Annotated in this window: 39 protein-coding genes and 1 pseudogene (1 of these 40 only partly in view); 13 read left to right on the top strand and 27 right to left on the bottom strand. The window is 68.7% G+C overall.

The window, feature by feature from the left end; all coding sequences use genetic code 11:
* Positions 1–277: 277 nt before the first annotated feature.
* Positions 278–1,552, top strand: coding sequence for an amidohydrolase family protein (locus tag J3U95_RS08795; protein ID WP_229519714.1), 1,275 nt, complete (start codon positions 278–280; stop codon positions 1,550–1,552).
* On the opposite strand, the gene J3U95_RS08790 is transcribed toward J3U95_RS08795, so the two are convergent.
* The 11 genes from J3U95_RS08790 to J3U95_RS08740 all read right to left on the bottom strand — a co-directional run bounded on the left by J3U95_RS08790 (position 1,549) and on the right by J3U95_RS08740 (position 17,809).
* Positions 1,549–2,931, bottom strand: a complete 1,383-nt coding sequence (locus tag J3U95_RS08790; protein WP_208278231.1) for a sensor histidine kinase — start codon at positions 2,929–2,931, stop codon at positions 1,549–1,551. The two genes, J3U95_RS08795 and J3U95_RS08790, sit on opposite strands and share 4 nt — an antisense overlap.
* Positions 2,932–2,941: 10 nt before the next feature.
* Positions 2,942–3,622, bottom strand: coding sequence for a winged helix-turn-helix domain-containing protein (locus J3U95_RS08785; protein WP_208278230.1), 681 nt, complete (start codon positions 3,620–3,622; stop codon positions 2,942–2,944).
* 7 nt (positions 3,623–3,629) lie between these two features.
* Complete coding sequence (locus tag J3U95_RS08780) at positions 3,630–6,809, bottom strand: efflux RND transporter permease subunit (RefSeq protein WP_208278229.1); 3,180 nt, start codon at positions 6,807–6,809, stop codon at positions 3,630–3,632.
* A 6-nt stretch (positions 6,810–6,815) separates the two neighbouring features.
* On the bottom strand, positions 6,816–8,024 hold the full coding sequence (locus J3U95_RS08775) for an efflux RND transporter periplasmic adaptor subunit (protein ID WP_208278228.1): 1,209 nt from the start codon (positions 8,022–8,024) through the stop codon (positions 6,816–6,818).
* Between the two features lie 279 nt (positions 8,025–8,303).
* A complete protein-coding gene (locus J3U95_RS08770) occupies positions 8,304–9,143 on the bottom strand; it encodes an alpha/beta fold hydrolase (RefSeq protein WP_208278227.1) in 840 nt (279 codons plus the stop codon).
* Positions 9,144–9,247: 104 nt separating this feature from the next.
* Entirely contained in the window at positions 9,248–11,497 is a 2,250-nt protein-coding gene (locus J3U95_RS08765; RefSeq protein WP_208278226.1) for a TonB-dependent receptor domain-containing protein, read from the bottom strand.
* A gap of 21 nt (positions 11,498–11,518) precedes the next feature.
* Positions 11,519–12,247 carry an ABC transporter ATP-binding protein gene (locus J3U95_RS08760; RefSeq protein WP_208278225.1) on the bottom strand — a complete coding sequence of 243 codons (729 nt, stop codon included), beginning with the start codon at positions 12,245–12,247 and terminating at the stop codon, positions 11,519–11,521.
* An 8-nt stretch (positions 12,248–12,255) separates the two neighbouring features.
* Positions 12,256–13,656: an ABC transporter permease subunit gene (locus J3U95_RS08755; protein ID WP_208278224.1), complete on the bottom strand. Its 1,401-nt coding sequence runs from the start codon at positions 13,654–13,656 to the stop codon at positions 12,256–12,258.
* The gene (locus J3U95_RS08750) at positions 13,653–15,083 is read right to left on the bottom strand and encodes a DUF3526 domain-containing protein (RefSeq protein WP_208278223.1); all 1,431 of its coding nucleotides are present in this window, start codon (positions 15,081–15,083) and stop codon (positions 13,653–13,655) included. Before J3U95_RS08750 ends, J3U95_RS08755 begins: the two co-directional genes overlap by 4 nt.
* On the bottom strand, positions 15,083–17,188 hold the full coding sequence (locus J3U95_RS08745) for a TonB-dependent siderophore receptor (RefSeq protein ID WP_208278222.1): 2,106 nt from the start codon (positions 17,186–17,188) through the stop codon (positions 15,083–15,085). Before J3U95_RS08745 ends, J3U95_RS08750 begins: the two co-directional genes overlap by 1 nt.
* Before the next feature lie 288 nt (positions 17,189–17,476).
* Positions 17,477–17,809, bottom strand: a complete 333-nt coding sequence (locus J3U95_RS08740) for a hypothetical protein (protein ID WP_208278221.1) — start codon at positions 17,807–17,809, stop codon at positions 17,477–17,479.
* 252 nt (positions 17,810–18,061) lie between these two features.
* Between J3U95_RS08740 and J3U95_RS08735 the strand changes: the two genes are divergently transcribed.
* Positions 18,062–20,374: a sensor histidine kinase gene (locus J3U95_RS08735; protein ID WP_229519712.1), complete on the top strand. Its 2,313-nt coding sequence runs from the start codon at positions 18,062–18,064 to the stop codon at positions 20,372–20,374.
* 29 nt (positions 20,375–20,403) lie between these two features.
* Here the strand turns inward: J3U95_RS08735 and J3U95_RS08730 are convergent, their stop codons facing one another.
* From J3U95_RS08730 to J3U95_RS08685, 10 genes are all read right to left on the bottom strand, one after another.
* Positions 20,404–20,769 carry a VOC family protein gene (locus J3U95_RS08730; protein WP_208278219.1) on the bottom strand — a complete coding sequence of 122 codons (366 nt, stop codon included), beginning with the start codon at positions 20,767–20,769 and terminating at the stop codon, positions 20,404–20,406.
* 50 nt (positions 20,770–20,819) lie between these two features.
* The gene (locus J3U95_RS08725) at positions 20,820–21,191 is read right to left on the bottom strand and encodes a response regulator transcription factor (protein ID WP_208278218.1); all 372 of its coding nucleotides are present in this window, start codon (positions 21,189–21,191) and stop codon (positions 20,820–20,822) included.
* Entirely contained in the window at positions 21,188–22,762 is a 1,575-nt protein-coding gene (locus tag J3U95_RS08720; protein WP_208278217.1) for a sensor histidine kinase, read from the bottom strand. Before J3U95_RS08720 ends, J3U95_RS08725 begins: the two co-directional genes overlap by 4 nt.
* 44 nt (positions 22,763–22,806) lie before the next feature.
* Positions 22,807–23,454 (bottom strand): response regulator, encoded by a 648-nt coding sequence (locus tag J3U95_RS08715; protein WP_208278216.1) that lies wholly within the window; start codon positions 23,452–23,454, stop codon positions 22,807–22,809.
* Positions 23,455–23,582: 128 nt separating this feature from the next.
* The gene (locus J3U95_RS08710; protein WP_229519711.1) at positions 23,583–25,139 is read right to left on the bottom strand and encodes a sensor histidine kinase; all 1,557 of its coding nucleotides are present in this window, start codon (positions 25,137–25,139) and stop codon (positions 23,583–23,585) included.
* Between the two features lie 51 nt (positions 25,140–25,190).
* The gene (locus J3U95_RS08705; RefSeq protein WP_208278214.1) at positions 25,191–25,850 is read right to left on the bottom strand and encodes a response regulator; all 660 of its coding nucleotides are present in this window, start codon (positions 25,848–25,850) and stop codon (positions 25,191–25,193) included.
* A 237-nt stretch (positions 25,851–26,087) separates the two neighbouring features.
* Positions 26,088–27,776: a CLIPPER-2 domain-containing protein gene (locus J3U95_RS08700; RefSeq protein ID WP_208278213.1), complete on the bottom strand. Its 1,689-nt coding sequence runs from the start codon at positions 27,774–27,776 to the stop codon at positions 26,088–26,090.
* Between the two features lie 14 nt (positions 27,777–27,790).
* Entirely contained in the window at positions 27,791–32,635 is a 4,845-nt protein-coding gene (locus J3U95_RS08695; protein ID WP_208278212.1) for an SdrD B-like domain-containing protein, read from the bottom strand.
* Between the two features lie 70 nt (positions 32,636–32,705).
* The gene (locus J3U95_RS08690; protein ID WP_208278211.1) at positions 32,706–34,019 is read right to left on the bottom strand and encodes a DUF11 domain-containing protein; all 1,314 of its coding nucleotides are present in this window, start codon (positions 34,017–34,019) and stop codon (positions 32,706–32,708) included.
* A gap of 127 nt (positions 34,020–34,146) precedes the next feature.
* Complete coding sequence (locus tag J3U95_RS08685) at positions 34,147–34,659, bottom strand: DUF11 domain-containing protein (RefSeq protein WP_208278209.1); 513 nt, start codon at positions 34,657–34,659, stop codon at positions 34,147–34,149.
* Between the two features lie 363 nt (positions 34,660–35,022).
* On the opposite strand from J3U95_RS08685, the gene J3U95_RS08680 reads away from it, so the two are divergent.
* Genes J3U95_RS08680 through J3U95_RS08665 form a run of 4 tightly spaced genes read left to right on the top strand, consistent with a single transcriptional unit; the run spans position 35,023 to position 39,630 of the window.
* On the top strand, positions 35,023–36,720 hold the full coding sequence (locus J3U95_RS08680; protein WP_208278208.1) for a methyl-accepting chemotaxis protein: 1,698 nt from the start codon (positions 35,023–35,025) through the stop codon (positions 36,718–36,720).
* Between the two features lie 9 nt (positions 36,721–36,729).
* Positions 36,730–37,554 (top strand): CheR family methyltransferase, encoded by an 825-nt coding sequence (locus tag J3U95_RS08675; protein WP_229519710.1) that lies wholly within the window; start codon positions 36,730–36,732, stop codon positions 37,552–37,554.
* Between the two features lie 7 nt (positions 37,555–37,561).
* Positions 37,562–38,059 carry a chemotaxis protein CheD gene (locus J3U95_RS08670; RefSeq protein ID WP_208278206.1) on the top strand — a complete coding sequence of 166 codons (498 nt, stop codon included), beginning with the start codon at positions 37,562–37,564 and terminating at the stop codon, positions 38,057–38,059.
* Positions 38,056–39,630, top strand: coding sequence for a chemotaxis protein CheW (locus tag J3U95_RS08665; protein ID WP_208278205.1), 1,575 nt, complete (start codon positions 38,056–38,058; stop codon positions 39,628–39,630). Before J3U95_RS08670 ends, J3U95_RS08665 begins: the two co-directional genes overlap by 4 nt.
* A 1-nt stretch (position 39,631) precedes the next feature.
* Here J3U95_RS08665 and J3U95_RS08660 read toward each other — a convergent pair whose 3' ends face one another.
* Positions 39,632–42,829 carry a hybrid sensor histidine kinase/response regulator gene (locus J3U95_RS08660; protein WP_208278203.1) on the bottom strand — a complete coding sequence of 1,066 codons (3,198 nt, stop codon included), beginning with the start codon at positions 42,827–42,829 and terminating at the stop codon, positions 39,632–39,634.
* Between the two features lie 108 nt (positions 42,830–42,937).
* Between J3U95_RS08660 and J3U95_RS08655 the strand changes: the two genes are divergently transcribed.
* Complete coding sequence (locus tag J3U95_RS08655) at positions 42,938–43,627, top strand: SOS response-associated peptidase family protein (protein WP_208278202.1); 690 nt, start codon at positions 42,938–42,940, stop codon at positions 43,625–43,627.
* On the opposite strand, the gene alr is transcribed toward J3U95_RS08655, so the two are convergent.
* Positions 43,624–44,748: an alanine racemase gene (gene alr / locus J3U95_RS08650; RefSeq protein ID WP_208278200.1), complete on the bottom strand. Its 1,125-nt coding sequence runs from the start codon at positions 44,746–44,748 to the stop codon at positions 43,624–43,626. The genes J3U95_RS08655 and alr overlap by 4 nt on opposite strands.
* Positions 44,749–44,752: 4 nt before the next feature.
* The gene (locus J3U95_RS08645) at positions 44,753–46,045 is read right to left on the bottom strand and encodes a D-amino acid dehydrogenase (protein ID WP_208278199.1); all 1,293 of its coding nucleotides are present in this window, start codon (positions 46,043–46,045) and stop codon (positions 44,753–44,755) included.
* 108 nt (positions 46,046–46,153) lie between these two features.
* Here J3U95_RS08645 and J3U95_RS08640 point away from each other — a divergent pair, with 108 nt between their 5' ends.
* Together J3U95_RS08640 and J3U95_RS08635 are read left to right on the top strand one after the other, a co-directional pair.
* Positions 46,154–46,639 carry an Lrp/AsnC ligand binding domain-containing protein gene (locus tag J3U95_RS08640; protein WP_005667188.1) on the top strand — a complete coding sequence of 162 codons (486 nt, stop codon included), beginning with the start codon at positions 46,154–46,156 and terminating at the stop codon, positions 46,637–46,639.
* Between the two features lie 79 nt (positions 46,640–46,718).
* Entirely contained in the window at positions 46,719–48,950 is a 2,232-nt protein-coding gene (locus J3U95_RS08635) for a hybrid sensor histidine kinase/response regulator (protein WP_208278198.1), read from the top strand.
* Between the two features lie 47 nt (positions 48,951–48,997).
* On the opposite strand, the pseudogene J3U95_RS28295 reads toward J3U95_RS08635, so the two are convergent.
* Positions 48,998–49,288 (bottom strand): annotated as a pseudogene (locus tag J3U95_RS28295) (winged helix-turn-helix domain-containing protein); the annotation flags it as partial.
* Between the two features lie 171 nt (positions 49,289–49,459).
* On the opposite strand from J3U95_RS28295, the gene J3U95_RS08630 reads away from it, so the two are divergent.
* The gene (locus J3U95_RS08630) at positions 49,460–50,002 is read left to right on the top strand and encodes a flavin reductase family protein (RefSeq protein ID WP_208278196.1); all 543 of its coding nucleotides are present in this window, start codon (positions 49,460–49,462) and stop codon (positions 50,000–50,002) included.
* A 3-nt stretch (positions 50,003–50,005) separates the two neighbouring features.
* Here J3U95_RS08630 and J3U95_RS08625 read toward each other — a convergent pair whose 3' ends face one another.
* Together J3U95_RS08625 and J3U95_RS08620 are read right to left on the bottom strand one after the other, a co-directional pair.
* Complete coding sequence (locus J3U95_RS08625; RefSeq protein ID WP_208278195.1) at positions 50,006–50,479, bottom strand: hemerythrin domain-containing protein; 474 nt, start codon at positions 50,477–50,479, stop codon at positions 50,006–50,008.
* A gap of 30 nt (positions 50,480–50,509) precedes the next feature.
* Positions 50,510–51,349 carry a universal stress protein gene (locus J3U95_RS08620; protein WP_208278194.1) on the bottom strand — a complete coding sequence of 280 codons (840 nt, stop codon included), beginning with the start codon at positions 51,347–51,349 and terminating at the stop codon, positions 50,510–50,512.
* A 361-nt stretch (positions 51,350–51,710) separates the two neighbouring features.
* Between J3U95_RS08620 and J3U95_RS08615 the strand changes: the two genes are divergently transcribed.
* From J3U95_RS08615 to J3U95_RS08605, 3 genes are all read left to right on the top strand, one after another.
* The gene (locus tag J3U95_RS08615; protein WP_208278193.1) at positions 51,711–52,010 is read left to right on the top strand and encodes a hypothetical protein; all 300 of its coding nucleotides are present in this window, start codon (positions 51,711–51,713) and stop codon (positions 52,008–52,010) included.
* Between the two features lie 35 nt (positions 52,011–52,045).
* Positions 52,046–52,291, top strand: a complete 246-nt coding sequence (locus J3U95_RS08610; protein ID WP_208278191.1) for a ThuA domain-containing protein — start codon at positions 52,046–52,048, stop codon at positions 52,289–52,291.
* 128 nt (positions 52,292–52,419) lie between these two features.
* A protein-coding gene (locus J3U95_RS08605; protein ID WP_208278190.1) for a hypothetical protein crosses the window boundary here: on the top strand, positions 52,420–52,996 show its start. It continues 641 nt past the right edge of the window; 577 of the gene's 1,218 nt are visible here — the first part of the coding sequence; its start codon is at positions 52,420–52,422; its stop codon lies beyond the right edge, outside the window.

Here is a 52,996-nt window from a genome sequence, read left to right as displayed (position 1 = left end):
CCGTGCCGCCATCCTCAATCGCTTCACGCGCTTGGGCACGCCCACGACCGTAGCGGTGACCATGCCGTAAATCCGTCTGGGGTTTGGGGTACTACGCGCTCAATTGATTTATGCAACAAAGCCGGTTGCGGGCGTAAGCGCGCGCGGCTCGGCGGTATTGGATTGTAGAATTGGCGGCATTCTATTGCTTGGAGCTGCCATGCCGCGTCTATTGCATTGTGTATTTTTTGTCCTCGTGTTTGCGTCGTGCCAGGCGGCTTTTGGCCAGCCGCGCGCCTTGCTGATCAAGAATGCTCATGTCGTCAGCCTCGATCCGCAGCAGGGTGAGCGGCGCGATGCGGATGTGCTGGTGCGCGATGGGCGGATCGTTGCCGTTGGGCGCGAGCTCGAGGCGGTGGGGGCGGAGCGGATCGATGCGCGCGGGATGATTTTGCTGCCGGGGCTGGTCGATACGCATAACCATCTGTGGCTCAGCGCGGCGCGTGGGCAGTTCCGCAATACGCCTGACACCGATTATTTCGCGCTCAAGAAGCGGCTGGGGCGGCACTATACGCCGGACGACGTTCGTATCGGGACGTATTTCGGCGCTGTCGAGACCCTGGCGTCGGGCGTCACGACCACCGTCGATTTCTTTCATAACCTGCGCAGTCCGGCGCACCTGGAGGCGGCTGAACGGGCGCTGCTGCAGAGCGGCATTCGCGCGCGGCTGCTGGCCGGCGCGCATGACGATCTTGGGCCGGCCGACAGCGTCGACCTCGACCTGCTCGCCGCGGCGGCGGCGCGGGAGAGGCCAGGGCGGATCACGTTGGGATTGGGCTGGCGCGGCGTGGGGGAGGGCAAGGCCGACGTGGCCGCGACCGGCCGTCGCGAGATCGCGGCCGCGCGCAAGCTCGGCCTGCCGGTCTCTGTGCATTCGGGCGGCAAGCGCAATGGCGCCCTTGCCGCCAGCGGCCTGCTGGGCGAGGACGTGCAGATCGTGCATGCCACCGGCGCCACGCCCGCCGAGCTGGCGGCGTTTCGACAGGCCGGCAGCGCGCTGTCGCTGACGCCGGTCACCGAGCAGCGGGTCGGCTATGGCCTGACCGTCCTGAGCGACTACGCGGCCGTGGGGCGCATCGGCCTGGGCATCGACGGCACGGCGCTGGCCGGCAGCGCCGACCTGTTCGCCAATATGCGCCTGCTCGCGCTCACCGCGTCCGGCGCCGGCAAGAAGGAAACGGCGGTCGCGCCGCGCCGCATCCTCGAACTGGCGACGATCGAGGCCGCGCGCTCGATCGGCATGGACGACCAGATCGGTTCGATCACCCCCGGCAAGCGCGCCGACCTGATCCTGCTCGATCCCGGCGCCCTGAACATGGCGCTGGCTGGCGATGCCGATCCCTATGCCCTGATCGTGTATTCGGCCACGCCGGCCAACGTCGACACGGTGATCGTCGACGGCGTCGTGCTCAAGCGAGGCGGGCGCCTGCTCGGCGTCGATGTTCCGCGTGTGATGAAAGAAGCGCGCGCCTCGATCGACGCCATCCTCGAACGCGCCGGCGCTCCCCGCTAGAAGGCCTGCGCCACCGGATTGGCATGCAGCAGCAGCGTGGCGCGCAGGCCCGGATGGTTGTCTTCCAGCGTCAGGCTGCCGCCATGCAGGCGCGCCACCGCCGAGACCACGCTCAGGCCCAGGCCCACGCCCGGCGTGCCGCGGCTGGCGTCGACCCGGTAGAAGCGCTCGATCACGCGCGTGCGCTCGTGTTCCGGAATGCCCGGGCCGTTGTCGGCCACCACGACCGCCACCCGGTCGGCGTCGAGGCGGCGTGCGGTGATCGCGATCGCGCCGCGCACCGGCGCGTATTTCAGGGCGTTGTCGGCCATATTGCCCAGGGCCTGGGCCAGCAGCACCGGGTCGCCCACCACCCGCAAATCCTCGGGCGCGTCGAAGCCGAGGTCGATGTCCTTCAGCTCGGCCACCGGGCCGTAGAATTCGGTGACCTCGGCGCCCAGCGCGGCCAGGTCGACCTCGACGAAGCCGCCGCGCCGGCTGCCGCTGTCGATCTCGCTGAGCCTCAGCAGCGCATTGAAAATGCCCATCACGCGGTCGACGTCGTCGATCGCGGCGTCGATCTCGGCAAAGGTCTCCTCGCTCGGCGGACGCGCCACCGACAGTTCCTCGAGCCGCGCGCGCAGCTCCGACAGCGGCGTGCGCAAGTCGTGCGCGATCGCGTTCGACACGTCCTGCACCCCCGTCACCAGGTGCTCGATCTGGTCCAGCATGCGGTTCACGGTGCGGGTCAGCTGCTGCAGCTCGTCGCCGTCGCGCGGTTCCACCAGCCGGTGCGACAGCTTGCCCTCGATGATCGAGGCGGTGGTCTGGCTGATGCGCTGCACCCGTCCCAGCAGCGCGCGCCGGATCAACACGCCGCCCAGCGCGGCGCCCACCAGCACCGCGAGCGCGCAGCCCAGCAGGCCATAGGCGAACAGGCGCTCGAGCTGCTGGAAGCGATCGAGGTTGCTGGCCACCAGCAGCATATAGCCGTCTTCCAGCGTCACCCGCACCAGCTCCACGTTGCGCGGCTTGTCGTCGACCCGGATCGTCACCTGGCACAGGCCGTCGCGCTCCGGCACGCCCTCGGGCCATTCCGGCAGGTTGCCGGCCAGCTTGGCGCCGTCGGGCGCCGCGAACAGCATGATCTTGCGCACGCCGTCGTTGACGCCGTGGACCTGGCTGTCGATCGCCGCCGCCAGCGCCGGCGGACCCTGGCGCTCGAACAGGTTGCGCAGGTGCTGGGCGTCCGACTTGAGCAGCTGGGTGCGCACCTCGCCGATGTTCTTGTGCCAGGCGAACCACAGCGGCGCGGCGAACATCGCCAGCACCAGCAGGGTGACGACGGCATAGCCGATCGCGATGGTGCGGGCGGAAAAACTGGGCAGGCGCAGGTTCAAGACAGATGGCTCACGGCTGGTCGGTCAGCATGTAGCCGGCATTGCGCACGGTGCGCAGCAGCGGCGTCGCAAAACCCGCGTCGATCTTCTGGCGCAGCTTGCTGATGTGGACGTCGATGACGTTGGTCTGCGGGTCGAAGTGATAATCCCACACGTTCTCGAGCAGCATGGTGCGCGTCACCACCTGGTTCGCATGGCGCAGCAGGTAAGTGAGCAGCTTGAATTCGCGGGGTTGCAGCGCGACCGCCCGGCCGGCGCGCGTGACGCGGTGCGCCAGCATGTCGACCGACAGGTCGCCCAGGCTCATCACGGTTTCCACCGCCTGGCTCTGCGAGCGGCGCAGCAGGGCGTCGAGCCGCGCCAGCAGCTCGCCGAATGCGAACGGTTTCGTCAGGTAGTCGTCGCCACCGGCGCGCAGGCCGCGGATGCGGTCGTCCACGCCGTCCAGTGCGGACAGGATCAGGATCGGCACCCGGTTGCCCTGCTGGCGCAGGGCCTCGATGATGCCGAGACCGTCGATTCCGCCCGGCAGCATGCGGTCCATGACGATCGCGTCGTAGGGCTCGCTGACGGCATGGTACATGCCGTCGCGGCCATTGTCGGCGTGGTCGACCGTATGGCCGGCCTCGGTCAGCCCCTTCTTGACGAAGCGGGCCACGCGTTCATTGTCTTCGACGAGTAACAGTTTCACGGCAGTCTCATTGGGAAGCCGGCATTGTATCCGGTGTCTCGGCCTCGGCCTTCGGCGCATGCGCCACCGGCGCCGGCGCGTGGACCGCCGGCGGCTTCGAGCGGCCAGCCACCAGCACGTAGAACAGCGGGATCAGGAAGGTCGCCAGGAAGGTCGCCGTCAGCATCCCGCCGATCACGCCGATGCCCAGCGCGTTCTGGCTGCCCGAACCGGCGCCGCTCGAGATCGCCAGCGGCGTCACACCCAGGATGAAGGCCATCGAAGTCATGATGATCGGACGCAGACGCACCTTGGCGGCTTCGAGCGCCGCTTCCACCAGGTCCATGCCCTGCATCTGCAGCTCGCGCGCGAATTCGACGATCAGGATCGCGTTCTTGGCCGACAGGCCGATGGTGGTCAACAGGCCCACCTGGAAGAACACGTCGTTCTCCATGCCGAAGGCGGTGGCCGCGCCCAGCGCGCCGAGCACGCCGATCGGCACCACCATGATCACCGAGATCGGGATGGCCCAGCTCTCGTACAGCGCCGCCAGGCACAGGAACACGACCAGGATCGACAGCGCGTACAGCAGGGGCGCCTGGGCGCCGGCCTGCGATTCCTGCAGCGAGATGCCGCTCCACTCGTAGCCGATGCCCTGCGGGAGCTGGCCCACCAGTTCGGTCATGATGGCCATCGCTTCGCCGGTGCTGTAGCCCGGCGCCGGCTGGCCCTGGATCTCGGCCGACTCGATGCCGTTGTAGCGCGCCATCGCCGGCGAGCCCCAGGTCCAGCGCGCGGTGGCGAAGGACGAGAAGGGCACCATCGTGCCGTCGCCATTCCTTGCATACAGGTGGCGCAGGTCGTCCGGGTTCATGCGGAACTGGGCGTCGGCCTGGATGTAGACGCGCTTGATGCGGTTGTCGGTATCGAGGAAGTTGTTGATGTAGCGCGAGCCCCAGGCGGTCGAGAAGGTCTGGTCGACCTGGGTCAGGTCGACGCCCAGCGCCGCCGCCTTCTCGCGGTCGATGTCGATCTTGTAGGTGGCGTTGTCGGCCTGGCCCGAGAAGCGTACCCGCTGCAGCCGCTGGTCCTTGGCGGCCAGCTCGAGCAGCCGGTCGCGCGCCTGACCCAGCGCCTCGTGGCCCAGGCCGCCGCGGTCCTGCAGCTGCAGGTTGAAGCCGGTGGCCGAGCCCAGGCCGCGGATCGACGGCGGTTCGACGGTATTGATCACCGCGCCCTGGTAGTTGGCGTAGCGCGCGGTGATGCGGCTGGCCAGTGCCGACACACCCAGCTCGTCGCCCTTGCGTTCGTCCCATGGCCGCAGGCGCACGAACAGGCGGCCCTGGTTCTGGCCGCGCTGCGGCTGCGACGCGCCGTTGGTCATGAAGGTGGCTTCGACCACCGCTTTTTCCTCGTTCAGCAGGTACTTGCTGATCTCTTCCAGCACGTGGCCGGTGATTTCCTGGCTGCTGCCGGCCGGGGTTTGCACCTGGACGAACATGAAGCCCTGGTCTTCCTTGGGCAGGAAGCCGCCCGGCAGGCGCAGGAACAGGGCGATCACGATGCCGACCATGACCAGGTACACCACCATCCACAGGGCGCGCCGTTTCAGGATGCGCGACACGCCGCCCAGGTAGCGATCGCGCGTATTGTCGAACGAACGGTTGAACCAGCCGAAGAAGCCCTTCTTTTCATGGTGCTTGGGGTCGACCGGCTTGAGCATGGTCGCGCACAGGGCCGGCGTGAGCGTCAGCGCGATGAAGGCCGACAGCAGCATCGAGGCCACCACCGTGAGCGAGAACTCGCGGTAGATGGCGCCCACCGTGCCGCTCGAGAAGGCGACCGGCACGAACACCGCCGACAGCACCAGGGCCACGCCGATCAGCGCGCTGGTGATCTGGCCCATGGCCTTGACGGTCGCCTCCTTCGGCGGCAGGCCATCTTCGTGCATCACCCGTTCGACGTTCTCGACCACCACGATGGCGTCGTCGACCAGGAGGCCGATCGACAGCACCAGGCCGAACATCGACAGCGTATTCACGGTGAAGCCCAGCGCCGCCATGATGCCGAAGGTTCCGAGCAGGACCACCGGCACCGTGATCGACGGGATCAGGGTGGCGCGGAAGTTTTGCAGGAACAGGTACATGACCAGGAACACCAGCACGATGCCCTCGATCAGGGTGTGCACCACGCCGCTGATCGACTCTTCGATGAAGGGCGTGACGTCGTTCGGGTAGACGGTGCGCAGGCCCGGCGGGAAGAACTCGCCCAGCTCTTCCAGGCGCGCGCGCACCCGTTCCGCGGTCTCGAGGGCATTGGCGTTCGGCGCCAGCTGGATGCCGAGGCCCGACGCCGACTTGCCGTTCAGGCGCACGTCGACGTTGTAGTTCTCGGGGCCGAGCGCGACCCGCGCCACGTCGCCGATGCGCACCGACGAGCCGTCCCGCTGCACCTTCAGCAGGATGCGCTTGAATTCGTCGGGCGTGCGCAGCATGGTGGCCTGGTTGATGGTGGCGCTCAGCGTCTGGCCGGGGACGGCCGGCAGGCCGCCCAGCGCGCCGCCGGCGATCTGCACGTTCTGGGCGCGGATGGCGTCGGCCACGTCGAGCGGGGTCAGTTGGTAGCTGGTCAGCTTGACCGGGTCGAGCCAGACGCGCATCGCGTACTGGGTGCCGAACAGGTTCATGCTGCCCACGCCCGGGATGCGGCTGAGCGGATCCTGGATGTTCGAGGCCACGTAGTTGGCGATGTCGAACTTGGTCATGCTGTCGTCGTCCGACACGAAGGCCGCGACCATCAGGAAGTCCGAGGTCGACTTGGTCACCTGCAGGCCGGATTGCTGCACCTCGCTCGGCAGGCGCGGCACCGCGGTCTGCAGCTTGTTCTGCACCTGCACCTGGGCGATGTCGGGATCGGTGCCGGCGGCGAAGGTCAGGGTGGTGGTCGAGCGGCCGGTGTCGTCGCTGGTCGACTGCATGTAGAGCAGGTTGTCGATGGCCGTCATCTGCTGCTCGATCACCTGCACCACGGTGTTCTGCATGGTGTCGGCCGAGGCGCCGGGGAACGTGGCCTGGATCTGCACCGACGGCGGCGACACCGGCGGATACTGCTCGACCGGCATCTTGAACAGGGCGATCCCGCCGACCAGCATGATCAAGAGGGAAATCACGATCGCGAAGATAGGACGCTGGATGAAGAACTTTGGCATCGTCGCTTATCCCCGCTGCGCCTGCGCCTGGACCGGAGCCGGCGGCGCTGCGGGCGCCTGGCTGGCCGGCGCCGACGGCGCGCCGATCCGCACCACGGTCCCGGGACGCAGCTTCTGGGTGCCGCTGACCACCACGCGTTCGCCTTCCTTCAGGCCTTCGTCGATCAGCCAGTAGCCATCGACCAGGGCGCCGGTGCGCACGGTGCGCAGCTGGGCCTTGTTCTCGCGGTCCACGACCATGACGGTCGCCGTACCCTGCGGGGTGCGCGAGACGGCCGGCGCCGGCACCCGCATCACCGCCTGGCGCACGCCCTGGCTGACGCTGGCGCGCACGAACATCCCGGGCAGCAGCAGCTTGTCGGGATTCGGGAAGCGCGCGCGCAGGGTGACCGCGCCGGTGGCCTGGTCGACCGTCACGCCGGAAAACTCGAGCGTGCCGTGGCGTGCATAGGTGCTGCCGTCTTCCAGCGTCAGGCTGACCCTGGCGGCATTCGCGCCGTCCATGCGCACCCGGCCGGCGGCGATCTCGCGGCGCAGGGCCAGGCCGTCGACGCTCGACTGCTGCAGGTCGACGTACATCGGATCGATCTGCTGGACGGTGGTCATCAGGGTCGCGGCGCTGCCCTGGACATAGGCGCCTTGCGTCACCGCCGACACGCTGCTGCGGCCGGTGATCGGCGCGCTGACGCTGGTGTAACCCAGGTTGATTCGGGCGGTCTCGACGGCCGCTTTAGCGGCGGCAACGTCGGCCGCGGCTTCCAGCTGGGCCGCCTCGGCATTTTCGAATTCCTGCTTGCTGACCGCGTTTTCCTTCACCAGCACCTGGCTGCGCTTGAGCAGGGAGGTGTTGCTCGCCAAGGTGGCCTGGGCCCGCTGCAGCTCGGCCTCGGCGCTGGCCAGCGCCGCGCGGTAGGGCGCCGGGTCGATCAGGTACAGCGGATCGCCCGCCTTCACGTCCGCCCCTTCCTTGAACCGGCGCTCCTGCACGATGCCGTCGACCCGGGCCCGCACCTCGGCCAGCAGGAAGGGGGCGGTGCGCCCCGGCAGGGCGATGTTGAGCGCCACGTTGGACGTATTCATCGTCAACACGGCCACCTCCGGAACGGTGGGCGCGACGGGTTTCGGGTCTTTGGCGCAGGCGGACAGCAGCAGCGCCGCCAGTACGGCGGCGCCAAGGGCCGGCTGGCGCCAGCGCAAGAAAGTGGTCGAGGGCATGTGGTTGGATCCGGATTGCAAGGTTGAGAGCGATATTTTCCCAACCTTCGATCATGCCCGGCGCCGGCTTAAGAGGGGGTGTGCGAATTATTAATTTTCGTTAATGTGCCCTCGCGTATGCCAGAATGGCCATGGATGAGCGATAGATTTTCTTGTCGCGCCGCTAACGGATGAGCGATAGCCATCGACTGCATGACCTGCAACGCGCCCTGCACAGCCGCCGCAGGAAGGAGGGGGAGTATCCCGCCTCCATGGCCTGGCATGGGGGAGTATGCGCGCCTAGTGTCCGACGCTTTCGCCGCGCGCGAAGGCCAGCAGGTCGGCGTTGACCCGGTCCTTGTGCGTGTCCGTCAAGCCATGCGGCGCCCCGGCATAGGCGATGAAGGTCGCGTGCGGCACCAGCCGCGCCGAGGCCCGGCCGCCGACGTCGATCGGCACCACCTGGTCGTCGTCGCCGTGGATGATCAGCGTCGGCTTGTCGAACTTCCTGAGGTCATCGCGGAAGTCGGTCTCGGAAAACGCCGCGATCGAGTCGTAGGTGTTCTTGTGTCCACCTAACATTCCCTGCAGGAACCACGACTGGATCAGCCCCGGCGACGGCGTCGCCCCCGGCCGGTTGAAGCCATAGAAGGGGCCCGAGGGAATGTCCAGGTAAAGCTGGGCCCGGTTCTCGAGCTGCCCTGCGCGGATGCCGTCGAACACTTCGCGCGGCACGCCGTCGGGGTTGTCGGGCCGCTGCACCATCAGCGGCGGCACGGCGCCGATCAGGGCCAGCCGGGCGATGCGGCCGGTGCCGTGGCGGCCGACGTAGCGCGCGACTTCGCCACCGCCGGTCGAGAATCCGACCAGGCACACCTCGTTCAGGTCGAGCAGTTCGAGCAGCTGGGCCAGGTCGTCGGCGTAATGGTCCATATCGTTGCCGTCCCAGGGCTGGCTCGAGCGCATGTGCCCGCGCCGGTCGTGCGCGACCGTGCGGAAACCGTTGTGCGACAGGTGCAGCATCTGCGACTCCCAGCTGTCTGCGCCCAGCGGCCAGCCGTGGCAGAACACGACCGGCCGGCCGCGGCCCCAGTCCTTGTAATAGATGTCGACGCCATCGCGGGTGGTGAAATAGGCCATCGTATTTCCTTTCGACGTGGTGGAAGTGGCCCGGCAACGATGAGATGCCGGGCCTCGTCGATTGTTCCGGATCGGCGGCACTGCGTTGCCGACCGGATCAAGGATCAGAACTGATTGCGCAGTCCAAACACGATATTGCGTCCGCGCAGTGGCGACTGGGCCTTGACGAAGGAGGCGTGGCTATACGCCAGCTCGTCCGTCAGGTTGGTGCCGCTGAGGTAGAGCTCGGTCCAGCGCCCGGAGCCGTGGGGGAAGCGGTAAGCCAGGGTCGCGTTGAGCATATTGTAGCCATCGGTGCGCGTCTCCAGCGGCGCCAACCGTTCCTGGGTGAACTGGCGGTAGACTTCGAGCCCCGCGGTCAGTGGTCCCCAGTCGCCCTGGTAGCGGGCGCCCAGCCTGGCCGGCGGGATGCGCGGCAGATAGCCTTTCTCGTCGCCGAGCTCGGCATGCACGTAGTCGCCGAAGACGGTGACACGGGAGGCGGGCGTCAGACGGTAGCTCGCCTGGCCGTCGATGCCGGAAAAACGCGCCTTGCCCGCCGTATAGACCAGGAAGTGGTGGGCGACGCCGTTGCGGGTTTCGGTTTCCAGCGCGTGGGCGTACACATAGTCGTCGACATCCTGGTGGAACAGGCCGACTTCGAACTCGAGCGGTCCTCCGGCTTTACGGAAGGTCAGGTTCAGCGCATTCGATTTTTCCAGGACGTCGCCACGGAAAATGCCTGCCTCCCCGAGGATCGGATCGATGAATTCCCAATCGGCCAGCAGACCCAGTTCGTAGCTATTGGTGGCGAGATTGTTGCCGAAGGCGAACAGCTCGCGCACGCTCGGCGCCCGCTCGGTGCGCGCCAGCGACAGGGCGGCCGAATAGCCGCCGCCGAGATCCCAGGTCGCGCCGACCGAAGCGGAGAGCGGACGATGCTTGCGGTCGGGGTTCCTGCTGATGTGGCCCTCGCGCATGTCCGCTTCGAGCTCCTGGCGCCAGTTCGGACCGTACATCTGTTCGTAGGAAGGGATATATTCGTCCGGCACCCTGATGAAGAACTGCCCCGGAATCGGCACGCCGACCGACCGCCAATCCTTGCGCACGGCGACCTCGACGTCGACGGCGCCGAACGCACGCCGTTCGCTGAGGAACAGGCCGATGTTCTCGGTCACGTAGCGCGTATGCCCGTCGAACCCGTAGAAATTGGTCGATGGAACGTGCAGGTCGATGAGGTTCAGGCCGCCAAACGTGCCGTCCGTGTATTGCAGGCCCGCCGTGCCGGACCATCCGGACAGGGGCTCGTGGCTGAGCTCGAGGCGGCCATCCTTGACTTTGTTGGTATAGCGGCTATACAGGATGGGGCCATCGATCTCGTCGTGCTGGTAGTCGGTATGGGAGGCGCGGAACCTGAGGCTGGAAAAGCCGGGCAGGGGATCGGCGTAGTCCGCCCGGACGTCCACGCGGTCGCTGCGCAGGTCGATCCAGGCCGTGTCCGAGTCGGGATTGTCCAGCGGATTCTGGTAACTGCCATGCCCCACGCAATGCAGGTCGACCCGCTGCGGATCGAAATAGCCGTGCAGGTGGCACACGCCATTCGCATGGCTGTGTCCGGGCAGGCCATATTCGTTGCGCACGCGCGTATAGGCCGCGCCGATATAGCCCTTCTTCGTGATCCACGAACCGCCCACGCTGTAGCTTTCGCTGTCGGCGAAGGAGTCATGCAGCTTGTCCGCACCGAAAGCGGAGGGCACTTCATACTCTCCGGCCTTGCGCTTGGCGCCCTCGGCATGCACGGCGAAGTTGCCGCTGCCGGCGGTGACGCGGCCGACCACGGCTTTTTCGTTGTCGCCCGTACCGTAGCGCACTTCGGTGGCGCCGGTGATGCCGCCCTCGGGGACCAGCTTGGGCACCTTGCTGTCGATCAGGTTGATGGCGCCGCCGGTCGCGTTGCCGCCATAGCGCACGGCCGCCGGCCCGCGCTGGACCTCGATGGCGTCGAGCAGCAGCGGATCGGTGGCGATGCCGTGGTCGGGGGAGATCGACGACACGTCGAACAGGTTGGCGCCGTCGCTCAGCACCTCGATGCGCGGCAGGGTCTGGCCGCGAATCACGGGTCTCGCGGCGCCGGCGCCGAAATTGTCGAGGTGCACGCCAGGCAGGCCGGCCAGCGTCTCGCCCAGGGTGCCCATGCGGCGGCGGACGAGTTCCTGGCCCGACAGTGTCTGCAGCGGCGTCGTCGCCAGCGGCGCGGCATTGTCGCGGCGGGCCGTGACGACCACGGTGCTGTCGGGTTCCGCTTCGCTTTCGGCAGCCAGCGGGAAAGCGGGGGCCAGCGCGAGGCAGGCGCCCAGGAGGGGAAGGCGTTTCATGGTTGTCCTTTCAATAGGATGTCAAACGGTTGATGCGGCCGAGGCGGCGAGCGCCATCTCTTCCAGGTAAAGCTGCTCGAGTTCCAGCGCCGAGACCTCGTTCGCGCGCAGCGTGCGCAGCAGGCGGCCGTCGCGCATCAGGCCGATCGTGGTTGCGACCTCGCGCGCGCGGAACAGGTCGTGGGTGGCCATCAGCACCGCCGCGCCGGCGTCGCGCTGGCCCAGCAACAGGCGGTGGAATTCGGCGCTGGCCTGCGGGTCCAGGCCCGACGTCGGCTCGTCCAGCAGCAGGCCGCGCGCCTGGCGCGCGATGGCCAGCGCGATCGCGACCTTCTGGCGCATGCCTTTCGAATAGCCGGCAGCGCGGCGATCGACTGCGGCGGCGGGCACGCCAGCCTGCTCGAGCCAGCCGCGCAGGCGCGCCGGGGTACGGTCGGGCACGCCGGCCAGGCCGGCGAAGTAATCCAGGTTTTCCAGGCCGCTCAGCTCTTCGTACAGCGCCACCTGCTCCGGCAGGTAGAGCAGGCGCCGGCGCGCGGCCAGCGGGTCCAGCTGGACGTCGATGCCGTCGACCAGGGCCCGGCCCGAGGTCGGCGCCAGGAAACCCAGCAGCAGCTTGATGGTGGTGGTCTTGCCGGCGCCGTTGGCGCCGAGCATGCAGAAGATCTCGCCCGGCGCGATGCGCAGGTCGAGATTGTCGAGGGCGCGCTGGGGCCCGAAGGATTTGGACAGCGCTTGTGCGTGCAGCATGGTGGACCTCATTCGGTGAAAGTGGCGTGGCGGCGCAGCCGGCGGCCGGCCGCGAGCAGCAGGGCGGCCATGCCGAGGACGATGACGGCGGCGTCGAACAGCAGCGCGCCAAGGCGTTCGGCGGACGGCGCCTCGCGCAGCATGAAGCGCGGCAGGCCGCGGTCGTAGTCGGCAACGGTGAGCAGGCGGTCCCGCTCCAGGTGGCGCTGCACGAGCTGGCGCACCTCGAGCAGGAAGCCGTGGGCCTGGTCCTGGAAGCGCAGGGCGCGGTCTGCGTCGCTCCCGGCCAGCCGTTCCAGCGCGTCCTGCAGCGCGATCGCGGGCGAGACCAGGCGCAGTCCATCGAGCCAGGCCAGGCGCCGTGCCTGCTGCGCGCGGTAGGGCTGCAGCGCTTCCTGGATCAGCCGCTCGCCGCGCTCGACCTCGAGCGCGCGGCGGCGCAGGCCGTCGGGGATGTTGGGCGCGGGTACGCGCTCGGGCACGAACGCGCTGCGCAGTTCGGCGCGCGCCTGCATCGCCTTGGCGCGCAGCGCATTCGTGCGCTCGGCCTGGCTGACCGGCGGCGCGGCCAGGTCGGCCACGCCCAGGGCCAGCGCCGGCAGCAGCACGACCAGCGCCAGCCATGCCGCCAGGCAGCCCAGCGCCGCCTGGGCGGCGTTGCGCGCGACCAGGTTGACGAGCAAGGCAAGCACGAGCCAGAACAGCGCGTACAGCAGCACCAGGCCGCCGGCCTGCAGCAGCGCCGCCGGCCCGGCCTCGCTCGCGAACGCCAGGGTCGCCGCCACGATCCCCGCCAGCGGCAGCGCCAGCAGCAGCGCGCGCGCCGCCGCCTTCCCCGCCAGCAGGCGCGCCGGCGCGATCGGCTGCGACAGCAGCCACGGCGCCATGCCGCGCTCGCGTTCGGTGGAGAACAGGTCGAAGCTCCCGGCCAGCACCAGCAGGGGCAGCAGCCAGACGATCACGAAGGCCAGGTCGAAGCGGCCGGCCGCCAGCACCGCCGGGTTTTCCATGCCGGCCGTGTGGCGGTCGAAGATCGTGTTGCTGGCGACAAACGGAAAGATGGTCGCCGCCATCGGATAGCCTTCGGCCTGGCCGACCGTCAGCAGCGCCAGTTCGCCCGGCGCCAGGGTGGCGCGCAGCGACATCGCGGTGGCGTACAGCGCGCCGCCGTAGCGCGACTTGTTGTCCGGCGTGACCTGCTCGGCGAGCTGGGTGCGGCGCATGGCGTGGGTCGCGCGCTCGTCCTCGAGGATGAGCGCGAGCGTGGCCTGGCGCCCCTCGACCCAGGCCGCGCCGTTCCAGGCCGCCCAGGCGCACAGCACGCCGAACAGTAGCCACAGCGGCAGCAGCCAGCGCCCGCGCAGCATGCGCCGCGCTTCCATGCGGATGATGGTCAACAGGGTGCTCATGCGGCGGCTCCCAGTCGGCGCGCAGCGAGCCGCATCAGCGCCAGCGCGGCGCCCAGCCAGGCCAGCAGCAGCGCGAACGGCAAGGCCGTGCGCGGCAGCAGTTCGGATAGCGGCAGTGGGCGCGGCGCGAACACGATGCCGCGCGTGATCGCCGCCACGTCGCTGGCGTACTCGCGCATTCCCGGCTTGCGGTTGAGCTTGATGTCGCGGTTGAGCGCCTGCACCGTCTCGTAGCGATAGGCTTCGGCCTGGGCCAGGAAGTGGCGGTGCGCCTCCATATCGGTGCGCGCCAGGCTGGACGACAGCGGGCGCAGGGCCAGCAACGGCGAGAAGGCGCTGCCGGCCAGGGCAAAGCGCGCCTGGGCCGCGTAACCGTCGTACAGCCGGTCGACGTGGCGGTTGTAGATGTCGGCGGTCGCCTTCTCGCCATGCTCGAACAGCAGGCCGGCGTAGTTGATCGGCAGCTCGTCGATGTGCTTGACGCCGTAGCGGGCCAGCGTCGCCTTTTCGAACTCGGCGAAGCGCACGTCGCGCGGGCTGTGGCCGTCCGGCCCCTTCATCACTTCTTCGGTCACGGCAGCCTCGAAGGCTTCCGCGCTCGGGGTCGGATGGCGCGCCTCGGCCAGCATGGGCGCCAGCATCGGCGCCAGCACCACGGCCACGATCCAGAATGCCAGGGCGCCGGACAGCGCGCCGCGGCTACTGGCGCTCCAGGCCGAGATGGCCAGCGTAACGCCGAGGATGGCCGTCCAGTACAGGCCATGGGCAGCCAGCATCAGGCCAAGGGCCGCAAAATGGGCGGCGCTCCAGGCCGGGATGGTGGCCAGCGCCGCCAGCACGCCGACCAGCGCAAGGAGCAGCAGCAGGACGGCCGCGCAGGCGGCGAAGCGGCCCAGCATCAGTTGCCAGGGCGTGGCGCCGGCGCCGATTTCCTGCCACGCCAGCTGGCGCGCCCGGTCGCCGGAAAAGACGCCGAAGCCGGCGAACACGATCGTCAGCGGCACCAGCACCTGCAGGGCGTAGGCCGGGCCGAAGCCGCCGAAGCGGCTTAGCGCCGCGCCGCCATCGGTGGCCCGGAAGCGGCTGGCGTTCTGGACGTGGCCCTCCAGCTTGAGGGTGGAGCCCAGATGGGCTGTCAAGCCGGGATCGAGCACCGCCAGCGGCGCCGCCGGCTTGTACACGAAGCGTCCGAAGTGGGCCGCGCCATGCGGATTGGCCTCGCCCTGGGCCTCCCATACCGCTTCCTCGGCGATGGTGTCGTGGATGCGCGCGGTCTCCAGGCGCCGGGTATCCAGCGCCGCATCGAACAGGGCGAGCGCGCTCAGGGCCAGCACCAGCAGGCCGAGCAGGCGCAGGCGGCGCTCGCGCGCCAGCGACGTCCACTGCTGACGCACGATCAGCCGCAAGGGGGGCATGGTGGCAGCCATCAGTAGCTCCCGCGCACGCTCAGCAGCACGCTGCGCGGGTCGCCGTAGATGTTATAGGTGTTCAGGCCGCCGACGCGCGCCCAGTAGGTGCGGTCGAACACGTTGTTGACGGCGAGCGTGACGGCCAGGCGGCGGTCCAGCGCATAGCCCAGCTGGGCGTTGGCGACCGCGTAGCCACCCTGTTCGCGCAGGCCCGGTTCTCCGGTGCCCAGAAGCTTGCTGCTGGCGGTCACGCCGCCGCCGACGAACACGCCGCGCATCCAGGCCGGCTGCCAGCGCGCGTACAGTTTCAGGCTGTGCTTGGGCTCGAAGGTCGACCATTCGGCGCCTTCCAGGGTCGGGTGGACGCCGTATTCGGTGCGGAGAAAAGTGTAGCCGGCCGTCACGTTCAGCTCGGGCAGGGGCCGGCCGCCGATCTCGAACTCGACCCCGCGCACCTTGACGTCGCCGGCCGGAACGTAGACGTCGATGACGTCGGTGGCCAGGGCGCGATTGCGGTCGCGCGCATTGAACACGGCGGCCGAGGCGTTCAGGCGGCCGTCCAGGAACACGCCCTTGGCCCCGATCTCCACCTGGCTGCCCACGCGCGGATCGAGCGTGCGGCGCTGGGCGTCCATCTGCGATTGCGGGAAGAAGATGTCGGCGTAGGAGACGTAGGCATTCACATCCGGCGCGACATGCCACAGCAGGGCGGCCGAAGGCGTCACCTCGCCGCGTTCGCGGGTGGTGGCGACGAAGTCCGTCTCCGGCGTCGGCGCGATATTGCGGTTCTCGTTGCGGTAGTTGGAGCTGCGCGCGCCCAGCGCCAGCGTGAACGGGTCGGCCAGCGAGAGCCGGGCCTGGGCGTAGGCGCCGCTCTGGGTGACGCGGTTGGCGCTGCCGCGGGTGAAGTCGCCATCCGGTTCCGGCACGCTGTCCGGGTCGAAAACGTCGACGTTTGGCACCGCGGCATAGGTGACCGACCGGTTGTCGGCCACGCGGCGGTCGAAGTTGTAGCCCACCGTCAGGCTATGGCGACGACCGAACAGCGAGAACGGACCGGTAGCGAACAGGTCGGCGGCCTCGCGCTCCCAGTCCAGCCCGGCCATGCGGCGCGCGTAGGTGGCGGTGCCGGTGGCGCGGTTCACGCCGGTGCTCGGGTAGCCGTCCTTGTAGAACTTGTCGACCGTGCGGCGCACGGCGCGCGCCCGCACTTCCCAGCCCGCCGCCAGCTTGTGGGCCAGTTCGAGTTCGGCCTGGCTGGTGGCCCACGCCATGCGGTTCCAGGAGGGATAGACGTGGGTCTCGCGCGGCGCCTCGAAGAAGGCGCCGTCGCTCCATGCCGGCAGGCCCATGGTGGTCGAGTCGAGGTCGTCGACCTGGCGCGTGAAGGCAGCCGACAGGGTGGTGCCCCGCGCCAGGTCGGCGTCCAGCGCCAGGTAGCCCAGCCATTTGCGGTCGTGGGTGACGTCGTGGAAATAGTCGCGGTCCTGGAAGGTCGCGACCGCGCGGGCGCGCAGCGTGCCGGCGGCGTTGAGCGGACCGCCGGCGTCGAGCTCGACCCGGCGGTTATCGTGGGAGCCGAGGCTGACGGCGCCCGAGAACAGCGGCTCACGGCTGCCGCGCTTGCGCACGAAGTTGATCACGCCGCCTGGCTGGCCGGCGCCGGCGGTCACGCCCGATGGGCCGCGCAGCACCTCGACCCGTTCGTACAGCGCCAGCTCGAATTCCTGCTGGCCGCTGCCGGCCTGGCTGGCTGGAATGCCGTCATAGCTCAGTTCCATCGCGTAGCCGCGTGCGCGGAAGTCCGGGTTGGCGCCGTCGAACGGCATCACGCTCACGCCCGGCGCCTGCTGCATCAGGTCGCCCAAAGTGAACAGGTTCTGGTCGCGGATCCGTTCGGCGCTGAACACGGTGGCCGATTGCGGGATGTCGATCAGGCGCTGCGGGGTCTTGCCGCCGACCGTGGCATGCGATGGCGCATACGGCTCTTCCAGGCTGGCGTTGACCACGACCTGCGGCAGGTCCTGAGCGACGGCATGGGCGGCGAGGGCGGCGCCAACGCACAGGCCCATGAGCGTGCGGCGCGGCGCAGGGCGGGATGCGGTATCGAAAAGCTTCTTCATTCTTCTTTCCTTGAGGCGTGCGGCGGCCCCGTCCCGCCATGCGCGGGACGCGGCAACGCCGCTGGTTGATGCAACGGCGTTGCGAATTCAGGCGCGCGCTGGCCGGAAGGCCGGGCGCGGGCGCGCACGGCCGATGCCGGCGTGCGGATGGATGGCGATGTTCATGGTGCGGCGTGGACCCGGTGCATGGCCGTGATCGGTCGGCGACGGATCAGGACGAAACGAGAGGACGCACCGGCGCGCCTGGAGAATCCAGGGCGCCGGGCGGACTTCAGGCACAGCGACGGATCAGGCGAAAGGCGGGGCGCGCGAGCGGAAGGCCAGCGCGGGTGCGGCTGCGATGCCGCGCGTGGCGACGGCGTGGTGAACGACGAGGGCCGGATCGACCGCTTGCAGGTTGAAGGTGGAGGCGGGCAGGGCGGCCGCGAACTGGGCCGCGGCGACGCACAGTTCGCAGGCGTGGGCCGCGAATTCCTGGGTGTCGCTGCTGAGTTCCTGGGCGGCCGCCGCTGCCGATGCGATCGCCGCGGCCGGCGCCAGGTGGCTGACCGCGTGCGACAGCGACGCCTGCTGGGTGAACAGCAGGAACAGCATCAGCAATAGTGACAGCGGTCGGCGCACGGTCCGGATCAGCCTTGGCGGGGAGCTCGTAAAAATGGTCGCAAACGGCGGGCGACGAAAAGGGCTTGCAGTATAAACCAGAGTTTCCGGCAGGGTTTATATTTTTTTGCAAGTGAGAATGAAACCCGGCGTTTTTCTTGTAGCGGGCAGGCCACGCAAGTTATTGAACAGTCTGCTCCCGAGTTCTCGTATGGCAACTATTCACGTAAAATCGGTAAGTTACATACTCCATATAAACGCTCGTTGATGCGTATGCCAACTGTCCGGAATCTGCCGCGCATCCTGCTCCCCCGTGGACTGGCAGGCTATATGGCGCTCGCCACTTCCATCCTGTGCGCCGTCCTTACCATCATCCTGGTCTCCCTGGTTCAGAACCAGGCGCGCGACCACGTGCGCGAGAGCATCGGCTTCGGCCTGGGCGAGCTGGCCCAGCAGGCCGCGGACAAGCTCGACCGCGGCATGTTCGAACGCTACCGTGAAGTCGGGCTGCTGGCGCGCCGCATCGCCGACCTGGGACCCCAGGCGACGCTGGAATCGCAGCGGCGCCTGCTCGACGATGCCCACCGCAGTTATGGCTACTACAGCTGGATGGGCATCGCGACCGTGGATGGCAAGGTCCAGGTAGCGGCGCGCGGCCTGCTCGAAGGCGCCAATGTGGCGGCCCGGCCATGGTTCACGAATGCCATGGACGGCATCCACATCGGCGACGTGCACGAGGCGCTGCTGCTGGCCAAGCTGCTGCCGTCGGTCGACGGCGAGCCGCAGCGCTTCGTCGACGTCGCCTTCCCGGTCGAGGCCCCCGACGGCCGGCCGCGCGCGGTGCTGGGCGCGCACCTGTCGTGGCAGTGGGCGCGCGACGTCGAGCGCTCGGTGATCGAGCCGATCCAGGACGGCCGACAGGTGGACGCCCTGATCGTCGACACCAAGGGCCTGGTCCTGCTCGGGCCGCCCGGCCTGCAGGGCACAACGATCGATACCGCCAGCCTGCGCCGTGCGCGGGGCGAACGCGGCATCGGCTACGTGCTGGAGCGCTGGAGCGACGGCAAGGAATACCTGGTCGGCTACAGCCAGACCGAGGGTTATGCCGACTATCCCGGCCTGGGATGGACGGTGCTGCTGCGCCAGGAGGCGGGCAATGCCTATGCGCCGGTGCACCGGCTCGGCCAGTATGCGCTGTGGACCGGCGTGGCCCTGGCGGTGCTGTTCTCGATCGCCGGCGCGCTGGTTGCGAACTGGATCACCCATCCGATCAAGAACCTGCAGGCCTACGCCGACCGCATCCACCGCGGCAGCTCCGCGTCGCTGGTGCCGGACGAGCATTCCTACGAAGAGGTGCGCAGCCTGGCCAGCGCCCTGAACACGCTGCTGGCCGACCTGGTGCGGCGCGGGCGCGAGCTGGAAGAGCTGAACCGCACGCTGGAGCAGCGGGTGAGCGAACGCACCCAGGAACTGGCGAGCGCGCTGGCCATCGTTCAGCAGAACGCGCAGCACATCAATACCATCATCGAGACCGCCCACGACGCCTTCATCGGCATGGACCTGGACGGCATCGTCACCGACTGGAACACCCAGGCCGAGCGCATGTTCGGCTGGCGCCGCCACGAGGCGATCGGCCGTCCGCTGGCCGAGCTGACCTTGCCGCAGCGCTACCACGACTCGCTGCGGCGCGCCATCGTCGAGTTCCGCACCACCGGCCATACGGGCGCCCTGAACCGCCGCGTCGAGCGCATCGTGCGCACGCGCCAGGGCGAGGAGTTCGCGATCGAGATGACGGCCGGCATCGCCGGCATTGGCGAGCGCAGCTTCTTCAGCATCTTCCTGCACGATATCTCGCTCAGGAAGCGCGTCGACCAGATGAAGAACGAGCTGGTGGCCACCGTATCGCACGAGCTGCGCACGCCCCTGACCTCGATGCGCGCCTCGCTGTCGCTGTTGAAGAGCGGCGCGGCCGGGCCGATCGACGGCGAGGTCGAGGAACTGGTCGAGATCGCGCACCGCCACTGCGAGCGCCTGGTGCGCCTGGTGAGCGATATGCTGGATGTGGAAAAGATCGAATCGGGGCGCCTGTCGGCCCATCCCAAGCCGCAGCGCCTGATGCCGATCGTGGAGGATGCACTGGGCGCGATGCGGGTCCAGGCCCAGGATGTGCAGGTCGAACTGCGCAGCGCATGCGAAGCGGGCCTGGAACGGCTGCCGGCCGAGGTCGACCGCGACCGCATCACCCAGGTCCTGATGAACCTGCTGTCGAATGCGCTCAAGTATTCGCCGCCGCAGGCCGCGATCGAGGTGATGCTGGCGCGCAGCAGCCGCGGCCTGCGCATCACCGTGGCCGACCGCGGGCCGGGCATCCCGCCCGCGTTCCGCGCGCGGATCTTCCAGCGCTTCTCCCAGGCCGACGCGGCCTCGGACCGCAAGACCAGCTCCGGACTGGGGCTGGCGATCAGCCGCCAGATCATGGTCGAGCATGGCGGGGACCTGTCGTTCGAGGACCGCGAAGGGGGCGGCGCCTGCTTCCACGTCGACCTGCCGCTGACGGCGGCATCGCAGCGCGCACTCGCGGCCTGAGAGTCTCAGCCAGAGTCTCAGCCAGAGTCTCAGCCGGCTTCCTGGTCGGCCGTCCACACGGCCAGCTCGTAGCCGTCGGGGTCGATGAAATGGAAGCGCCGCCCGCCGGGGAAGGAAAAGGTGTCCTTGCTGATGCGGGCGCCGGCGTCGACGACGCGGCGCAGGGTCGCTTCCAGCTCGTTCGAATACAGGATCACCAGCGGCCCGCCGGCGCGCACCGGCCCGTCGGTCGTGAAGCCGCCGGCCAGGCGGCCGTCGCGGAACTCGGTATAGCCCGGGCCGTAGTCGATGAAGGTCCAGCCGAACACCTGGCCATAGAAGGCCTTGCTGCGCGCGATGTCGGCGACGTTGAATTCGATGTTGTCGATCTGGTGGTGATGGCCTTGCGTGCTCACGGTCGTCTCCAGGGAAGAAATGGAGACGTCATGATACGTCAATACGCGACTCAGCCGTCCAGCAGTCCCGCCGCCGCCTCCACCAGCGCCTCGGGGCTGAACGGCTTGACCATGTAGTGGTCGGCCCCTGCGGCCAGCCCGGCCGCGACGTCGCTCTGCTGGCCGCAGGCCGACAGCAGCATGATCTTCATGCCGGCGGTGGCCGGCGCGTCCCTCAGCTTGCGGCACAGTTGCAGGCCGCTGATGCCTTCGCCCAGCCAGACGTCCAGGATCAGGAGGTCGGGCACCGCTTCGGCCAGCCGCGCCAGCGCGGCCTCGGCGCTGGAGGCCTGGGTCACCTCACCCAGCGAACGCAGGGTCAGGCGGATCAGCAGGCGCAGGTCGGGCTGGTCGTCGACGACGAGGATGCGGCGCGTCGTCAAGAGGCCTCCGGGTCGGTTGGCACGCCGTCGCGCGGCAGCCACAAGGCTACCTCGGTGCCGGCCCCCGGATTCGAAGCGATCTCCACCTTGCCGCAGTGGACAGCCACGATCTCGCGCACGATGGTCATGCCCAGGCCGTTGCCCGGCACGTCGGGCAGGGCGCCGGCGCGCCAGAAGGCGTCGTAGACCTGGGTCCGCTGCTCGGGCGTCATGCCGACGCCGCGGTCGCTGACGGTCACGGCGGCGCCTGGACGGCCGTCGCGCACCTGGGCCGCGATGGCGATCTCGACCTGGCTGTCCGGCGCCGAATAGGCGAGGGCATTGGCCACGATATTGGCCAGCGCCTGCTGCACGCGCTGCGGGTCGGCCTGGACCTGCGGCACGTCCGGGGCCGGGCGCAGCACGAGGCGGGCCGACTGCGCCGCGTCCTCGATCCCGGCCTTCACCTTCTCGATCACCTGGGCGAGATCGAGCGGCGCCGGATGCAGCTGATCCGAACCGCCGGAGTCGATGCGCGCCAGGTCGAGCATCTGGTTGACCAGGCCGATCAGGCGATTTGCCTGGCGGTGGATGATGTCGATCAGCTCGCGCCCGGTGGCGGCGTCGAAGTCGCGCTTGAGCAGCAGTTCGGAAAAGCCCAGGATGCTGGCCATCGGGGTGCGCAGCTCGTGGCTGGCGGTGCGGAAGTAATCGTGGCGGCGCCGGTTGGCGGCGCGCACCCGTTCCTGCTCGGCGCGGTGCCAGGCCACGTCGCGTACCGTCGCCACCAGGTAGGCGTGGCCGTCGAGCGTCATCTCGGCGATCGAGACCTCGGCCGCGAAGGCGCTGCCATCCACGCGCCGGCCCGTGCCCTCGTGGCGCGCCACCGCCTTCGGCTGGATCCCGATCAGGGCGCCCGACGACTGGCCGGCCAGCGCCTGGCAGGGGGCGCCGAACATGCGCTCGGCGGCCGGGTTGCACGACTGGATCGTGCCGGCCGCGTCGAACAGCAGCACGCCGTCCGGCAGGTGCTCGAGCAGGGCGCGCACGGTCTGGGCGCTGCGCCGCTCGCGCTCGGCCAGGGCTTTCAGCTCGAGAGCGGCGACCTCGTTGGCGACGATGCCGGCCAGGTCGCGCAGCATGGTGCGTTCCTCGGGGCCGAATTCGCGCGGCACGCGGTCGATGATGCACAGTGTGCCGATGCGCGCGCCGTCGCCGACCTCGATCGGCGAGCCGGCGTAGAAGCGGACCCCGGCATCGCCCAGGACCATCGGATTGTTCGCGAAACGGGCGTCTTCGCAGGCGTCGCGCACCACCATCACGTCGTCCTGCAGGATCGCATGGGCGCAGAACGAGGCGGGGCGCGGCGTTTCCGTCAGCTCCATCCCGACCCGCGCCTTGAACCACTGGCGGTCGGCGTCGATCAGGCTGACCAGGGCGGTCGGCACGTCGAACAGGCGCGCCGCCAGCCGCGTGATGCGGTCGAAGCGCTCGTCGGGCGGCGAATCCAGCAGGTCGAGGTCGATCAGGACCTGCAGGCGGCGCGCCTCGTCGGCGGGCAGCGGGGCGGAAGCAGGAAGTGTCTCGTTCATTATCATTGGCATGCGTTGGCGCGGGTTGGCTGTTCTGGTCCTGTTCAGCTAGTCGCCGGCAGCCGCGACGTGACCGCCGCGCGCAGGGCCGCGAGCGGGGCCGGCTTGGTCAGGTAGGCGACGTCCTCCGGCAAGCCCAGGGCCAGCACCGCCGGCTTGTCCATGCCGCTGACGACGACCAGCGGCAGGCTGGCGGTGGCCGGGTTGTTGCGCAAGGTGCGGATCATGCCGAAGCCGTCCAGCCCCGGCATGTGCAGGTCGCTCACCAGGATGTCGGGCCGCGCCTCGCCGATCCGGATCAGCGCCTCGATGCCGTTGCTGGCCTTGCGTACCGCGAGGTCCAGGCCCCAGGTGGAGATTTCCAGCTCGTACAGGCGCAGCAGGATGGCGTCGTCGTCGACGATCAGGACGCTGCGTGTGCATGCGGCCGGCGCGATCGGGCGCGTCGCGGGGATCGGACGGGGTACGCCCGCTAGTGCGGTGCGGCGTTCCGACAGCAGGCGCTCGACCGACTCGACGGCGATGCGGCGATGGCCGCCGGCGGTCTTCCAGGCCTGCAGCGTGCCGTTTTCGACCCACATCTGCACCGTGCGGTGCGATACGCCGATCCAGCCGGCGGCCTGCCTGGTGGTGCAGTAGGCGGCCCGGTCGAATGAACGTCCTTCGGTGACTTGCTGATCGGCGGTTTTCATATTTACTGATTTTACTGTTTCACATTTGCCTGTCAAGGACAAACCACAGGTAGATCAAATTACCGCTGAGCAAATGATTGGAAGGCAGTGCGGATGTGGCGCGGGCGGTACACCGGGCCTCGCGGACCTTATCCGGCGCCTTCGTCGGTGATGGCGGGGGGCAGGTAAAGTGTGACTTCCGTACCCACGCCCAACTGCGATTCGAGCGTGATCTGGCCGCCGTGCAGGTCGACGATTTCCTTGAGGATGGTCATGCCCAGGCCGCTGCCGGGTACGCTGGAATCGCGGTCGACGCGATAGAAGGCGTCGAACACCTGGGCTTGCTGCTGGGGCGTCATGCCCAGCCCCTGGTCGCGTACCCGGACCGCGACCATGAGCCGCCCGTCGCGCCGTTCCAGGCGCGCCTGGACCGTGATCGGCGTGCCGGGGGCCGAATACTTGATGCTGTTGCTGACGATATTGGTCAGCGCCTGCTGCATCTTTTTGGCGTCGGCCGCCAGCGGCGGCAGGTCGGGCGCCAGGTCGGTGCGCACGCGGTGCGACTGGCCCAGGCCTTCCAGGCTGGCCAGGGTCTGTTCCACCAGCGGGGGCAGGGCGACCGCGGCGAGCTTGAGCTCGGCCGCGCCGCCGGCCTCGATGCGCGCCAGGTCGAGCAGCTGGTTGACCAGGTCGACCAGGCGCCCGGATTCGCGGTGGATGATCTCGACCAGCTCGCGCTGGGTGGCGGGATCGAAGTCGCGCTTGAGCAGCAGCTCGGAAAAGCCGAGCACGCTCGACATCGGGGTGCGCAGCTCGTGGGTGGCGGTGGCGAAGTGGTGGCGCCGCCGCTCGTCGGTGGCGCGCGCGCGTTCTTCCTGGGCGCGGCGCTGGGTGATGTCGCGCACGGTGACGGCGAACTTGGGCCGCGCGGCCCACGCCATGCGGCAGTACGAAAACTCGACCGGGAAGCGGCTGCCGTCCAGGCGCCGCGCGCCCGTCTCGTAGGGGCAGCCCTCGAGCAGCAGGCCGGCGCGGCGCCGGGCGACCAGGTCTTCGTCCAGCAACTCGCCCAGCGGGCGACCGGCCAGCATGGCGCCGCTGGCGCCGAAGATCTTCTCGGCGGCCGGATTGGCGGCGACGATCACGCCGTGCACATTGAGCATCAGGATGCCGTCCGGCAGGTGGGCCACCAGGGCCTTTTCCCAGCCTTCGGGCGCGGGGCGGCCGGCCGGCCGCGAACGCAGCTCGTCGCCGGCGATCGCGGCCAGGTCGCGCAGGGTCGCCATCTGGTCCTGGTCGAACTGGCGCACCTGGCTGTCGATCACGCACAGTGCGCCGACCCGGCTGCCGTCGGGCGCGGCCAGCGGGATGCCGGCATAGAAGCGCACGCGTGGCTCGCCCAGCACGAAGGGATTGGCGGCGAAGCGCGGGTCATGCCGCGCATCCTCGATGACCAGGCCTTCGGGGTGCTGGATGGTGTGGGTGCAGAACGAGGTGGCGCGCGATGTTTCGGCCAGCTCGATGCCGACCCGCGACTTGAACCACTGGCGCTCGGCGTCGACCAGGGCGACCAGCGAGATCGGCACGCCGAGCAGGCGGCAGGCGAGGCGGGTGATGCGGTCGAAGCGTTCTTCGGGCGGGGTGTCGAGCAGTTGCAGCTCGTGCAGGGCCCGCACGCGCGCGGCGTCGGGCTGGGGATCTGGCAAGGCGGTACGAACGATTTTGTGCGGCTCGTGTCGCATTCTTCTTGGTCCTGGTTAAGTCTCCATGGCCTGGTCGCCTGCGCCGAGAATCTGTTCGACCTTGGCGCGCAGTTCGGGAAAACGTACCGGTTTGGAGAATACCGGTATGTCGGACGGCAATCCCATCGAGGCGATCGTCGCCCGGTCCAGCCCGCTGATGACGATGATCGCCATCTTGCCATAACGCGGATCGGCACGTAGCGTGCGTACCATGCGGAAACCATCCATGCCCGGCATGTTCAAGTCGCTGATCAACAGGTCGGGTTTGGCTTCGCCGATCCGGATCAGGGCGTCGAAACCGTCGCGCGCCTTGATCAGCTCGGCATCCAGGCCCCAGCCGGACATTTCCAGCTCGTACAGGCGCAGCAGGGTGGCATCGTCGTCGGCCATCACGATCCGGCGCGCCGAGGAGGGCTCCGCCGCTGCCGCCGGCTGGTTGGCGGCTGCGCCGCCCGCCACCGCCTGGTTGCGCTGCGCCACCAGCCGGTGCACCGAGGAGAGCAGGATGCGGCGGTGGCCGCCCGCCGTCTTCCACGCCTGCAGCACGCCGCCTTCGACCCACAATTGCACGGTGCGGTGCGAGACGCCGAGCAGGCTCGCGGCCTCCTTGGTCGAACAGACTTCGGAGGAAGCGGGATCTGGCTGCGCCGGCGGTGAGCTGCTGTGCGATTTCATGGATTCAGGTGTGCATATGGTTAAGTGCCCCGTCGGCAAGACCGACAAAATGCGCAGAGCATGCTTGCCGGATGGACAAGCATGCAAAGCGGGCATCATACAGGGTGCCATCATGCGCAACAAATACGCATGGGCAAGTCAACAATCTATCAAATTCTCACAATTTGCGATAGCGAAACTCGATAATCCGTTTCTTTATTGTAACTTGCGGTGGCAATGTTATGCAGCACAATTGAACTATTGCACCTTGACCGATACCGTGACGCTGCCGGTCGCTCCAGGCGCCAGGGTGCCGCTCACACCCCATTCGACCTTGCCGGTAGCGCCGACCTCGGGCTTGCTCGCCACCGTGCACGACAGTCCAGCCGGCATCGCGCCGCAGCTGCTGTCCACATACGTAGTATAGGTCGGGGTCGGGTCGCTGACCTTCAGGTTGTTGAGCGTGGTGGTGCCGGTATTCTCGAAGGTGATCGTGTAGGTGATGGTGTTGCCGGGCAGGGCGGCGGACTTGTCGGCCGCCTTGGTCAGCTTGAAATCGTCGCAGGTCTGGCAGATGCCTTCGACGGTCACCACCATCTCGCCCAGGCCGATGCCCAGCAGCTTGAGCAGCGGGTCGGCCACGCCGGACAGGATCGGCGCGACCAGCGGCGACACGGTCTTGGTCACCAGGGTCACCACCAGCGGCTGGACCACGCCCTGCAGCAGGCCCAGGCCCGGCATGTCGCGGAACTTCAGGTTGGTCACCAGGCTGTTGGCGGCATTGGTCACGAACACCGTGCTGCTGCTGACGGTGCGGGTCTGCGGGAAGCTGCCCGACATCGTCACGCTGGTGGCGAACGGCGCCTGGCCGCGCACGATGCTCTTGACGTCGAGCGGCACGTTGACCGCGGCCAGGCCCAGCGCCAGCGTCGCCTGCAGGTTGCCGATGGTGCCGTAGTCGACGTCCGAGTCCTGGATGGTGCGCGAGCGGTTGAAGAACACGCTGTCGTCGATCTTGCCGATGTACAGGTCGGCCACGCCCGGGGCCACCTGCAGGGTGACGGCCTTGGTGGCGGCGTTGACGGCCGCCAGGCTGCCCTGGCCGCGGGCGACGTCGGCGTAGACGTCGAGCTTGCCGATCGCGATCGAGGCGCTCTGCAGCAGGCCGAGTCCGACCAGGGTGTCGGTGACCGGGGCCAGCGTGATCAGGTCGAGCTTGAGCTTGATGCGCACCGCGGCCGAATAGAAGGTCGAGCCGGTCGGGCCGCACACGTACGACGGCGGCTCGATCACCTGGGCGTACAGCTGCACGCTGTTGACGACGCCGGCGGCGCCGAGGACGCCGCCCGAGATGCCCACCGGGACCGGCGTGGTGAGCACGTTGCGGCGGTTGTACAGCTGGATCAGGCCGGTGAACATGTCGAGCGCGTTGACGGTGCTGGTGCCCAGCGAGCCGGTATCGGCCGTGATCTTGAGCAGGTCGCCCAGGCGCACGGTGGCGCCGGCGCCGTTCAGCTGCGAGGCCAGGCCCGAGAGGGCGGTGGCCAGCTGCGGCTTGGCTTCGGCCTGCGCCTCGACCGACAGCGCGTTCGCGATCTGGGCCAGCGTGATGTTGGCGCCCAGCACCTGCGAGGGGCTGGACAGGTTCAATTGCGTCTGCAGCACCTTCAGGAAGTTCAGCAGGTTCAGGTTGCCGCCGGCCAGCGCATTCCAGTCGAGCGCATTGAGCGAGACGCCGGTGCCGAGCAGGCCGCCCAGCAGGGGGCCGAGCAGGGCGCTTTTATTGGTGTCGACGCTGGCCAGGCGCGGGCCGGCGGTGATGCAGGCGCCGGTGGCGTTGCACTGGGCCTGGGCCTGGGCCGGTGCGCCGGCCAGCATGCCGGCCATCAGGCACAGGGCGACGAGGGATCGGTGCAACCAGGTGAAGCTCATGATGTTGTTGTTCATGTCGTATCCTTGGATTACTTCAGCATGTCGCCGGACAGCAGGCCCTGCAGGGTATTTTCGTCGAACTTCATGCGCATCCGCACATACGCGCCTTTGGCGGTGGCGTCGGCGCCGGCCAGGTCGCGCTCGGTGAAGCCCATGAAGTTGTAGCCGGCCGAGACCCACATATTCTTCTTGAGCTGGTAGCCCGCTTCCAGGCCCGCCGCATACTGGCGGCCGCGGGTGTCGCGGTCGAGCAGCATCTGGGCGGTGGCGCCGACGTCCCAGTCCTCGTTGATCTCGTGGGTCACACGGCCGGCCACCAGGTGGCTCATGGTGCGGGTCGACAGGCCGCCCGAGCGGTCCATGGCGACCTTGGCCGCGTAGCGCGCGCTGACGACTGTGTCGCGGCGCAGCTGCCAGTTGGCGTTCATCGACACCGCGTGCACGGCGCGCTTGAGGTCGGCAGGGCCATCGTCGCGTTCCAGCTTGTACTCGTACTTGGCCAGGCCGGTGACGCCGATCGATTCCAGGGCGCGGTAGGCCACGCCGCTCTGCAGCAGCTCGGTCAGGCGCAGGGTGGTGCCGGTGCCCTTCGAGCGGGTCGCGGCCAGGGTGTTCTTGCCCAGGAAGGTCCAGCTCTCGTCGATCTTGTAGGCCAGGCCCAGGGTCGACAGCAGGCCGTCGCTGTCTTCGCCGTGGCGCAGTTCGAGGCGCGCGTTGCCGGTCCAGGTCGGATGGCGGCTCACTTCGATGGCGCCGGTCACGGCGATCGCTTCGTTGTCCTTCACGCCCGAGATCACCTTGACGCGCTCGACGCTGGTGTTGGCGCGCACGCCTTCGCCCAGGGTCCACAGGTTGCGCAGGCCAAGGGCTGCCTCGGCCTGGCGCTCGCCAGTGATGGTGCCGGCCGGCGAGGTGCCGCCGGCGCGGTATTCGGTGAACACGCGGCCGTCCTGCATGTAGTCGCTGTCGACGCCGAACACGGTGGCGCTGCGCTGCTGGCCCTGGTTCAGCGCATAGGTCGAACCCAGGCTGCTGATCAGTTCATGGCGGCCGTAGACGCGGCTGCCGCCGGCGAAGCGGTAGTCGCCGCCCAGGGCCACCATGCGGCGGCCGTTGTCGTGGATGTCCTGCTCGCCTTCCAGGAACACGCCGGCCTGCGGCAGGCCCGGGATCTGGGTGGCGATCTTGGCGCGCACGCTGGTCAGGTCCGGCTGGGCCAGCACCACGTTCTCGCCGGCCGATTCGCGGGCGTGGCGCACGCCCAGTTCGACCTGGATGCCGTTGTCGAAGGTGTAGCCGCCGAACAGCTGCACGCCATTGCGCTCGGCCTCGGATTCCAGGTCGGCGGTGTGCAGGGCTTCCAGGCCGACGCTGGCGCGCTCGGTGACGCGGTAGCGCACGGTGGCGCCGCCTTCGGTGCGGCCCTTCGGCAGCGACGACGATGGATTGTCGAAGTTGGCGTCGGCGCGGCCGGCGAACAGGCGGCTTTCCAGCTTGCCGTCGGTGCGGGTGGCGTCGAGGCGGGCGGCGCGGCCCTTCTGGTCGGCCTTCTCCATCTGCGCGGCCTCGACGATCACGGTCGTCTTGTCGTCCGGGGTCACGCTGGCGTTGACGCTCACCAGGCGGGTCGGGGCGGCCGGGTTGCGGTCTTCCACGGCGCTGCCGCCGACTTCGACCATCTCGCCGATCTTGTACTGGGCGGCGATGCCGCCGACCCAGAAGCGTGGGTGGCCCTGGTCGACTTCATAGCTGATGCGCAGGCTGATCGGGTTCATGTCCGGGTCCAGGCTCGGCACCGGGGCGCGCAGCAGGATGCGGCCGGTCAGCGGGTCGATGTCGTAGTCGGCGTAGCGCGCCAGCAGGCGGCGCGACAGCATCAGGCCGGTCTGGTTGCGGTCGCGCACGACGATCTCGACGCGCTCGCTGTTGATGACCATCAGGCCACCGCCGGTCAGGAATGGGCCCGAGGTGCCGTTGGCGGCGATCTCTTCGACCATCTGGCGGGTGGTGTCGTAGCTGGCAAACGAGTCGAAGGTCAGGTTGCCGACTTCCGAATGGGTGCGCAGGCCCGTCAGGTTGCGGTTGTAGGCGCCCAGGTTGCGCGCCGGGGTGACGCCTGGCGGCACGTAGTCGCCGTACATCACGTAGGAGCGGTCGCGGTCGGCGCGCAGGTAGAGGCGGCTGGTCGACTGCGCCTCGAAGCCGCGGCGCGCGTCGTCGCCATAGGTCGGGTAGTAGGCCAGCGGATCGATGTCGCGGAACAGCTTCGGCTCGGTTTCCTTGTCCGAATCGTAGGCCATGGTCAAGAGGGTGTCTTCGCCCACCTGGCCCTTGGCGAACATGGCGGCGCGGGCGCCGGCGGCCAGGCCGTTGCCATTGCCACGTTCGGCCATGTGGCGCAGCTTGTCTTCGAAGCCGTCGAAGTCGCGCAGCGGGTTGGCGGTGTTGCCGCGCACCCGGTTCAGGCTGATGGCGCCTTCGACGACACCCGCCGCGACCAGCGGACGCAGGTCGGGTACGAAGCGCAGCGCGCCCTTGGCCTGCAGCAGGCCGCTGGCGGCCAGCAGGCGGGCTTCGCCGGCTTCCTTCGGTGCGCGCAGCGAGAATTCGGCGCTGCCGCCTTCGACGAACACCTGGAAGCCGGGCTCGCGCGGGTCGAGGTCGGTCGTGTCCCACTGGCCGGCGCTGGCGTCCAGGGTCACCGGGGTGCGCTCGACCACCGGCACGCCGTCGGCGTCTTCCAGGCTCACGTTGATGATGACCAGGCGTTGGCCGTCGGCCGGGGCGGTCTCGGCCTGCGGCTTGATGCGCAGGCGGGCCAGCTTGCCCGGCACCACGACGCCGATGCGCTGGCTGCCGCGGGCATTGCCGAAGGCATCCTTCTGGGCGATTTCCAGCTCGTTGCGGCCCGGGCGCAGGGCGACGCCGACGTATTCGTAGACGTCGAGCTGGCGGTCGGCGACGGTGCTTTGCTGGCCGACGTGGCTGTCGTCGACTTCCACGCCGTTGACGGTCAGGGTGAAGCTGTTGCCGGCGGTGCCCTTGATGCGCACCATCGCCTGGCCGTAGGGCAGGACGGCGCCGTCTTCCAGGCCGATGAAGGCCAGCTTGTTGTCCATTTTCGCCAGGTCGAGGTCTTCGATCTTCGTGATCGCGACGGTTTTTTCCGGCACGGTCAGTTCGGAAGCGGCCTGCAGTTCGGCGCGCAGGCGCTCGGCGCGGCCTTTGATCGCGGCGCGCAGCTCGTCGTCGCAGGCATCCAGCGCGAAGTCGGCGCGCGCCAGTTCGCCGTCCTTGAGGTCGACGAAGCGGCTGCCGGCGTCGCCCGCGTTGCGGTTCGACAGAATGGCGAGACTGCTGCCAGCCGGCAGGGTGGTGGCGTCGACCTTGGCCACGTGGGTGCGCGGGGTGACGCCGGCGAAGCTGTAGCGGCCTTCGGCATCGGTCTGCGCGAAGTTGCCGTCTTCCAGCCAGATGCGCACGTCGGGCACGCCCGGCTCGTCACGATCGCGCAGGCCGTTGGCGTTGCAGTCGGCGAACACGGTGCCGAGGATGTGGCCCTTGTCGCTGAAGATGCCGGCCTCGACCTTCACCTTGGCGGCGGCCACGGTGCTGGTGAAGACCAGGGGCGCGGCGCTGGTGGCGTGGGCGCGGTTGATGCCGTCGCCCTGCAGCGCGCCGGCGCCGATGCGCACGCGGTAGCGCAGCACGCGGTTCGAACGGCGCGGCACCTCGCCCACATTGATCACCAGTTGCGGGCCGCGGTTGGCGAACTTGCCGTCGAACGGCGCGTTATCCAGGCGCATCGAGCCCGGCACATAGCTGAAGCCGGCCGGCAGGTCGTCGATGACGGTCACGCCGGTGAGGGCCTCGTCGGCGGTATTGAACACGCGCACGGTGTAATCCAGCACGTCGCCGACTTCGACCACGGCGCGCGAGGCGGTCTTGGTCAGGTACAGGGTGCCCGGGATCGGATCGAGCGGGACGTCGATGGTGACCACGCCGAGGGCGGCGCTGACGGTGAACTCGCCGCCGAACGAGCCGTACAGGTTGGTCTCGCGGTTGCCCGGCAGTTGGCCCGGGGAGGTCTTGGACGGGAAACCGTAGTTGTTCGGCGGGGTGACCTTCAGGCGGTACAGGCTCGGGGCGACCAGCGGGAAGTGGTACATGCCGTTGGCGTCGGTGACGACGGTGCTCGGCATCCGGGTGACGGCGTCGACGTCGAACACGATCGCCGGGGCGCCCGGGTTGCCGCCGTTGCCTTCGCCGGTCACGTCGATCAGGGTTACGGTGGCGCCGGCGACCGGCTCGTTGCTGACGCTGTCGTAGACGACGCCGATCGGGTCGACCAGGATGTCGGTCGAGATCGCGCCGTTGCCGCAGCCGGCGATGCGGGCGGTGAGGGTGTCGTCGGGCATGACTTCGAGCATGCCGTCGCCCATGTCGTTCTCATGGCCGTCCGCGTCCTGCGCGCGGTCCATGGTCATGGGGGTGATGCGGAACAGACCGCTGTCGGCCGCGGTTTCGCTGGCCATGAATGCCTGGCTGTCGCCGGTCTTCTTCGAGGATATGGTAACGCTGATGTCTTCGGCCCGGGTCGGGTCGGCGTTGCAGTCGGCCGCCGAGATCTGCACGAACAGCTGGCCGTTGGCGCGGGTGGCGCGGGCCACGGTCGTGAAGGCGGCCGAGGTGAAATAGGTGATGGTATCGGTGCGCTGCGCGCGCACCGTGTTCGATTCGACGGCGCCAGCGCCGCCGCCCGGCTGGGCGAAGGTGGCGCTGGCCTTGTTGACGATGGCGGCTCCCGCGTCGCCGCACAGCAGCAGGGTGGTGACCAGGCAGAAGAAGACGAAGTGTCGGAGCTGAGTGATCATGGCGCGGGAGTCGGGAAAGAATTCGAAAAGCGGCGTCCGGGGACGCCGCGCTTGCTGGTTGAGGGAAGGCTTACGGGTTGATCTTGACGCCGAAGTTCAGCGTGTTCGACTCGTTCGGATTCAGGTTGAAGCCGGTGGCCGACACGGTGCTGACGACGCCTGCGGCGACCGGCGCCAGGATCGAGCCGAGCAGGGTCTGGGCGGCGGCGCCGGTGTGGTACGTGGTGTTGGCTGGCACGTTGTCGGTGATGACCACGGCGTTGATGGTGGTCAGGCCCTTGTTGGTGGCGACGATCTGGTAGCGGATGCAGGCGCCCGGCGCAGCGGTGATCGGGTCCTTGGTGAACTCGCCTTCCGGGGTGCCGTTGCAGTCGGCGTCCAGGGCTTGGGTCTTGACCAGTTCCAGCAGCGAGTCGCCGGCGACGATGGTCACGGCTTCGTGGATGCGGTCCGAGATGGCGCCGTTGGTGGTCGACTGGGCGCGGAACCAGATGTCGGTGGTGCCCGGGGTAGCGCCCGCGGCCGGGGTGACTTCGGCGGTGACCTTGACGTTGGCGCCGGCGGCGACGGTGGCGTTGGTGATCACCTGGCCGTTGGCGTCCTTGAACACGACGGTCCAGCCGGCCGGCAGCGGGGTGCCGCCGAAGTTGACGTCGGTGCTGGCGGCCAGCGCGAAGGTGTCGGGGCTGCCGCCGGTGTTGTTCAGGTAGATGACGAACGAAGTCATGGCGCCGGCGGTGGTGAGCTTGGTCTCGATGGCGGCGGCTTCCGGACCCTGGCCGTTGCCCGGCGCGGTCGGGCCGGAGGCGTTGGCGGTGATGTCCATGATGGCGCCGGCGCCGACGGTGGTGGTGTCGGTGCTGGTGGCGCTGACGCTGCCGTTGAAGACGCTGGTGGCCTTCACTTGCATGGTGTTGGTGTTGCCGGTGGTCGCGCCTGCCGCCAGGGTGGCGACGGCCACGAAGCGGTAGGTGGCGCCCGGGGCCAGCTGGCCGGTCGAGGTGACCGGGGTGGCGTTGTCGGCGGCGCCGTTGCCGTCGGCGTCCAGGTAGAACACGACGCCGGTCAGGGCCAGGGCGCCGCTGTTGGTCTGGCTCAGGGCGAAGGTGTCAGGGCCGTTACCGGTATTGGTCACGCTGTGGGCGAACACCACCTGGGTGCCGGCCGCGCCGCTCTTGGCGGTGCCGTTGTTGATGTTCAGGCTGGCCACTTGCTGGACGGTGGTGGTGACCACGTTCGACTGGACGGTCTTGGTGCCGGTCGAGTCGGTATAGGTGGCGCTGGCCTGGTTGGTGATCAGGGTGCCGGCGGCGGTCGGGGCTGCGTTGGCGTTGGCGACTGCCAGCAGCGAGGCTGCGGCGACGAGGGTCAGGCGGGTTTTCATGGCTTCTTCCTTCTTGTCAGACGGGAAATGAATCGGGTTTGTACTGCGATTGAACCGGGTAAAAACTGCAAAAGTTATCAAAAAAACAATTAAATCGACGGAGTTCGGGCGTCAGGGCATCCCTCCCTTATTTGTTTGCCAACTTGGGCGCGCTGCCGATCGAGATCACTTTCATGCGTGAGCTGACGGTGACGGCCTGGCCGGGCGCGAGGTCGCCCAGGTTCCAGCGCAGGAAGCGGTATTCGGATGCAGGCACCCGCTCGACCACGCGCAGGCCCTTGCGCATGACTTCACGGGTGAGGGGCAGGGGGGCGAAGGTCTTGCCGTCGAGGCTGGCCTGGACCGCCTTCGGCGCCGCGCTGCCGGCCAGGTAGCTCATCGCGCCTTCGGGCACCGGCAGGGTCGCTGCCACCGCCTGGGCCACAGTCTTGCCCTGGTTCTGGTAGGTGATCTGGTATTCGATGGTGTCGCCGACTTCGGCTTCGAGGGCCGGCACCAGCTTCTCGGCGCCCTTGTCCTGGGCGACGACCTGGAAGGCTTGCAAACGCACGTCGACGGCCTGGGTATCGGCCGCGAATACTTTGGTGCCTGCCAGCACGATGGTCCAGAACAGCAGGATATTCAGGATACGAATGGTCATGGAATTCCTTTGAATCGAACGGTGGGTGGGTGGGGTCATCATGGTTTCGGTTTTGCTGGTTTAGTCGATGATGTGCATTCTATCGAATTTACCGAATTACTCAAGGAAAATATTTCATATTTGCAGATTTAGATGTTGTGAGGGAACATCATGAACAGACGGCATGCCGTTTCTTATAGGAGAAGGAGGCGGGGAACTGCCGAGTCGGAGATGTTGTTGCGAGGAAACGACAACATCTGTCCTGATTTCTAATCTTCTGACTTTGCTGAATTTACTGTCTGCGTATTTTGGCGCATGATTGCTTCCATGCATTGATGTGGCGCCGCGCTTCGCGTCGTCTTCACCCACCTGACCCCTGGATATATGGAAACGATCTATTTGGAATCGCCCGACGCCCTGCAGGACCTGCGCGCGATCTATTCGGCGCTCGACGGCGCCCAGGCCATCATCGAATTCGATTTGAATGGCAACATCCTGCGTGCCAATGACAACTTCCTGGCCGTGACCGGCTATACCGACGACGAGTTGACGGGTCGGCATCATTCGATGTTCTGCGAACGCGACCTGATCGATTCGCCGGCCTATGTGCGCTTCTGGCAAGACCTGGCCGCCGGCAAGGCCGACCGCGCCGAGTACAAGCGCATCGCCAAGGGCGGGCGCGAGTTCTGGATCAATGCTTCCTACAATCCGGTCAAGGACGCCAGCGGCCGGGTGTGCAAGATCATCAAGTTCGCCACCGACATCACGCTGGAAAAACTGCGCGCCGCCGAGACCTCGGGCCTGGTGGCCGCGATCGGCAAGGCCCAGGCCGTGGTCGAATTCGACATGAACGGCATCCTGCTGGACGCCAACGCCAATTTCCTCGACCTGCTCGACTACGCGCTGGAAGACGTGCGCGGCGAGCACCACCGCGTGTTCTGCGACGACGAATATGCCGCCAGCGCGGCCTATCGCCGCTTCTGGGGCAAGCTCAATCGCGGCGAATTCGACGCCGGCCGCTACAAGCGCCATGGCAACAACGGCAAGACGGTGTGGATCCAGGCCACCTACAACCCGATCTTCGACGCCGACGGCAAGCCGGTGAAGGTAGTGAAGTTCGCCACCGACATCACCGAGCAGGTGATGCTGGAGCAGGCCGCCGTCGAGCGCGCCGAATCCGAGCGCCAGAAGGTCGACGCCCTGCTGGAGCAGGTGGCGCGCGCCTCGCGCGGCGACCTGACCGGCTCGATCGACACCAGCGGCGACGAGCCGCTCGACCAGCTGGCGCGCGGCGTCATGAAGATGATCGGCGACCTGCGCGCCGTGATCGGCGACGCCGTCAACGCCGCCGGCAAGCTCAACGACTCTTCGCGCGCGATCGCCGAACGCTCCAACACGGTGGCCGCCAGCGCCCAGGCGCTGGGCGCCACGGTGGAACAGATGAACGCCTCGGTCGACGGCCTGACCGCCTCGATCAACACCATCGCGCGCAGCACCCAGGAAGCCAATGCCCTGGCCCAAAACACCCGCGACGAGGCCGAGATCGGCGCCAAGGCGATCGCCCGCTCGATCGAGGCGATGGCCATGATCAACCAGTCGTCGGAAGACATCGGCGAGATCGTGAAGGTGATCGGCGAGATCGCCGGCCAGACCAATATGCTGGCCTTCAACGCCGCGATCGAGGCCGCCCGCGCCGGCGAGCACGGCCTGGGCTTCTCGGTCGTGGCCGACGAGGTCAGGAAGCTCGCCGAACGCTCTTCGCAGGCGACCAAGGAAATCTCGAAGCTGATCAACGAATCGGTACGCCGCGTGGCCCAGGGCAGCGAGATTTCGCGCCAGGCCAGCGAGGCCTTCGACCGCATCACCACGGGCGTCGGCAAGACCTCGCTGGCGATCGCCGAGATCTCGGACAGCGCCAGCGAACAGTCGCTGACGGCCAAGGAAGTCAGCGCCGCGATCTCCTACATCGCCCAGGAAACCGAGCGTTCGGCCGGCTCCTGCGACAGCATCGCGCGTTCGACCGAGGGCCTGAACGAGCACGCCGGGCACCTGAGCGCCACCGTGGCCCGCTTCGTGGTGTAAGGGAGCGATATGGGACTGAGCGACATGGAACTGAGCGACGACAAACTGGACGCCATCATCGGGCTGGTGCGCCAGCACACCGGCATCGCAATGGGCCGGCACAAGCGCGTGCTGCTGCAGGGGCGCCTGCAGCCGCGCCTGCGCGCGCTGGGGCTCGACAACTACGGCGCCTACATCGCGCGCCTCGAGCAGGACCGCCAGGAAGTCGTGTCGTTCATCAATTCGGTGACCACCAACGACACCGCCTTCTTCCGGACCCCGGCCGTGTGGCGCTGGCTGGAGCGCGACTTCTTGCCCGAGTGGGCCGCGCGCGCCGAGGATGGGCCGCTGCGCATCTGGTCGGCCGCCGCCGCCACCGGCGAGGAAGCGTATTCGCTGGCCATGACCTGCCTCGAGGCGCGCCGCAACTTCCCCGGCCTTCGCTTCGAGATCCTGGCCACCGACATCTCGACCGACGCCCTGGCCACGGCGCGCGCCGCCATCTACCGCGGGCGCAGCGTGGAACGTTTCGAGCGCGACCACCCGGAACTGTTCCGCAAATACCTGCGTCCGGTGGGCGAGGCGGTCCGCGTCGCCACCGAGGTGACGCAGTACGTCGAGTTCGGCGAGCACAACCTGCTGCAGCGGCCGCCGCGCGCGGCCGGCTTCGACCTGGTCATGCTGCGCAACGTGCTGATCTACTTCGATGCGCAGGCCCAGCAGCGGGTGCTGGCCGGCGCCCGCGCGGCGATGCGGCGCGAGGCGCGCCTGGTCCTGGGCGAACAGGAATCCATCACCCGCCTGGACACGGACTTCGTGTTCGAGCAGGCCCACGTCTACCGTATCGGGGATTGAACACACCATGAACACGCACAGCATGAACCACACGTCCCACGTCCTGACCGGCCAGATGCAGATCGGCCAGGGCGAGCAAGTCCTGACCGCGCTGCTGGGTTCCTGCGTCGGGATCGGCATGATCTGGCGCAAGCAGCGCCGTTGCGGCCTGGCGCACTGCTTCCTGCCCGAGGGCGTCGAGACCGGCGAAGACTCGGCGCGCTACGTCAGCGCCGCGGTGCCGCGCCTGCTGGCGGCGCTGGGCGTGCGGCGCGAGCAGTACGACGAGGTGGACGTGGTGATCGCCGGCGGCGCGCGCATGCTGAACCTGCGCACGCACGACGGCGCGGTCGGTACCCGCAATATCGCCGCGGCGCGCTCGCAGATCTCGCTGCGCGGCCTGCAGGTGGCGTTCCAGGACGTGGGCGGCTCGCAGGGACGGCGCCTGTCGATCGATTGCGACCGCCAGACCTTCAGCGTGGTGCGCATCCAGTCCGCCCAGCGCGAGCAGATGGTGACGGCATGAACGCGCTGAACGACATGCATGCCGACGCGCGCGCCGCGGTGGCCGCGATCGAGGCGCAGCAGGCCACCGCCGCGCGCGTGCTGCGCGAGGCCGCCGGCATGGAAGTGGTGGGCACCTTCTTCTTGGCGGGCCAGGAATTCGCGCTGCCGGCCGACCACGTGCGCGAAGTGGTGGGCATGCCGGAGCGGATCACCCGGATTCCGCTGTCGCCAGCCTGCCTGGAAGGCATCTTCACCCTGCGCGGCGCCGCCATTCCGCTCCTGAACCTGGGCCGCATCTTCGATCCGGCGGCGCCCGCCGCCTCAAGCGAACAGCGTGTGGCGATCGTCGACGTCGACGACATCCAGGTCGGCCTGGTGTTCGACGCCACCGGCGAAGTGCTGCGCGTGCGCCCCGAGCAGCGCGCCGGCCTGCGTTGGAGCGAAGGCCAGCAACCGGGCGTGGTCGCGGGCGCGATCACCCTGGAGGACGGCGCGCGCATCGTCCAGATGCTCGATGCCGCGCGCCTGGTGCGCATCGATAACGTGCCCCAGGTGCGGGCCCACGCCAGCGTGGCGCGCGAAGCCTGGCGCATGCGCTTCCTGCGCCAGGCGCAAGGCCGCAAGTGCATCTCGTTCACCGTGGGTGGGCTGCGCTTCGCGCTGGCGATGGAGGCGATCCAGGAAATCATGCGCGTTCCAGCGCTGCAGCCGTCGGTGATGCTGGGCCGCCTGTGCAAGGGCTGGCTCAACCTGCGCGGCGCGCCGGTCGGCGTGGTCGACTTCGGCGCGCTGCTGCAGTGCGCGCCCGGCACGGGCGATCCGGATGACGCGCGGGTGCTGGTGGTGCGCATCGGCGACGAGCAGCTGGGCCTGCTGGTCGACGCGGTCGACGACATCCGGCCCTACTTCGACAGCGATATCCTGCCGATCCCGATGCTGGGCACGGCGCGTGGCGCCATGTACCGCGGCTGCCTGCCCAACGCGGAGCTGGGCGACAGCCTGTTCCTGGCGCACGACGCGCTGTTCTCGGATGCCGAGGTGGCCGAGATCTGCGCCGGCCACCGCCGCCTGTATGCGGCCGAAGCCGGCGCCGCGCGCGCGGCCGAGAAGAAGGTGGGGGCGCGCCGCGTCTACCTGGCGTTCTCGCTGGACACGGGCTGGGCGGCCGACATCGGCCAGGTGCGCGAGATTGTCGATTTCGACGGCCCCGTCACCCGTCCGCCCGGCATGCCGGACTGCGTGCACGGCATGATGCAGGTGCGCCAGCAGATGGTGTGCGTGATCGACCTGCGCGTCCTGTACGGCATGGCGCCGCTCGAGGACCGCTCCGGCTGCCGTATCCTGGTGCTGGAGCACGAGGGCGAGCGCTTCGGCCTGGTGGTCGACCGCGTGGACACTATCCTGTCGCTGCCCGACAGCCAGCGCCGTCCCTCGCCGCAGCTGCTGCGCGTGAACGGGCCGGACGATATGCGGCGCGACGCCGCCGAGGTGCTCGAGGTGCCGGGCGAGGACGGGCGCGAGGACGTGCGCACCCTGCTCGACAAGGAGCGCTTCCTGGCCACCCTGCGCCGGCAACTGGGCGGGGCTTGAATCAGGCCAGCTTGTCCAGCAGCGCCTCCAGCTGCCCGGCGTCGTAGGGCTTCGGCAACAGCGCATCCGCCGCATCCGATGCGTGGCTGGCCCCGCTCATGAAGGCGATCCGCGCGCGCGGCAGCTTTTCCCTCACCAGCCGCGCCAGCGCCTCGCCGCCCAGCCCCGGCAACTGGAGGTCGGTCAGCACGATGTCCGGCCGCCGCTCCAGCAGCGCCAGCGCGGCTTCGGCGCTGGCCGCTTCCAGCACCTCATAGCCCATGATGCGCATCAGTTCCGCGGTGTTCTCGCGGATGTCGTCCTCGTCTTCCACCAGCAGCACGCGCACCTTCGAGCCGGCCGGCGCGGCGGCGCCGGGCGATGGCTGCAGGGCCGCGTTCTTCTGCTGCTGGTTGGCCAGCACGTGGCGGACCTTGCGCGCCAGCGCGTCGCGCGTATACGGCTTGCCGAGCAGTTCGACGCCCGGGTCGAGGCGGCCGCCGTGCACGATCGCGTTCTCGGTATAGCCCGAGGTGAACAGCACCGCGACGTTCGGCAGGCGCTCGCGCGCCTTCCTGGCCAGCTCCGGGCTGCGCAAGGGGCCGGGCATGACCACGTCGGTGAACAGCAGGTCGACGTGGATGCCGCTGTCGATCACGGTCAGGGCCGAGGCGGCGTCGTTGGCGCGCAGCACCCGGTAGCCCAGGTCGGCCAGCATGTCGACCACGGTCAGGCGCACCTGCTCGTCGTCCTCGACCACCAGCACGGTCTCGTGGCCGCCGGTGGCCGGCTGCGCCAGCTGCTCGCCGGCGTGGTCCTCGGCCTGCAGCGAGCGCGGCAGGTAGATCTTGACCGTGGTGCCTTCGCCGACCTCGCTGTAGATCTTGACGTGGCCGCCGGATTGCTTGACCAGGCCGTACACCATCGACAGCCCGAGACCCGTGCCCTTGCCCTCGGGCTTGGTCGAGAAGAAGGGCTCGAAGGCCTGGTCGATGACTTCCTGCGGCATGCCGCTGCCGGTATCGCTGACGGCCAGCAGCACGTACTGGCCGGGGGCGACTTCGGGGTGGGTGGCGCAGTAGCCGGCGTCCAGCGCGGCGTTGGCGACTTCGAGGGTCAGCTTGCCGGCGCCGTCCATGGCATCGCGCGCATTGATCGCCAGGTTCAGGATCGCGTTCTCGAGCTGGGCCGGGTCGACTTCGGTGGTCCACAGGCCGCCCGAGATCACCATCTCGACGTCGATCTCCTCGCCCAGGGAACGCCGCATCATGTCTTCCATGCTGCCCAGCAGGCGCCCGATCTTGACCGCCTTCGGCTCGAGCGGCTGGCGGCGCGCGAACGACAGCAGGGAGCTGGCCAGCTTGGCGCCGCGCTCGACGCCGCTCATGGCGTTCTCGACGCGCTTCCTGATCTCGGGCAGGCCGTCGGCGCGGCGCGCGATCAGTTGCAGGTTGCCGCCGATGACTTGCAGCAGATTGTTGAAGTCGTGCGCAACGCCACCGGTCAGCTTGCCGATGGTTTCCATCTTCTGCGCCTGCTGCAGCGCGGCCTCGGTGCGCCGCATGGCTTCCATCTGGGCCAGGTCGGTGCTGATGTCGCGGCCGACCGCGTGGATGTACTGGTCGTCGGGCGAGGCGGTCCAGGACAGGTGGCACCAGCTGCCGTTCTTGCGGCGCCAGCGATTTTCGAAGCGGAACACCTGGCCCCCGAGGCGCAGCGCCTCGATCTGGGTCGCGGTCGGCGCGCGGTCGTCTGGATGCACCAGCTCGAGCAGCGAGGTGGCCAGCACCTCGGCCTCGGTCCAGCCCAGGATCGAAGTGAACGCCGGATTCACCGCGAACAGGGCGCCCTGCAGGTCGGCCACCAGCATGATGTCTTTCGACAGTCGCCACATGCGGTCGCGCTCGGCCGTGCGGCGCTCGACCCGTTCCTCGAGCGTGGCGTTGACGGCGGCCAGCGCCTCGCTGGCGCGCTTCTGTTCCTCGATGTCGATGCTGCTGCCGATCCACAGCACGCCGTCGCCGGCCTCGCCCGGCGAGCGCCGCGCGCGCACCAGGTGCCAGCGGTATTCGCCGTCGTGGCGGCGCAGCCGGATCTCGGCGTCGAGCGGGGCGCCGGAGGCGACGCTGGCGTCCCACAGCGCGCGGTAGCGGGCTTCGTCGTCCGGATGCAGCAGCGGGCCCCAGCCATGGCCCAGCATGGCCAGGGGAGCGGCGCCGGCGCTGGCATATTCATGCACACGGTCGTTGATCCATTCGACGCTGCCGTCCTCGCGCGCGGCCCACACGTGGTTGGGCATGGCCTGGGCGAAGGTGCGTAAGCGCGCCTCGCTGGAACGCAGCGCGCGCTCGGCGGTCACCCGTTCGGTGACGTCGTTGCCCTCCACGAAGGTGGCGAACACGGCGCCGTTCGTGTCCCGCAACGGCTGCAGCAGGAAGTCGATGAAAAAATGCACCGGCGCGTCCAGGCCGGGATTGCGCAGCGTGAGTTCGACGCCCTCGGCGCGGAAGGTCGTGCCTTCGGCGAAGCAGCGGTCGAGCACCTCGACGATGCCGTGTTCGGCCAGCTCCGGCACCGCCTGCGCCACCGGCATGCCGAGCAGCGGACGGTGGCCGGTCAGCGCGCGGTAGGCGTCGTTGGCCAGGGCGTAGCGGTGCTCGCGGCCCTCCAGCAGGCAGATGAAGCCGGGCGCCTGCTCGAACATCGTGTTCAGGCGCTCGCGCTCGGCGCGCACGTGGCGCTCGGCCTTGACCTTGCTCGAGGTCTCCACCACCACCGACATCACGCCGGCGATGCGGCCTTCCTGGTCGCGGATCGGCGAATAATCGAGGTTCATCCAGACCGGCTCCGGCTGGCCGCTGCGGTGCAGGGTCAGTTCCTGGTCCTGGTAGCTGAGGGTGCCGCCCGCCAGGCCCACCTTCATCACATTGTCGTTGAAGTCGGCCACCTCGGGCCAGCCTTCGCGCACCTTCGAGCCGAGCAGCACCGGGTGGCGCCCGCCGGCGAACACCCGGTAGGCGTCGTTGTAGATCATGTAGCCATCCTCACCCCACAGGGTGACGATCGGCGCCGGGGTGGCCATGATCAGGGCCACCGTGGTCTTGAGCACGGTTGGCCAGCCTTCGATGGGGCCCAGGCTCGTGGTGTCCCAGGGGAAGGCAAGAATCAGTCGCGATGTCTCGTCAGTGGCGGGCAGGAAGGGAAGGCTGGCTGGCGGCATCGGTGCGAATGCTAAAAAGTGAACGATGCATTTTACACTTCAGTTACCATGGGGACGCCACGTTCGCCGCCGCTGTTATTATTCGGCAACATCTTCCAGGTATTTTTCATGTGCGTTAATTATCGTCCTCCGACACCCGAGCAGTTCAACGGCCGCATTGGCGCCTTCAGCATCCTGCCGCGCGACTGGCACTGGCCCGAGGAAACCTGGAAGGATTACGCGGCGCCGATCCTGCGCGCGGCGCCCGGCTTGCCGCTGGACGCCTGCGTGGCCAGCTATGGCATGGTGCCGCGGCGCCACATCCCGCCCGAGGTCAAGCCCTTCGACACCATGAATGCGCGTGCCGAATCGCTGCTCGAGCGGCGCTCGTTCGCCCCGGCCTGGCGCCGCCTGCAGCTGTGCGCGGTGCCGATGCTGTGGTTCTACGAGCCGTGCTACGAGAGCGGGCGCGCCGAGCGCACCGCGATCGGCATGGCCGATGACGCGATGTTCTGGGTGGCGGGGCTGTGGCGCGAGTGGCAGGAGGCCGACGGAGCCATGGCGACCGCCTTCACCCAGATCACCATCAACGCCGACGACCATCCGCTGATGCGGCGCATGCACAAGCCGGGCGACGAGAAGCGCTCGCTGGTGCTGCTGGCGCAGGAGGAAGTGGGGGACTGGCTGGCCTGCCGCGATACGGACGTCGCGCGCAGCTTCCTGCGGCATTATCCGGCCGAGGCCATGAAAGCGTGGCCGGCGCCGCTGGCGCCAAAGCGCGCCGCGCCGCCGCCATCGCCGAATATGGAGTTGTTCTAGCCGCCCACGTAGCGGCGGTGGAAGCGTGCACCCAGGCGGGTCAGCACTTCGTAGCCGATGGTGCCGGCCTGGCTCGCGACGTCGTCCACCGTCTGCTGCGGGCAAAGGAGGTCGACTGTCCGGCCGGGCGCGATCCGCGGTTCGGGGATGCCGGTGACGTCGAGCGTGATGCTGTCCATCGATACGGTGCCGGCGAAGGGCACGGCCACGCCGTCGACGAAGGCTTGCGAACGGCCGGTGAGGGCGCGCAGCCAGCCGTCGGCATAGCCGATGGCGATGGTGGCGATGCGGCGCTCTCCCGGCGCCACATAGCGCGCGCCATAGCCGACGATGTCGCCGGCGGCCACGGTGCGCAGCTGCACCACGCGCGCCGCCAGCGACACCGCCTGCGCCAGCGGATTGGCGTGCCCCGGCTGTGGATTGATGCCGTACAGCGCGCAGCCCGGGCGCAGCAGGTCGAAGTGCCAGGCGCCGCCCAGGAACACGCCCGAGGAATTGGCCAGGCTGGCCGGCATGCCGGGGAACAGCGCGCGCACTTCTTCGAAGCGCTGGCGCTGGCGCTCGTTGAGCGGGTGCGCCGGCTCGTCGGCGCAGGCCAGGTGGCTCATCACCAGGCGCAGGTCGATGCCCCTCAGCCAGTCAGGATCCTGGCGCAGCCGGTCGAGGTCAAGCGGGGCCATGCCCATGCGCGACATGCCGGTGTCGACCTGCAGCGCGGCCGGAAGGTCTCGCCCGAGCCCGCGCGCCAGCGCGCGCCATTCGGCCACCTGGCCGGGATCGTTCAGCACCGGCACCAGGTCGTGCAGCAGGCAGTCGCGCGCCGCGCCCGGCATGGCGCCGTGCATCACATGGATCGAGCAATCCTCGGGCACGAGCTGGCGCAGGCGGATGCCTTCGTCGAGGTGGGCCACGAAGAAGCTGCGGCAGCCTTCGCGCACCAGCGCTTGCGCGACCTTGTCCATGCCGAGCCCGTAGGCGTCCGCCTTCAGCACGGCCGCGCAGGCGGCCTGCGCGGCCTTGGTCCGGCCACGTTCGCGCAGCAGGCGATAATTGGCGCGCACCGCGTCCAGGTCGATCGTGAGGATGGCCCCGGCGCGGGCGCAGCTTGCCTGGTCGCTCATGGCGTCAAGCCTGCGCCAGCTTGCCGCCGGCGGCGGCGCCGCTGCTGCCCGCGTAGCGGAACACGGCCAGGTCGTCGGCGCGGATCGACGGCGCCTTGCCGCCCACCAGGTCGGCAATCACGCTGGCCGAGCCGGCCGCCATGGTCCAGCCCAGGGTGCCGTGGCCGGTGTTCAGGAACAGGTTGCGCAGTGGCGTCGCGCCGACCACCGGGGTACTGTCCGGCGTCATCGGGCGCAGGCCGGTCCAGAAGCTGGCCCGGGCGGTGTCGCCCGCGCCCGGGAACAGGTCGTTGACGACCAGCTCCAGGGTTTCACGGCGGCGCGGGTTGAGGTCGAGGTTGTAGCCGGAGAGCTCGGCCATGCCGCCGACGCGGATGCGGTCGTCGAAGCGGGTCACGGCGATCTTGTAGGTTTCGTCGAGGATGGTCGACACCGGGGCGCGGGCGGCGTCCGTGATCGGCACGGTCAGCGAATAGCCCTTCATCGGATAGACCGGCAGCGGGAACCAGCGCTGCAGCAGCAGGCGCGAGTAGCTGCCCAGAGCGAGAACATAGCGGTCGGCCTTGAACTCGCCCTTGTCGGTCATGACGGAGACGATCTCGCCGCCCGCTTCATTCAGATAACGGATCGCGGTGTCGAATTCGAAGCGCACGCCCAGGTCGCGCGCCATGGCGGTGAGGCGGGTGGTGAACAGCTGGCAGTCGCCGGTTTCGTCGTTCGGCAGGCGCAGGCCGCCGACCAGCTTGTCGGCCACGTTGGCCAGCGCCGGTTCGGCCGTGGCCAGCTGCGCGCCCTCCAGCACTTCATAGGCGACGCCGGCGTCGCGCAGCACCTCGATGTCCTTGGCCGCGCCGTCGAACTGCTGGCGGGTGCGGAACAGCTGCACCGTGCCCTGCTGGCGGCCTTCGTAGGCGATGCCGGTGTCGCGCCGCAGCGCGCGCATGCAGTCGCGGCTGTACTCGGCCAGGCGCACCATGCGCTCCTTGTTGACGGCGTAGCGGGCCGGGTCGCAGTTGCGGTACATCTCCCACATCCAGGCAAGCTGGAACAGCGAGCCGTCGGGCCGGATCGCCAGCGGCGCGTGGCGCTGGAACAGCCATTTGGCGGCCTTCAGCGGAATGCCGGGCGCGGCCCAGGGCGAGGCATAGCCGGGCGAGATCTGGCCGGCATTGGCGAAACTGGTCTCGAGGGCCGGACCGGGCTGGCGGTCGATGACCGTGACCTCGTGGCCGGCCTGCGCCAGGTAATACGCGGTGGTGACGCCGACCACGCCGCTGCCCAATACGATGACTCGCATACATTCCTCGAAAGCTGAATCCAGAAAAGGTTGCCATCGTAGCGCGGGTAAGGGGATAATTGTTTCTGTTAATACGTCATTTTTCAGAAAATATTCTGGATTGGAGCCATGCGCGTACAAAAAGCCTCGAACCGCATCCTGGACCGGATCGACCTGCACATCCTGTCCATCCTGCAGCAGGATGCGCGGATCGTGATGAAGGACCTGGCCGAGCAGGTCGGGCTGTCGCTCACGCCCTGCATCGAGCGGGTCAAGCGCATGGAGCGCGACGGCGTCATCCAGGGCTACTACGCGCGCATCAATCCGCAGGCGCTGGGCATGCAGATCCTGGTGTTTGTCGAGATCAACCTGCATCAGAAATCCGACAAGGCCTTCGAACGCTTCCGGCGCGCGATGCTGGCCATTCCCGAAGTGATGGAATGCCACCTGGTGTCGGGGGACTTCGACTACCTGATCAAGGCGCGCATCCCCGAGATGTCCGAATACCGGCGCCTGCTGGGCGAGATCCTGCACGTGGCCGACGCCGGCCAGTCGAAGAGCTATGTGGTGATGGAAGAGCTGAAGGAAACCCTGGCGCTGTCGATTCCGCGCTGATCATCATCGTCGATCCCGCAAAAACCGCAACGATGTCGCCGGCTCATCCTATAATGGATGTTTCCCTTCTGGAATTCCCATGCGCGCCGTTGCCGGACCCGTCCTGTCCCTTCGACACCTCCTGATCCTGCTGACCGCGATCGGCCTGCTGCCGCTCGTCCTGCTGGGCGTCTGGACCATCCACGGCGCCGGCCTGTACCTGGAGCAGGAGCAGGAAAGGATGATGGTCGGCCATGCGCGCGCGCTGTCGAGCGCCGTCGACGCCGAGCTGGACGCCACCGTGGCCGCCCTGAGCGGCATCGCCAAGAGTCCCCAGCTCGCGAGCGGCGACCTGCGCGCCTTCCACGAGACCGCCAGCCGCCTGTCGCGCGCCGACTGGCTGGGGGTGGTGCTCAGCGACGCCGACGGCCAGCCCCTGTTTCGCACCATGGCCCCGTACGGGGCGCCGCCAGCGCGCGTCGCCGACCCGGACAGCCTGCACCAGGCGATGGAGGAGCGCCGCCCGATGGCCGGCCGCGTCGCGCGCGGGCAGGGCGGACGCCCGGCGGTGCCGGTGCGGATCCCGATCACCGGACCGGATGGACAGCCCTGGGTGCTGACCGCCGTGGTCCAGCCGGACCGCTTCCTGGACGTGATCGCGCGCCAGAGGATTCCCGCCGATTCCGTGATCGCCGTGATGGATGGCGGCGGCGCGCTGGTGGCGCGCTCGCGCGACCAGGAGCACACCGTGGTCGGCGCGCCCAGCGCCTCGCTGGCGGCACTGATGCGCAGCGGTGGGCCGGAAGGTGTGGGCGCCACCAGCACGCTCGAGGGCGACCAGGTGATCAGCGCCTACACCACCTCGCCGCGCTATGGCTGGGTGGTGGCAGTGGGCGCGCCCAGCGCCGGCTTCGGGGTCGCCTTCTTCCAGCGCTTCGCGGTCTACGTGCTGGGCGCCTGGGTGGTGCTGAGCGCCTGCATTGCGCTGGCCTCCTGGCTCTCCGGCCGCATCGTGCGCCGGATCGAGAGCGTGCAGGCCGGCGCCGCCGCCCTGGGCAGCGCGCGCAAGGTGCGGGTGGCGCCGTCGCGGATCAAGGAAATCCGCGAGATGGGCCAGGCACTGGAGGCCGCGGCCAGCCGGCGCGCCGCGCAGGAAGAGGAGCGTTCGCGCCTGCTGGCGTCGCTCGAGGAAGCGCTGGCCCAAGCGCGCCAGGCCGGGCAGGCCAAGGACGCCTTCCTGGCCATGCTGGGCCACGAGCTGCGCAATCCGCTCAGCCCGATCCTGACCTCGCTCGACCTGATGGACCTGCGCAACGAACCAGGCAGCCAGCGCGAGCGCGCCGTCATGCGGCGCCAGGTGACCCACCTGCGGCGCCTGGTCGACGACCTGCTGGACGTATCGCGCATCGCCTCCGGCAAGCTGGCGATCGAGACCCGTCCGCTGAACCTGGCCGAACTGGCGCGCCACGCGGTAGCGGCCCTGCCGGGAGAACCCGTCGCCCTGGAGGCGCCCCCGGAGGTCTGGGTCATCGGCGACGAGACCCGCCTGGCGCAGGTGCTGGGCAACCTGCTGTCGAACGCGGCCCGCTTCGGCAGCAGCGACACCCGCGTCAGCCTGGCGGTCGTCGCCGGCGAGGCGGTGCTGGGCGTGAGCGACAACGGCGCCGGCATGGCGCCTGAACTGCTGGCGCGCGTGTTCGAGCCGTTCTACCAGGCGCCGCAGCCGCTGGCGCGGCGCACCGGCGGCCTCGGGCTCGGCCTGGCGATCGTGCGCGAGATCGCCCAGCTGCATGGCGGCCGGGTGGCGGCCTATAGTGACGGGCCGGGCGCCGGCAGCCGCTTCGAGGTGATCCTGCCGCTCGGCGCGCCGAGCGCGGCCAGCGAGCCGGGCCCGCTGGCGCCGGCGGCGGAGGGACGCCGCATCCTGCTGGTCGACGACAACGAAGATGCGGCCGCGGCCAGCGCGCTGCTGCTGCGCCACCTGGGCCATGCGGTGCGGGTCGCCCACAGCGCGGCCCAGGCGCGCGCGCTGGCCCTGGCCGAGCCGCCCGAGGTGGCGATCCTCGACATCGGCCTGCCCGACATGGATGGCTACGCGCTGGCCGCGGCCTTGCGCGCCGATGCGGGCATACCGGCTGCGGGCATACCGGCTGCGGGCGTCCCGGCTGCGGGCGCATCGGCCGCCGGCGCCGCGCTGCGGCTGGTGGCGCTGACCGGATACGGCCAGCAGGCCGACGTCGCGCGCGCGCTGGCGGCCGGCTTCGACGTGCACCTGACCAAACCGGCGACCATCGAGGCGCTGCAGGAAGCGGTGGCGCCGGCCGGAGCCTGAGCATCGGGGGCAAGCTGCGGAGCTGGCAGCGCGGTGAAGGCGTAGCCGCGCCCGGCCACGTTCACGATCGCGCTGCCGGCGTCGCCCAGCAGCTTGCGCAGTGCCGCGATCTGCACCCGCAGGTTCGCCTCGACCACCACCCGGTGCGGCCACACCCCGGCCATCAGCGCGCGGTTGCTCAAGATGTCGCCGGGTCGGGAGGCCAGCAGCACCAGCAGATCGTAGGCGCGCGCGCCGATCGGCAGCGGACGGCCGGCGCGCAGCAGCAGGCGCTCGGCGAGCAGCAGTTCGAAGTCGAGGAAGGCGATCCTGGTGGTGGCGGGTGGGCCGGAATCCATGGCAAGCCTCGTATCTGGTGGTGGCGGGTCGGGTCGTATCCCGTCGCATTGTCCGCCCCCGGGGCTTGCCTTCGCTAGAATTTTTCTGCTGTCGCGTGCGACCGCTGCAGGCGTACGGCGGACGCTTGCGGGCAGGACCATAATAGGGACTGGCTCACGACGGGAGGAAGGATGGCACGCAAGCACGACCTGCCGCTGCACGAGGTGCGGCGTTACCTGGAACCGGGACCGGTGGTGCTGGTGACCTCATGCCACGCCGGCGAACGGGATGTGATGGTGATGGGGTGGCACACGGTGATGGAATTCAGTCCGTCGCTGATCGGTTGCGTGATCTCGTCCGCCAACCACAGCCACGGCCTGATCCGCGCCAGCGGCGAATGCGTGATCAACCTGCCGACGACGCGCCAGCTCGAGGCGGTGCTGGGCGTCGGCTCGACCACCGGCGCCGAGATCGACAAGTTCGCGGCCTTCGGCCTCACGCCGGAGGCCAGCGAGCAGGTGGCGGCGCCGTCGATCCGCGAGTGTCACGCCCAGTTCGAATGCCGGCTGCACGACGACAGCCTGGTCGGGCGCTACGATTTCTTCATCTGGGAAGTGGTGGCGGCGCGCGTCGCCGCGCGGCCGCGCCATCCCGAGACCCTGCACTACAAGGGAGATGGCACGTTCATGGTGTCGGGCAAGGTGATCCGGCGCCAGCGCGCGGGCCTGAAATGACCTTCAATGGTGGCGCGAGCGCCAGCCCGCGTGCCCGGCGCCATGCAGCAGGATGCGCGGCACCCGCCCGCCGGGGCGGCCGGTCGGCGCATGCGGCGCCGTGGCCAGCGCCAGGTCGGTGCTGATCCGGTGCAGCGACAGCAGGTCGAGCAGCGCCGCCACCAACTGGCGGCCGAGCGTGACGTCGCCATCCTCGACCAGTGGCATGGCGCGGTGCAGGGCGGCAAGGATGGTGGCGTTTTCGGCGCGGTGCTCGTGCAGGCGTTCGTAGTCGAGCGATTCCATCACCAGTTCCTCGTGGCGGAACCCGACCTCGACGGCGGTGACGACGGCCGGGAAGGCGTGCACGAAGCGGTCATCCGGCGTGCAGGTGCTGTCGGCCGTGTCGGCCAGGCGGGCGCACAGGTGGCGGCGGGCATGGCGGATCGCGGCGCCGATGGCGCCGGCGCTGCCTCCTGGATAGTGGTGAAAAGTCATGGCGGAAATAGTGGCAAGTAGGGTCGGGATTCAATGGGCGATGAGAAGCGGCGCCGGCGCGTGGTCGAGCACGTCGCGCGTGACGCCGCCGAGGATCCATTCGCGGTAGCGGCTGTGGCCGAAGGCGCCGGTGACCATCAGCCCGGCGTGGCAGTCGCGCGCCATGTCCATCAGGGCCTCGCCCTCGGTGGCGCGGGTATGCGCGACGGCGACGTCGACCTTCAGACCGTGGCGCGCCAGGTAGTGCGCCATGTCGGCCCCGGGTTCGTCGCCGTGCAGGCCGGATTGCAGGTCGGGGTTGACCAGCGCCAGGTGCACGGTGCCGGCCTGGGCCAGCAGGGGCAGGGCAGCGTTGATCGCGCGCTGGGCCGGCATGCTGCCGTCCCAGCCGACCAGCGCGTCGCCGGGGATCGGCTTGCCGTGGTAGCTGTCGGGGACCACCAGCACCGGACGGGCGCCATGCAGGGCGAGGTATTGGGGCAGGCCGCGTTCGGTGGTGGCGCGGTGGGCGCCCCGGCCATTATCCTGGCTGACCACGACCAGATCCGCATAGCGCGCCTGCAACAGCAGGCCGTCGCGGTCGGCGTCCTCGACCATGCGCGGCTCGGCGCCGTGGATGCCGAGGCGCTCGGCCTGGGCCACGAAATCGTCGAGCACGACCGTGACGGCGTCGCGCAAGTCCTGGAATTCGCGGTTGGAGACCGGCATGGCCATCGAGCCGTTGAGCACCGCATAACTGGTCATCGACAGCCCGGTGGCGGCGCTGCCGACCAGGTGGGCGCCGTGTGCGCCGGCGAGCAGCGCGGCAGCGCGCAGGCGGCTTTCCTGGCAGGGGCCGCCGTCGACATGGACGAGTATGGTCTTGAGCATGGTGATCACTCCGTTCGAACGCGAGACTGGAACGTGGCGCACGGCGTTTCACTATACGCCGCGCAAGGGAGCATGTCAGGCGCACGGTTGATCGCGATCAAACTGGGGTGAAATATCGCGGCGTCCTGTGCTGGAATGGTTTTGTTGACAAGCAAGAAGTGAAGGATTAGCGTTGACCGCCTCGCCACCATGACTGCCTACGCCGATGATCTGTCCGCTTGTCACTTTCGTGCTCGCCTGCACGCTCGCCTTCGCATCCCAGGCCCAGGCCGCCCAGTTCAACGAGAAAAGCGAGGGTCAGGTCTGACTTTCGGACACGAGCTCAGCCTTTAAGCACGTTTGTTGTCGAGGCCGTGTCTAAATGTCAGACCTGACCCCGCTGCTGACCCCGCTGCTAATGTCAGACCTGACCGCGCTGCTCGTGACCCCGCTGCTCGTGACCCGCTGCTCGCGAACAGAAACTTCTGTTGACGAGACAATTTCGGGAACTATCTCTTGTCTCGGCCCTCTTACAACTATCGGCGGCTGCATCTGGTTGCCGGTGAAGCTGTTGGCGGTGAGTTCCACCGTCCCTGCCTGTGGAGGAGAAGGCGCTGGCCTGGCATGTACATTGTCAGGTGAAACCATCTCCGGTGAAGCAGGAATTCAACAGGAAAGTTAACTACGGTTAGCTTTGCGTAAGTTTGAAAGAACGGCATGGGCGCCTTCCACCCGATCAGCTGGTACCAGTACTATGACGGTGGCCGCGCCTTCTACACCGCGATGGGCCATATGGCGGCGACCTATCGCGATCCGGTCTTCCTGCATCACCTGTATGGCGGGATCTACTGGGCGGCGACTGGGTGCGGCATCGGCGCCGGCCAGGCCGGGCCAGGCGCGGCGGGCGAACCAAATCGGGTTCGGGCGATCCTAAGAAGCACGGGTGGTCCGCGGAGGCGATGATGTACAGAGGAAACCGGAGCCGCGCTTTTTCCGTCCTGCTCCTGCTGCTGTGTCTGGCTACGGCCATCGCCTACCTCGTCGAGCCGCATCTCGTTGCGCTCCTTACCGGCGCCGCCGATGGCGCCGCGGTGCGCGAATCTCCCGCGCCTCACGCCTATAAGCTCTTGCTGCTGGCCACCATTACCTGCGCCGCCGGCTGGTTCATCCACGCCTTCACCGGCGATCCGCTGGCGCGGCGCCGCGAACAGGTCAGGTTCGCCTATTTCTTCGTGATCGCTTCCTTCGCGGTCCTGATGACTCCACCCTTCGTGAAGAGCCAGGCGCTTGGCAGCGAGCCGCTCGGCATCGTGTCCGGTTGCGTCGCGGATGCCGACGCGGCGGCCCAGCTGCGCTGCGATCCGGAGGGGCGGCCCGTCCCCAGGACGGGTGCGCAGGTGGAGGAGGGCCGCCCGTCCGCTGCTGCGAGCGCGGCCGACACCGCGACGGTTCCCCGGCCCGCCCATAACCAATGGCTCGTCAACATCGGCGGCGCCCTGCGCGCCCAGTCCGAACTGCCTTGTACGTCGAGCTCGCCCGAGGCATGCCTGCTCGGCTCGCCGGGCAACCGGGTCGACATCACGGGCGGCCTGGTGGTGCCGTTGCCCTTCGTGATCGTGGCCCTGTTCGGCGGGGCCGTCAGCCTGTCGCGGCGCGTGCCCGAGATCC

This window comes from Massilia oculi (assembly GCF_017582745.1).
GTDB lineage: Bacteria > Pseudomonadota > Gammaproteobacteria > Burkholderiales > Burkholderiaceae_D > Telluria > Telluria oculi_A.
Note: the sequence above shows the minus strand (reverse complement) of the source record. Positions and strands in the feature narration are given on the sequence as shown.

Bases quoted from the DNA above. Each gene is read 5' to 3' on its own strand.
- J3U95_RS08780 (WP_208278229.1), bottom strand. From the start codon at position 6,809: ATGCCAAAGTTCTTCATCCAGCGTCCTATCTTCGCGATCGTGATTTCC.
- J3U95_RS08775 (WP_208278228.1), bottom strand. From the start codon at position 8,024: ATGCCCTCGACCACTTTCTTGCGCTGGCGCCAGCCGGCCCTTGGCGCC.
- J3U95_RS08770 (WP_208278227.1), bottom strand. From the start codon at position 9,143: ATGGCCTATTTCACCACCCGCGATGGCGTCGACATCTATTACAAGGAC.
- J3U95_RS08765 (WP_208278226.1), bottom strand. From the start codon at position 11,497: ATGAAACGCCTTCCCCTCCTGGGCGCCTGCCTCGCGCTGGCCCCCGCT.
- J3U95_RS08760 (WP_208278225.1), bottom strand. From the start codon at position 12,247: ATGCTGCACGCACAAGCGCTGTCCAAATCCTTCGGGCCCCAGCGCGCC.
- J3U95_RS08755 (WP_208278224.1), bottom strand. From the start codon at position 13,656: ATGAGCACCCTGTTGACCATCATCCGCATGGAAGCGCGGCGCATGCTG.
- J3U95_RS08750 (WP_208278223.1), bottom strand. From the start codon at position 15,083: ATGGCTGCCACCATGCCCCCCTTGCGGCTGATCGTGCGTCAGCAGTGG.
- J3U95_RS08745 (WP_208278222.1), bottom strand. From the start codon at position 17,188: ATGAAGAAGCTTTTCGATACCGCATCCCGCCCTGCGCCGCGCCGCACG.
- J3U95_RS08735 (WP_229519712.1), top strand. From the start codon at position 18,062: ATGCCAACTGTCCGGAATCTGCCGCGCATCCTGCTCCCCCGTGGACTG.
- J3U95_RS08720 (WP_208278217.1), bottom strand. From the start codon at position 22,762: ATGAACGAGACACTTCCTGCTTCCGCCCCGCTGCCCGCCGACGAGGCG.
- J3U95_RS08715 (WP_208278216.1), bottom strand. From the start codon at position 23,454: ATGAAAACCGCCGATCAGCAAGTCACCGAAGGACGTTCATTCGACCGG.
- J3U95_RS08705 (WP_208278214.1), bottom strand. From the start codon at position 25,850: ATGAAATCGCACAGCAGCTCACCGCCGGCGCAGCCAGATCCCGCTTCC.
- J3U95_RS08700 (WP_208278213.1), bottom strand. From the start codon at position 27,776: ATGAACAACAACATCATGAGCTTCACCTGGTTGCACCGATCCCTCGTC.
- J3U95_RS08695 (WP_208278212.1), bottom strand. From the start codon at position 32,635: ATGATCACTCAGCTCCGACACTTCGTCTTCTTCTGCCTGGTCACCACC.
- J3U95_RS08690 (WP_208278211.1), bottom strand. From the start codon at position 34,019: ATGAAAACCCGCCTGACCCTCGTCGCCGCAGCCTCGCTGCTGGCAGTC.
- J3U95_RS08685 (WP_208278209.1), bottom strand. From the start codon at position 34,659: ATGACCATTCGTATCCTGAATATCCTGCTGTTCTGGACCATCGTGCTG.
- J3U95_RS08680 (WP_208278208.1), top strand. From the start codon at position 35,023: ATGGAAACGATCTATTTGGAATCGCCCGACGCCCTGCAGGACCTGCGC.
- J3U95_RS08675 (WP_229519710.1), top strand. From the start codon at position 36,730: ATGGGACTGAGCGACATGGAACTGAGCGACGACAAACTGGACGCCATC.
- J3U95_RS08670 (WP_208278206.1), top strand. From the start codon at position 37,562: ATGAACACGCACAGCATGAACCACACGTCCCACGTCCTGACCGGCCAG.
- J3U95_RS08665 (WP_208278205.1), top strand. From the start codon at position 38,056: ATGAACGCGCTGAACGACATGCATGCCGACGCGCGCGCCGCGGTGGCC.
- J3U95_RS08660 (WP_208278203.1), bottom strand. From the start codon at position 42,829: ATGCCGCCAGCCAGCCTTCCCTTCCTGCCCGCCACTGACGAGACATCG.
- J3U95_RS08655 (WP_208278202.1), top strand. From the start codon at position 42,938: ATGTGCGTTAATTATCGTCCTCCGACACCCGAGCAGTTCAACGGCCGC.
- alr (WP_208278200.1), bottom strand. From the start codon at position 44,748: ATGAGCGACCAGGCAAGCTGCGCCCGCGCCGGGGCCATCCTCACGATC.
- J3U95_RS08645 (WP_208278199.1), bottom strand. From the start codon at position 46,045: ATGCGAGTCATCGTATTGGGCAGCGGCGTGGTCGGCGTCACCACCGCG.
- J3U95_RS08640 (WP_005667188.1), top strand. From the start codon at position 46,154: ATGCGCGTACAAAAAGCCTCGAACCGCATCCTGGACCGGATCGACCTG.
- J3U95_RS08635 (WP_208278198.1), top strand. From the start codon at position 46,719: ATGCGCGCCGTTGCCGGACCCGTCCTGTCCCTTCGACACCTCCTGATC.
- J3U95_RS08630 (WP_208278196.1), top strand. From the start codon at position 49,460: ATGGCACGCAAGCACGACCTGCCGCTGCACGAGGTGCGGCGTTACCTG.
- J3U95_RS08625 (WP_208278195.1), bottom strand. From the start codon at position 50,479: ATGACTTTTCACCACTATCCAGGAGGCAGCGCCGGCGCCATCGGCGCC.
- J3U95_RS08620 (WP_208278194.1), bottom strand. From the start codon at position 51,349: ATGCTCAAGACCATACTCGTCCATGTCGACGGCGGCCCCTGCCAGGAA.
- J3U95_RS08615 (WP_208278193.1), top strand. From the start codon at position 51,711: ATGTCAGACCTGACCCCGCTGCTGACCCCGCTGCTAATGTCAGACCTG.
- J3U95_RS08610 (WP_208278191.1), top strand. From the start codon at position 52,046: ATGGGCGCCTTCCACCCGATCAGCTGGTACCAGTACTATGACGGTGGC.